The 57,671-nt window shown below is 47.6% G+C and carries 50 protein-coding genes (1 of these 50 running past the window's edge); 25 read left to right on the top strand and 25 right to left on the bottom strand.

Annotated elements, in window-relative coordinates:
* Positions 1–29 carry the end of a hypothetical protein gene (locus Q1V85_RS04810; protein ID WP_300598006.1) on the top strand. It extends 526 nt beyond the left edge of the window, so 29 of the gene's 555 nt are visible here — the last part of the coding sequence; its start codon lies off the left edge, out of view; it ends in the stop codon at positions 27–29.
* A gap of 171 nt (positions 30–200) precedes the next feature.
* Here the strand turns inward: Q1V85_RS04810 and Q1V85_RS04805 are convergent, their stop codons facing one another.
* Entirely contained in the window at positions 201–872 is a 672-nt protein-coding gene (locus Q1V85_RS04805; protein ID WP_300598004.1) for a gluconate 2-dehydrogenase subunit 3 family protein, read from the bottom strand.
* Positions 873–959: 87 nt separating this feature from the next.
* Positions 960–2,699 carry a GMC family oxidoreductase gene (locus Q1V85_RS04800; RefSeq protein WP_300598002.1) on the bottom strand — a complete coding sequence of 580 codons (1,740 nt, stop codon included), beginning with the start codon at positions 2,697–2,699 and terminating at the stop codon, positions 960–962.
* A 161-nt stretch (positions 2,700–2,860) separates the two neighbouring features.
* Here Q1V85_RS04800 and Q1V85_RS04795 point away from each other — a divergent pair, with 161 nt between their 5' ends.
* From Q1V85_RS04795 to Q1V85_RS04785, 3 genes are all read left to right on the top strand, one after another.
* On the top strand, positions 2,861–3,490 hold the full coding sequence (locus Q1V85_RS04795) for a DUF4230 domain-containing protein (RefSeq protein WP_300598000.1): 630 nt from the start codon (positions 2,861–2,863) through the stop codon (positions 3,488–3,490).
* A 106-nt stretch (positions 3,491–3,596) separates the two neighbouring features.
* Positions 3,597–5,042: a Gfo/Idh/MocA family oxidoreductase gene (locus Q1V85_RS04790; RefSeq protein ID WP_300597998.1), complete on the top strand. Its 1,446-nt coding sequence runs from the start codon at positions 3,597–3,599 to the stop codon at positions 5,040–5,042.
* Positions 5,043–5,081: 39 nt separating this feature from the next.
* Entirely contained in the window at positions 5,082–6,527 is a 1,446-nt protein-coding gene (locus Q1V85_RS04785) for a Gfo/Idh/MocA family oxidoreductase (RefSeq protein ID WP_300597997.1), read from the top strand.
* Positions 6,528–6,722: 195 nt separating this feature from the next.
* Here Q1V85_RS04785 and Q1V85_RS04780 read toward each other — a convergent pair whose 3' ends face one another.
* From Q1V85_RS04780 to ung, 7 genes are all read right to left on the bottom strand, one after another.
* On the bottom strand, positions 6,723–7,574 hold the full coding sequence (locus Q1V85_RS04780; RefSeq protein WP_300597995.1) for a GMP synthase: 852 nt from the start codon (positions 7,572–7,574) through the stop codon (positions 6,723–6,725).
* Between the two features lie 78 nt (positions 7,575–7,652).
* Positions 7,653–8,261 (bottom strand): hypothetical protein, encoded by a 609-nt coding sequence (locus tag Q1V85_RS04775; RefSeq protein ID WP_300597994.1) that lies wholly within the window; start codon positions 8,259–8,261, stop codon positions 7,653–7,655.
* Entirely contained in the window at positions 8,258–9,292 is a 1,035-nt protein-coding gene (locus tag Q1V85_RS04770; protein ID WP_300597993.1) for a hypothetical protein, read from the bottom strand. Before Q1V85_RS04770 ends, Q1V85_RS04775 begins: the two co-directional genes overlap by 4 nt.
* A gap of 110 nt (positions 9,293–9,402) precedes the next feature.
* Complete coding sequence (locus Q1V85_RS04765; RefSeq protein ID WP_300597992.1) at positions 9,403–9,924, bottom strand: DUF4251 domain-containing protein; 522 nt, start codon at positions 9,922–9,924, stop codon at positions 9,403–9,405.
* 583 nt (positions 9,925–10,507) lie between these two features.
* On the bottom strand, positions 10,508–11,335 hold the full coding sequence (locus Q1V85_RS04760) for a TerC family protein (protein WP_300597991.1): 828 nt from the start codon (positions 11,333–11,335) through the stop codon (positions 10,508–10,510).
* Positions 11,336–11,345: 10 nt separating this feature from the next.
* Positions 11,346–12,386, bottom strand: coding sequence for a quinone-dependent dihydroorotate dehydrogenase (locus Q1V85_RS04755; RefSeq protein ID WP_300597989.1), 1,041 nt, complete (start codon positions 12,384–12,386; stop codon positions 11,346–11,348).
* 521 nt (positions 12,387–12,907) lie between these two features.
* Positions 12,908–13,588, bottom strand: coding sequence for a uracil-DNA glycosylase (gene ung, locus Q1V85_RS04750; RefSeq protein WP_300597987.1), 681 nt, complete (start codon positions 13,586–13,588; stop codon positions 12,908–12,910).
* Positions 13,589–13,783: 195 nt separating this feature from the next.
* Here ung and Q1V85_RS04745 point away from each other — a divergent pair, with 195 nt between their 5' ends.
* From Q1V85_RS04745 to Q1V85_RS04720, 6 genes are all read left to right on the top strand, one after another.
* Positions 13,784–13,972 carry a hypothetical protein gene (locus Q1V85_RS04745; protein WP_300597985.1) on the top strand — a complete coding sequence of 63 codons (189 nt, stop codon included), beginning with the start codon at positions 13,784–13,786 and terminating at the stop codon, positions 13,970–13,972.
* A 66-nt stretch (positions 13,973–14,038) separates the two neighbouring features.
* The gene (locus tag Q1V85_RS04740) at positions 14,039–14,962 is read left to right on the top strand and encodes a J domain-containing protein (RefSeq protein ID WP_300597983.1); all 924 of its coding nucleotides are present in this window, start codon (positions 14,039–14,041) and stop codon (positions 14,960–14,962) included.
* Complete coding sequence (locus Q1V85_RS04735) at positions 14,959–15,246, top strand: chaperone modulator CbpM (RefSeq protein ID WP_300597981.1); 288 nt, start codon at positions 14,959–14,961, stop codon at positions 15,244–15,246. Before Q1V85_RS04740 ends, Q1V85_RS04735 begins: the two co-directional genes overlap by 4 nt.
* A gap of 163 nt (positions 15,247–15,409) precedes the next feature.
* Positions 15,410–15,895 carry a hypothetical protein gene (locus Q1V85_RS04730; protein ID WP_300597979.1) on the top strand — a complete coding sequence of 162 codons (486 nt, stop codon included), beginning with the start codon at positions 15,410–15,412 and terminating at the stop codon, positions 15,893–15,895.
* A 73-nt stretch (positions 15,896–15,968) separates the two neighbouring features.
* Positions 15,969–17,822 carry a M1 family metallopeptidase gene (locus tag Q1V85_RS04725; RefSeq protein ID WP_300597977.1) on the top strand — a complete coding sequence of 618 codons (1,854 nt, stop codon included), beginning with the start codon at positions 15,969–15,971 and terminating at the stop codon, positions 17,820–17,822.
* A 223-nt stretch (positions 17,823–18,045) separates the two neighbouring features.
* On the top strand, positions 18,046–18,294 hold the full coding sequence (locus Q1V85_RS04720; protein ID WP_300597975.1) for a hypothetical protein: 249 nt from the start codon (positions 18,046–18,048) through the stop codon (positions 18,292–18,294).
* A 194-nt stretch (positions 18,295–18,488) separates the two neighbouring features.
* Here Q1V85_RS04720 and Q1V85_RS04715 read toward each other — a convergent pair whose 3' ends face one another.
* Positions 18,489–20,060 (bottom strand): M20/M25/M40 family metallo-hydrolase, encoded by a 1,572-nt coding sequence (locus tag Q1V85_RS04715; protein ID WP_300597973.1) that lies wholly within the window; start codon positions 20,058–20,060, stop codon positions 18,489–18,491.
* 243 nt (positions 20,061–20,303) lie between these two features.
* Here Q1V85_RS04715 and Q1V85_RS04710 point away from each other — a divergent pair, with 243 nt between their 5' ends.
* From Q1V85_RS04710 to Q1V85_RS04700, 3 genes are all read left to right on the top strand, one after another.
* The gene (locus tag Q1V85_RS04710; RefSeq protein ID WP_300597971.1) at positions 20,304–20,687 is read left to right on the top strand and encodes a hypothetical protein; all 384 of its coding nucleotides are present in this window, start codon (positions 20,304–20,306) and stop codon (positions 20,685–20,687) included.
* Between the two features lie 222 nt (positions 20,688–20,909).
* On the top strand, positions 20,910–21,677 hold the full coding sequence (locus Q1V85_RS04705) for an FkbM family methyltransferase (RefSeq protein ID WP_300597969.1): 768 nt from the start codon (positions 20,910–20,912) through the stop codon (positions 21,675–21,677).
* A gap of 635 nt (positions 21,678–22,312) precedes the next feature.
* The gene (locus Q1V85_RS04700; protein ID WP_300597968.1) at positions 22,313–23,158 is read left to right on the top strand and encodes a hypothetical protein; all 846 of its coding nucleotides are present in this window, start codon (positions 22,313–22,315) and stop codon (positions 23,156–23,158) included.
* Positions 23,159–23,165: 7 nt separating this feature from the next.
* Here the strand turns inward: Q1V85_RS04700 and rsmG are convergent, their stop codons facing one another.
* Complete coding sequence (gene rsmG / locus Q1V85_RS04695) at positions 23,166–23,816, bottom strand: 16S rRNA (guanine(527)-N(7))-methyltransferase RsmG (protein ID WP_300597966.1); 651 nt, start codon at positions 23,814–23,816, stop codon at positions 23,166–23,168.
* A 472-nt stretch (positions 23,817–24,288) separates the two neighbouring features.
* On the opposite strand from rsmG, the gene dnaB reads away from it, so the two are divergent.
* The 5 genes from dnaB to map all read left to right on the top strand — a co-directional run bounded on the left by dnaB (position 24,289) and on the right by map (position 29,293).
* Positions 24,289–25,875 carry a replicative DNA helicase gene (dnaB, locus tag Q1V85_RS04690; protein WP_300597964.1) on the top strand — a complete coding sequence of 529 codons (1,587 nt, stop codon included), beginning with the start codon at positions 24,289–24,291 and terminating at the stop codon, positions 25,873–25,875.
* A 93-nt stretch (positions 25,876–25,968) separates the two neighbouring features.
* Positions 25,969–26,679 (top strand): RsmE family RNA methyltransferase, encoded by a 711-nt coding sequence (locus Q1V85_RS04685; RefSeq protein ID WP_300597962.1) that lies wholly within the window; start codon positions 25,969–25,971, stop codon positions 26,677–26,679.
* A gap of 61 nt (positions 26,680–26,740) precedes the next feature.
* Entirely contained in the window at positions 26,741–27,223 is a 483-nt protein-coding gene (locus Q1V85_RS04680) for an anthrone oxygenase family protein (RefSeq protein ID WP_300597960.1), read from the top strand.
* 108 nt (positions 27,224–27,331) lie between these two features.
* Complete coding sequence (locus Q1V85_RS04675) at positions 27,332–28,390, top strand: ankyrin repeat domain-containing protein (RefSeq protein ID WP_300597958.1); 1,059 nt, start codon at positions 27,332–27,334, stop codon at positions 28,388–28,390.
* 138 nt (positions 28,391–28,528) lie between these two features.
* The gene (gene map / locus Q1V85_RS04670) at positions 28,529–29,293 is read left to right on the top strand and encodes a type I methionyl aminopeptidase (RefSeq protein WP_300597956.1); all 765 of its coding nucleotides are present in this window, start codon (positions 28,529–28,531) and stop codon (positions 29,291–29,293) included.
* A gap of 39 nt (positions 29,294–29,332) precedes the next feature.
* On the opposite strand, the gene Q1V85_RS04665 is transcribed toward map, so the two are convergent.
* Positions 29,333–29,698, bottom strand: a complete 366-nt coding sequence (locus Q1V85_RS04665) for a helix-turn-helix domain-containing protein (RefSeq protein WP_300597954.1) — start codon at positions 29,696–29,698, stop codon at positions 29,333–29,335.
* 89 nt (positions 29,699–29,787) lie between these two features.
* On the opposite strand from Q1V85_RS04665, the gene Q1V85_RS04660 reads away from it, so the two are divergent.
* Entirely contained in the window at positions 29,788–30,303 is a 516-nt protein-coding gene (locus Q1V85_RS04660) for a hypothetical protein (protein ID WP_300597952.1), read from the top strand.
* 117 nt (positions 30,304–30,420) lie between these two features.
* On the opposite strand, the gene Q1V85_RS04655 is transcribed toward Q1V85_RS04660, so the two are convergent.
* The gene (locus tag Q1V85_RS04655) at positions 30,421–30,918 is read right to left on the bottom strand and encodes a dCMP deaminase family protein (RefSeq protein WP_300597950.1); all 498 of its coding nucleotides are present in this window, start codon (positions 30,916–30,918) and stop codon (positions 30,421–30,423) included.
* A gap of 371 nt (positions 30,919–31,289) precedes the next feature.
* Between Q1V85_RS04655 and nagA the strand changes: the two genes are divergently transcribed.
* Together nagA and dxs are read left to right on the top strand one after the other, a co-directional pair.
* Positions 31,290–32,402: an N-acetylglucosamine-6-phosphate deacetylase gene (gene nagA, locus Q1V85_RS04650; RefSeq protein ID WP_300597948.1), complete on the top strand. Its 1,113-nt coding sequence runs from the start codon at positions 31,290–31,292 to the stop codon at positions 32,400–32,402.
* 245 nt (positions 32,403–32,647) lie between these two features.
* Positions 32,648–34,588 (top strand): 1-deoxy-D-xylulose-5-phosphate synthase, encoded by a 1,941-nt coding sequence (dxs, locus tag Q1V85_RS04645; RefSeq protein ID WP_300597946.1) that lies wholly within the window; start codon positions 32,648–32,650, stop codon positions 34,586–34,588.
* Positions 34,589–34,966: 378 nt separating this feature from the next.
* Here the strand turns inward: dxs and Q1V85_RS04640 are convergent, their stop codons facing one another.
* Positions 34,967–39,838 (bottom strand): translocation/assembly module TamB domain-containing protein, encoded by a 4,872-nt coding sequence (locus Q1V85_RS04640; protein WP_300597943.1) that lies wholly within the window; start codon positions 39,836–39,838, stop codon positions 34,967–34,969.
* Positions 39,839–40,071: 233 nt separating this feature from the next.
* On the opposite strand from Q1V85_RS04640, the gene Q1V85_RS04635 reads away from it, so the two are divergent.
* Entirely contained in the window at positions 40,072–42,885 is a 2,814-nt protein-coding gene (locus Q1V85_RS04635) for a hypothetical protein (RefSeq protein ID WP_300597941.1), read from the top strand.
* 188 nt (positions 42,886–43,073) lie between these two features.
* On the opposite strand, the gene Q1V85_RS04630 is transcribed toward Q1V85_RS04635, so the two are convergent.
* The 4 genes from Q1V85_RS04630 to Q1V85_RS04615 all read right to left on the bottom strand — a co-directional run bounded on the left by Q1V85_RS04630 (position 43,074) and on the right by Q1V85_RS04615 (position 46,222).
* The gene (locus tag Q1V85_RS04630; RefSeq protein ID WP_300597939.1) at positions 43,074–43,622 is read right to left on the bottom strand and encodes a DinB family protein; all 549 of its coding nucleotides are present in this window, start codon (positions 43,620–43,622) and stop codon (positions 43,074–43,076) included.
* A gap of 50 nt (positions 43,623–43,672) precedes the next feature.
* Positions 43,673–44,206 (bottom strand): Crp/Fnr family transcriptional regulator, encoded by a 534-nt coding sequence (locus tag Q1V85_RS04625; RefSeq protein ID WP_300597937.1) that lies wholly within the window; start codon positions 44,204–44,206, stop codon positions 43,673–43,675.
* A gap of 209 nt (positions 44,207–44,415) precedes the next feature.
* Positions 44,416–45,015 (bottom strand): hypothetical protein, encoded by a 600-nt coding sequence (locus tag Q1V85_RS04620; RefSeq protein WP_300597935.1) that lies wholly within the window; start codon positions 45,013–45,015, stop codon positions 44,416–44,418.
* 79 nt (positions 45,016–45,094) lie between these two features.
* Positions 45,095–46,222 carry a 5-(carboxyamino)imidazole ribonucleotide synthase gene (locus Q1V85_RS04615; protein WP_300597933.1) on the bottom strand — a complete coding sequence of 376 codons (1,128 nt, stop codon included), beginning with the start codon at positions 46,220–46,222 and terminating at the stop codon, positions 45,095–45,097.
* Positions 46,223–46,683: 461 nt separating this feature from the next.
* On the opposite strand from Q1V85_RS04615, the gene Q1V85_RS04610 reads away from it, so the two are divergent.
* On the top strand, positions 46,684–47,115 hold the full coding sequence (locus Q1V85_RS04610) for a carboxymuconolactone decarboxylase family protein (RefSeq protein ID WP_300597931.1): 432 nt from the start codon (positions 46,684–46,686) through the stop codon (positions 47,113–47,115).
* 376 nt (positions 47,116–47,491) lie between these two features.
* Here Q1V85_RS04610 and Q1V85_RS04605 read toward each other — a convergent pair whose 3' ends face one another.
* Together Q1V85_RS04605 and leuB are read right to left on the bottom strand one after the other, a co-directional pair.
* Complete coding sequence (locus Q1V85_RS04605; protein ID WP_300597929.1) at positions 47,492–48,145, bottom strand: hypothetical protein; 654 nt, start codon at positions 48,143–48,145, stop codon at positions 47,492–47,494.
* Between the two features lie 254 nt (positions 48,146–48,399).
* On the bottom strand, positions 48,400–49,470 hold the full coding sequence (gene leuB, locus Q1V85_RS04600; RefSeq protein ID WP_300597927.1) for a 3-isopropylmalate dehydrogenase: 1,071 nt from the start codon (positions 49,468–49,470) through the stop codon (positions 48,400–48,402).
* A gap of 297 nt (positions 49,471–49,767) precedes the next feature.
* Between leuB and Q1V85_RS04595 the strand changes: the two genes are divergently transcribed.
* Both Q1V85_RS04595 and Q1V85_RS04590 read left to right on the top strand, forming a co-directional pair.
* Complete coding sequence (locus Q1V85_RS04595; RefSeq protein ID WP_300597925.1) at positions 49,768–50,943, top strand: hypothetical protein; 1,176 nt, start codon at positions 49,768–49,770, stop codon at positions 50,941–50,943.
* Positions 50,944–50,987: 44 nt separating this feature from the next.
* The gene (locus Q1V85_RS04590; protein WP_300597923.1) at positions 50,988–51,392 is read left to right on the top strand and encodes a globin domain-containing protein; all 405 of its coding nucleotides are present in this window, start codon (positions 50,988–50,990) and stop codon (positions 51,390–51,392) included.
* A 230-nt stretch (positions 51,393–51,622) separates the two neighbouring features.
* On the opposite strand, the gene Q1V85_RS04585 is transcribed toward Q1V85_RS04590, so the two are convergent.
* The 5 genes from Q1V85_RS04585 to Q1V85_RS04565 form a co-directional block, all read right to left on the bottom strand.
* Positions 51,623–53,140 (bottom strand): alpha-isopropylmalate synthase regulatory domain-containing protein, encoded by a 1,518-nt coding sequence (locus tag Q1V85_RS04585; protein WP_300597921.1) that lies wholly within the window; start codon positions 53,138–53,140, stop codon positions 51,623–51,625.
* Positions 53,141–53,266: 126 nt separating this feature from the next.
* Complete coding sequence (gene leuD / locus Q1V85_RS04580) at positions 53,267–53,863, bottom strand: 3-isopropylmalate dehydratase small subunit (protein ID WP_300597919.1); 597 nt, start codon at positions 53,861–53,863, stop codon at positions 53,267–53,269.
* Positions 53,864–54,005: 142 nt separating this feature from the next.
* A complete protein-coding gene (leuC, locus tag Q1V85_RS04575) occupies positions 54,006–55,421 on the bottom strand; it encodes a 3-isopropylmalate dehydratase large subunit (protein ID WP_300597917.1) in 1,416 nt (471 codons plus the stop codon).
* A gap of 441 nt (positions 55,422–55,862) precedes the next feature.
* Entirely contained in the window at positions 55,863–56,459 is a 597-nt protein-coding gene (locus Q1V85_RS04570; RefSeq protein ID WP_300597915.1) for a hypothetical protein, read from the bottom strand.
* Positions 56,460–56,595: 136 nt separating this feature from the next.
* Positions 56,596–57,102, bottom strand: a complete 507-nt coding sequence (locus Q1V85_RS04565) for a GNAT family N-acetyltransferase (RefSeq protein WP_300597913.1) — start codon at positions 57,100–57,102, stop codon at positions 56,596–56,598.
* Between the last annotated feature and the right edge of the window lie 569 nt (positions 57,103–57,671).

Below are 57,671 nucleotides of genomic sequence, written 5' to 3'. Positions count from 1 at the left end.
CTGCGCCTCCAGGCAAAGCGAAAAAATAATGCATTAGGTCAACCCCCGGTTTTATTGGAACGAACCGGGGCCAAATGCGCTTAATGAGGCACGCCTGTCTGTTTATTTTCAAGAGCGGCTAACAGGATCCCTTATCGTAGATACTATAAAAAAGCCATCCCCAAAGGAGATGGCCCGTTCATGCATTTATTCGTAACAGATCAGCTGAAGCTGACGCATTCTTTTAACTCTTTTTCCGTATAGGCGAGGTTATACTGTTTTAACACATCATCGGGTACGCCGTTCCATTGGTTGGGCGTGTTGCCGGCATAGCCCATATCCTTTACGCCGATCTCCGAAGTGTAGAAGCCGGTGCAGGTAAGATCCCGCATCTGTTTAAAGAAGGCTACACCCTGGCTCAGTTCGGGTTTGTCCTTTGCCCGGTCCGGGTAAGCGATCAGGTCAACCAGCTGAATCTGCTGCTCTGCACTGCAATCTTTAAAAGGCTTTTGGAATCTGTTCAGGCACTGTACATCCAGCCAGCGCAGCCCGCCTCTCATAGGGGTTTGCAGCCTGGGCTGATCTTTTACGGTGAAGTGAATGAAGTCCGGCACTTTTGCATCACTGGCACTGCCGCTCACTTCATCTTTGGGAATGATGATATCGGCCAGCACGGTGATGGTGGCCATTTCGTGCGCGTTGAAAAAATCGGCCATCTTATCCACTTCTTCTTCGTGCGCCTTTTCATCTTCATACCGGTGCAGCCCGGTTTTCTTATCCGGAACGGCGGCGCCAGTATCGCTTTTTTTCTCATCCGTTTTACAACCAATGGCCAGGGTTCCGGTGGCCAGGGCTCCGGCTGCTATGAATTTTAAAGATTCTCTTCTTTTCATGTTGCTCTATTTGAGATCTGAGGTTTGAGATCTGAGATTTGAAGTTGTAGTCAACTTCAAACAAGAAACTTCAAACCTCAAACGGTTTTACAGATTCTGTTTTTTCATTTCATCAATAATGTATTCGCTGGCGCGCATGCTCAGGGCCAGGATCGTCCAGGTAATGTTTTTATTGGCCTGCGAGGTAAACTGGCTTCCGTCTACACAAAACAGGTTTTTACAATCATGCGCCTGGCTCCATTTATTAAGGGCCGAAGTTTTGGCATCGTCGCCCATACGCGCTGTTCCGGCTTCGTGAATGATATACCCTGGTTTATCAATACCGTAGTTGTTTTCCGGGCCATCATCACCCCAGGTGATTACGGCGCCCATGTTGTGCATGATCTCCTTAAAGGTTTCTTTCATATGCTTGGCCTGTTTTACTTCATAGTCGCTCAGCTTTACATTGAATTTCAAAACAGGAATACCAAATTTATCCACTACGTTGGAATCGATCTCGCAGCGGTTGTGCTCAAAGGCAATGGCTTCTCCACGGCCGGCCATACCTACGGTTGCACCATAAAAATAACGCTGGTCTTCTTTTAACGACTTTCCGTAACCACCGGCTTCTTTCTTCTTGCCGTTTACGGGATACTTACCATTGAAGGATTCGATGCCCATACCAAAGCCGTATGCGGGCTGGCCAAAGCCGCCCCAGTATTCGATATGATAACCGCGCGGGAAATCCAGTTTTTTATCATCGCCCCACCAGGGAGAGTATACGTGCATACCACCCACACCGTCTTCATTGTACCGCTTCCTGCCAAAAAGCTCCGGAATATATCCGCCCATGGCGGCGCCCGTACTATCCTGCAGGTACTTGCCCACTACATTGCTGCTGTTGGCCAGTCCGTTGGGATGGCGCTGCGATTTTGAGTTCAGCAGCAGCCGTGCGGTTTCGCAGGCACTGGCGGCCAGGATCACTACCCGCCCTTCTACCTGGTACTCCAGCATATCGTCCTTATTTACATAGGAAACACCGGTGGCAATACCTTCGGAGTTGGTCAGTACTTCGCGTGCCATCGCATTGGCAATCACTTCCAGCTTACCGGTTTTCAGCGCGGGATAGATCAGTACATTTGAGGCAGAGAAATCGGCCTTGGCCATACTGCAGTTCCGGCCGCATTGGGCACAGAAGAAACAGGAGCCCCGCTCATCATTCAATTTTTTTGTAAGAATAGAAAGCCGCGAAGGGATGATGGGCACATTTGATTTTTGCGCGCCTTTTTTTATAAAAAGCTCATGCAAACGCGGCTTTGGCGGCGGTAAAAAGATACCATCGGGTTCATTGGGCAGGTTTTCCACGCTGCCAAAGATACCGATCAGCTGATCTACCTTATCATAATAGGGTTTAATGTCTTCATAACTGATAGGCCAGTCGGCTCCGATGCCGTCATGGCTATAGCCTTTAAAGTCCCTGGGTCCGAAGCGCAGGGAAATACGCCCCCAGTGATTGGTACGGCCTCCAAGCATACGGGCCCGGAACCATTCCCATTCTGTTCCATTTTCTTTTGTATAGGGTTCGCCCTCAATTTCCCATCCGCCATAGCAGGCGTCAAAATCCCCAAACGGACGGTATTTTGTAGAACGGCCCCTGCGTTTTGATTCCCAGGGGCTTTTCAGCTGATAAATTTCTTTTTGGGGGTCGTACATCGGACCGGCCTCCAGTACACATACACTCAGCCCGGCTTTTGAAAGCGTATAAGCCGCCATACCACCGCCGGCGCCGGAACCTACAATCACCACATCATATTTTTTGCCCTGTTTCTTGATTTGCAATTCTTTCATATTCAGATGGCCTGTTTAATTTTTTTTAAAATGGAGACCCAATATACAATGAAATGTTTATAATTCTGAATCCTATTTTTTAAGGCGTGAAAGAGAACACGGTTTTCAATGATTTTCGGCTAATTTTAACAGGAATTTGAATCCTGATAAAAGATTTATCTATGCAAAAAAGCTGTTTACCCATAGTGATCTTATTTTGCGTGGTGGGCATTGGGGTGCTGGCCTATTTCCTGGGTAAAAAAAATGGTACGAAAACGGTGGATCATATTGCCCTGAATGCGGCCTTTGTACAGGAGGTGGCCGAATTGTCCTCGCTGGAGGTACAGGGCGCTGCCAGTATTAAAACCACCAATCTTGCCAATGACGGCAGCCTGACCGACGAATTCCGGAAAATGTTCATAGAGCATACGGTAAATATTTCGGTACCCTATATTGCTAAATATGGGGTAGACCTGGGCGCACAACAGCTGACCATTGAAGAAAAGAACAAGCAGGTATACATTGTATTGCCTGCTCCGCAACTGCTCAGTTATGAGTTGCGGCTTGATAGGGCAGATGCCATGACCCGAAAGGGATTACTGGTGAACCCGGGGGAAGCGGCCTATAGTACCGTTGAAAAAAAGCTGTATACCGATACCCGTAAACAGATGGAAGCCTATACCGCTTATATTGAGCAGGCCAAGGAAAAAATACGGAAAGTACTGGAATTATATTATGCTCCCATGCAGTACAAGGTGTCGATCGTCTTTAAGGATGAAATAAAAAGTAAGGTAAACCGCCCCCTGAATTAAATAATTTCAAAAAAACGGCAAAAACTATCAACTGTTCATATGCTGTTTACATGAAATTCATTATTTTGATCGTTTTTTAAAACTAAATTTAAAATTTTTCGCCATTATGAAACCAAAAAATCAATATTCCAGAAGAAAATTTATCCGAAACTCAGCGCTTGCGGGGAGTGCCTTTTTTATTGTACCCCGGCATGTACTGGGGCGGGGGCATGTGGCTCCCAGTGATAAACTGAATATCGCGGGAATTGGTGCAGGAGGAAAAGGTGAAAGCGATCTGGCAAACTTTGCAAAAAGCCCGAATGTAAACATTGTAGCGCTTTGTGATGTAGACGACCGCCAGTCGGTAAAGTCGAGGAAGAACTTCCCCAAAGCCAACTACTACAAAGATTTCCGGGAGATGCTGCAAAAAGAGGCCAAGAATATCGATGCCTGCAGTATCAGTACACCGGATCATACGCATGCCGTAGCCACGCTGGCGGCCATGCAACTGGGCAAACACGTATATACGCAAAAGCCATTAACACACGATATTTATGAGGCTCGTATCCTGGCACAGGCTGCCAAGAAATACAAAGTGGTAACCCAAATGGGTAACCAGGGTGGTTCCGGAGACGGTGTAAGAAGAATGAAAGAATTGTACGATGCGGGTTTGATCGGGGATATCGTGGAAGCACAGGCATGGACCAACCGGCCTATCTGGCCACAAGGGGTGCCCAAACCTTCCGGAGATCATCCGATACCCAGTGAACTGGATTGGAACCTCTGGCTGGGAACCGCTCCCAAAGAAGACTTTAACCCTGCCTATGTACCGTTTAACTGGAGAGGATTCTGGGCATATGGTACCGGTGCATTAGGTGATATGGCCTGTCATATTATGGACCCCATTTACCGGATCCTTCCCATCGATTACCCAACATCCGCCGAGTGCAGCATTGCCAACCAGTGGACCGGTATGAACCAGGAAGCCAATAACAATGCCAGCTGTCCGGTAGCATCGATCATTCATCTTGAGTATCCCCGGAAGGATGGCAAAGGAACGCTGAAAGTTTCCTGGCATGATGGCGGTTTACTGCCCAAGCGCCCGGATGAACTGCAGCCGGAAGAGTCCTTTGGTAACTGGGATGGCGGTGTGTTGTTTATCGGAACCAAGGGGAAACTGCTGGCCGATTGCTATGGCGCTAATCCAAGACTGTTGCCGTTATCAAAGAACGACAGTGCAAAGGCGGTTAAACAAACCATTGCCCGTGTGCCGGGTGGGGAAGGAGGACACTACCTGCAGTGGGTGAATGCCTGTATTGCCGGTTATGGCAAAGGGGTAACCAGCTCTCCGTTTGAATATGCCGGTCCGTTTACCGAAAGTATCCTGATGGGGAACCTGGCCATCCGCAGCGCGCTGTATATGGATCCCAGTGTATCCGGTTGGGGCAAGAGCAAGTTCACCGGTCGTAAGAAACTGCTGTGGGATGCAAAGAATATGAAGATTACCAACTTTGATGAAGCCAACCAGTTTGTAAAAAGAACATACAGGGAAGGATGGAGCCTGAACCTGTAATGGTATTTAAAATTCTGTTCAACATATTTTAACGCGATTATGGATCAAAAAAAAGATAACTCACGGAGGAAATTCATCCGGAACTCGGCGCTTGCGGGCGGAGCCTTTTTTATTGTGCCGCGGCATGTATTGGGTAGAGGCTTTGTGGCCCCCAGCGACAAGCTGGTGGTTGCAGGCGTGGGTGTTGGCGGTAAAGGAGCCGGCGACATCAGCAGTTTTCACAAAAGCGGAAATGCAGAGATTGGGTTTTTATGCGATGTAGACGACCGTCAGGCGGCAGGCAGCCGCAAGCGGTTTCCCAATGCCAAATATTATAAGGACTGGAGGGAGCTTCTGGATAAAGAAAGCAAGCATTTTGATGCGGTAAGCGTGAGCACTCCGGATCATACCCATGCCATCGTGGCCTTTCATGCCATGCAGCTCAATAAGCACGTATATGTGCAAAAACCGCTGACGCATGATATCTGGGAATCCCGTATGCTGGGAGATGCCGCTAAACGTTATAAAGTGGTTACCCAGATGGGCGACCAGGGCTCTTCGAACGATGGGGTAAGGGATCTGAGAGAATGGTATGAGGCCGGACTGATCGGAGACGTGGAGTCGGTATATTGCTGGACAAACCGGCCGGTATGGCCGCAGGGGATCGTATGGCCCCAGGAAAAGCCGGCGGTTCCGGAAGGGTTGGACTGGGATCTGTGGCTGGGTACAGCCCCTTACCGTGCCTATGAAGACAATGTAGTGCCTTTTAACTGGCGCGGCTGGTGGGATTATGGTACCGGTGCGCTGGGGGATATGGCCTGCCATATTGTTGGGCCTGTATTCAAGGTATTGGGACTGGGCTTTCCTACAGAAGTAACCTGCAGCTTATCCACGCCGTATGTAAAAAACTGGAACCAGGTATATGCACCGGATAGTCCGCCGGTTTCCTCTTCCATTCATTTTAAATACAAGGGTAAGAACGGAAAGAATATCAAAGTACATTGGATGGATGGCGGTATTCAGCCGGAACGTCCGGATGAGCTTGGCCCTAACGACATCATGGGTGGTAAAGGTGATGTAGGTAATGGTGCCCTTTTTGTAGGAACCAAAGGAAAGATGATGTGCGGGGTATACGGACAGGACCCTACCTTGCTTCCCGTTACCAAAATGAACGGGCTGAAGGTTGCCAAAAAATATGCGCGCATTCCCGGTGGTGCCGAAGGACACTATAAACAATGGGTGGATGCCTGTATTGCCGGTTATGAGAAGGGAAGCAAAATGGTAGATTCTCCGTTTATCGGTTATGCTGTGCCGCTAACCGAAAGCATCCTGATGGGTAACCTGGCCATCCGCAGCTTTAACTACAAAGATGCCAATGGCAAATTTCCCGGAAGAGGCATTACCCTGCAGTGGGATGGCGGAAATATGCGGGTGACCAATTTTGAACCAGCCAACCAGTATGTAAAACGTACGTATCGTGAAGGATGGCCGGACCTGAAGTTCTAGAACATCATTAAAGAACGTATATAAAGGCTGTTCCCGGAAGGGGCGGCCTTTTTTTTGTGGAGATTTTTTTAACCGCGGAGGCACGGTGGACGCGGAGGCTGCGCAAGGAAGGATTTGAATTTATATAAACTCAGCGTAACACTGCGTACTCTTTTCTCTGCGGTGGATTTTTAACCACGAAGGCCAGGATAATTCTTATGACTCTACAAAACTTACAGATACAATATGACTGTAGGCTTCATTTAAGAAATTGGGAATTAAGTGGCGGTTGGTCCACATGATCTTATCAGGATCTTTCAGCTGGTCGATCATACTGGACAGCTTGGGTGCCCCATGATTTTCGATGACCATTTGCCGTTTATCCTCCGATTGAAAATGTTTCAGCATGCCCGCAGCATCTGCTTCGGGGTGAAACTGCGTGCCAAACATATACGGGTTAAATGAAATACCCATTACTGCTCTTTCGTAGGGTACATGCGGGCGTTCTTTTTCAATGCAGGTGATATAGGCGCCCATTTCATTTAAGATTTCAAAATTGGGCTGTATCAGTTGAAAATCCCGGCTGTCTACCGCGTAAAACGGATCGCTTAGATGTTCAAATACCGGGTTCGTATTTGCTTCCGGCAACATATGTATCGGGAACACGCCAAAGGAAGTGGACTTGCGTTTGCAGATCAGCCCGGCATTAAAATACCTGCTGGCCAGCTGGAAGGAATGGCAAATAAAAAAAACATATTTTTTTTGTTCATTACCGGGGTTTTCATTCCATCGCAACGTTTCTTTCAGCCATTTATTCCAATTGATGTCCCAGTCATCATAACGGGTGCTCAACGGATCCCCGGGACCACCGCTTGAAATATAGATGTCGTATGACAGATCCGGTAATTCATTCTTTACCCGAACATCAAATACATCATAAACGAGGTCAACCTGTTTTTCGTTTGCCCACCTTTCCACGATTTCTTTGATGCAGCGCATGCCCTGGTTGGGATGCCCTGCATTCAAATCAAGGATCGCAAAACGAACACATTCTTTTTCCATCAACATCCTGCAAAAATAACGATTGAAGCCCGAATGGTACTTAATCCGGGTCAAGAATTACTAACAACTGTGTATATTTAACACTTACCGGTATTGTTTGGTAATAGCAAATCCTACCTTGTCGTTCACTCTTTTCAACAGATTTCCATTAATTTGCCGGCGCCGTTTCCGGTCGGACCGGTCCAGGAAAATACCTTTATTGTTAAAGGGCTGCGGTGCCTCAAAAAATACAAGAATGCAATAGCTTTCTCCCTTTAATTTATTGTTGAGGGCTTTATTTCTTACCGACATCTGTACCAGTTTACGGGACTGAAACCCTTCATAGTAATCTACATTGGCGATCCATGTACACTGTATCGCGCGCATATCATCCACCAGTTTTTTAACGGCGGGTGCGTTGTAATGATGCGCTACCAGGCTATCTGTAAAGGCTGGCTGATGAATGTTGAAATGATAAATATATTTAATGCTGTCTTCATTAAATTCGAAGGTGATTTGGGAGAAGGACTTTTCTTCAAAAAGAATGGAGAACGGATGCTCTGTATATAATTGACTAAAATCATTTTTGATCGCCTCCAGTTTGGTTTCATTCTGGGCATAAAAATCCGTTGTGAAATTTTTGGGATAAGCGCAGGATGCCAGCAGGCCCAGGAGCGCACAAATGCCTGTGTATATGTATCGGTTTATGTTCATTTTGAAATCCGCGGAGTCCAAACACTCACTCCATAGATAATGTTTTTTAAAAATTCGGGTGATAATTGCTGTACCGCTCTTGCCCCGTAATCCCAGTATTCAAACTCAATATTGCCATCCGGAAGTTGCCGGATATTGGTTAGTAATACATAATGGGTGGGGGTGCTGATCAGCGGCTGTGTATGCGATTTCCGGTACAGTTTTTTATTGTTCAGGTAAAGATATACCAGGCCCTTCTGCATTTGAGCCTCGAGGTATGCGGGCAGGTTTTTGATCCTTGGGCGAAACAGATCGGCTCCCCGGGCTTTTACCGTTCCATTAAATAAACGCCGGAGCATGCGGTTGAATTTGGCAAAATTCGTAGAGGCCCAAAAAGTATTCTCATCACCTTTTTGAAAGCGGCGGTTAAATATATTCAGGTAGCCTTTGTAATGATCGGCCAGGGTAAGGAACCACATCTGCCCGGCAGGGTTGATATCCAGCGATCCTTTGTACCGCAGCAAACCCGCCTCCATCCGCACCGGTTTACTGGGTTTGAGCTGGTTCTTTCCAAAATTGGCTTGTCCGTTCCGGTACAGGTCAATCATAAACCGGGCAAAGCCCAGCGGATCATAGGTAAGAGGGATATAGGTGAGCGCCGAATAAGAGCAAAAGTTGGTGGTTTTGCCTTCATAAAAGGCCAGTGGCCGCGTAGTAAACGTTTTCAGGTTTGTAAGCAACTGTGCAGGCGGCACATTGGGCCACCACTTGCTTTGCTGCAGGTCCTTAATGCTGTTGAGGTATTGCAGCGCCTGGTCGGCGGTGCTTCTCCGTGCGCTATCAGCAGGGGATATAGCAATGGCCCGGCCCGGCAGCACAGAGCAAACCAGGAGCGTAATAAAAACAATAGATCTGATCGTCTTTATTTTCAGGGGCGCGGTCATCATGATCCCCGAAAATAATGATTTTTGAGTTGTTACAAAAACGAAGTATGGAAGTATCCTGGTGCCTGGAGAACCTGTGGTCTTACCATAGCGACACAGAAGCACCATGTTTTTTAATATCGGTTACGGGCATACTTCCCCACAGGTGTTCACAGATCCCGCATATTTTTGCAGCACGCTTTTTCCTGTATTTAACCGCAGGAAGAAAGCTTCCGCAATTATTGATTGCCTTCTACATTGCCATTAAAAGAAATAGGTGTTTTGTTCACACTGAGCACACGCAGGGACGCAAATCCGGAAGGGGAAACCGTAAGGTAAAGCGATTGTACTTCCCTGTTATCCTTGGGTGTGATCTCTATTTCATAATTGCTTTTCCGCTGTGTTTTTTTATAATCAAATTTGGTGGAGGTAAACTTTATGCCACCCTTGGTTGGATCCATGGGGGCGGTGTAAGAGCGACCAAAAAAAGGCAGGTAGGCGATCACCGAATCCGGCGTTACCCGCAGGTCATAACGGGAAGTAAGCTGGTAAAGATTGCTGGCATTGGGAAGCAGCAGCCGTGGGTTAAACCGGCTGTCTTCTGTTGGAAAAACACTGGTGGCAATAAACGTATAATTGCGGGCGGCAACCGCATCCGTTATTGCCGTAGATGAACCGGTGGTTTGCTTTTGAGTGGAGCAGGCCGTAAGGAAAAATATTGCCGATATTAAGATCAGCAACGGGCGATGTATTGTTTTCATAAAAAACTATTTTATCCATGATGCGATCTAATGGTAATTTACACAATTTCCGGCGAAAATAAAAGAGACCTGCCGGCGATCCTGTTCAGTTACGCGCTTTGAAATGTTAAAAATTTGAAAATGTGGAAATGTGGAAATGAAAGAATGGATGGTACATCAGTTTTCAGTTGATACCATAGTCCCCCCGGTCTATATGTCCCCCAAAGCAAGGGCAATAGTGAACAGCCGATAGATCATCAAGTATCAAAACGAAATCTGGCAGGAAGGTTAAACCTGAAACGGCTTTGGCCATTAGTTATCAGCTTTCAGCGATCAGTTTTCAGTTGATACCGCAGGTGATGCAGCTCCGGCGTCAAACGAAATTCCAAAAGCGTTTTCCCGGCAGGCGGTATTAAACTAAAAATAATTCCCATAGTCCGTCCCATAGTCCCCCCGGTCTATATGTCCCCCGAAGTGCGACTTGGAACATTGAACCGTTAAACAGCTTTAAGCCTTCAGCGATCAGTTTTCAGTTGATTCCATCCGGGATCAGGGATCTGACTGCTACAGCAAGTATGGGATGGATCTAGCGTTAAACTTTAAACTATTTCCCGTCCGTCTTGTTTTCTTCATTTTTGGGCAGCACCGGACCGTTTAACTGTACAACGTGCTGTTGTTGTTTTTTGCGCATAAACAAATTCAGTAATTCCACAATAAACGAAAATGCCATCGCAAAATAGATATAGTTCTTTAAATGCAGTTCATGTGCCACGTCCGAGTTCCAGCCCTCAACAATCAGGCTGACACCGATCATTACGAGGAAGGAAAGCGCCAGCATCTTAATGGTGGGGTGGTTCTGTATAAAGTCGGAGATCTTTGCACTAAAGGCAAACATAATGGTCATGGCCACAATAACCGCAGCAATCATGATCTCAATATGCTTGGCCGTGCCGCCCGCCGTGATCACACTGTCGAAGGAAAAAACGGCGTCGATGATCAGTATCTGGCCGATGGCCTGCCCGAAGCTGATTTGCTTTTGATTTTGCGCAGCGGCCGAAGGGTCTTCTCCTTCGAGTTTGTGATGGATCTCTTTTACCGATTTGTATATCAGGAAAAGTCCCCCCGCCAGCATCACGATACTGGCCAGGTCGAATCCTTTACCAAACCAGGATTCGGGAATAATATGTTTGCCTTTTTGGGCCAGCAGCCAGCTGAGTCCCATCAGCAATAAACAACGGGACAGGATGCCCGTAACCATCCACACACGCCGGGCCTTTTTTCGCGAATCTTTATGGAGCCGGTTGAGGATGATGCTGACAAAAATAACGTTATCGATGCCCAGCACCACTTCTAAAATGGAAAGAATCAGGAAGCTGATAAGGGAATCGACGGTGAATATTTCAGCTGTTGAAATAAATAAGAGATCCATCATGTTGTTTGGTTTATAATTGGGAGCAGATGTTTTTTACAATTGTGGGGCCTTCGTAAATAAAGCCGGTCCAGATCTGAACCAGGGAAGCGCCTGCGTCTATTTTTTCTTTTGCGTCTGCACCGGTAAAGATACCACCGGACGCGATCATCGGGATGGCACCATTGGTTTGTTCGGTAATGTATTTTATGATCGCGGTACTTTTTTGCTGTACCGGTTTGCCGCTTAGTCCGCCGGCTCCAATGGCTTCAACCGTGCTGCCGGGCGTAAGCAGATGGCTGCGGTCGATGGTAGTATTGGTGGCCACAAGTCCATCGAGTTTGATCTCCAGCGCTAATGCAATCACATCATCGATCTGTTCCCTGGTGAGATCCGGTGCAATTTTTAAGAGGATGGGCTTGGCAAAGGCCTTGCCGTTATTGATCATGGCAAGGTTCAGTAAGATTTTCCGGAGAGCATCCTTGTCCTGCAGCTCGCGAAGGCCCGGTGTATTCGGACTACTTACATTCACCACAAAATAATCCACAAACGGATGCAGGCGGTTGAAGCAGGTAGCATAATCCTGCCAGGCATTTTCATTGGGCGTAATTTTATTCTTGCCAATATTGCCGCCAATGATCAATGGGTACGGTTCCTGGCTGCCCGCCTTTTTGGTACGCCAGGCTTCCAGGCGTTGCGCAATTTTCTCAACCCCGTCGTTATTAAATCCCATCCGGTTGATGAGTGCTTTATCCGCCGGCAAGCGAAACAGCCGGGGTTGCTCATTGCCGTCCTGCGGCAGGGGGGTAACGGTACCGATCTCCACAAAGCCAAAGCCCAGGGCCTCCAGCTCATTCAAAAACACCGCATTTTTATCAAAACCGGCACCCAGTCCTACCGGGTTCTTAAAGGTCAGGTTTAAAAAGTGGGTTTCATTTACCGGGGCGTCGGTAAATGACCGGATGATGGATTTCCCCAGCTTGTTTTTAGTGAACAACTGTAAATGACGCATGGCCATATAGTGAACGCGCTCCGGCGGAAACGTAAAGTAAAACTTGCGTAAAAGATGGTACATAGGCGCAAATATAATTCAGATTTGAGAGTTTGGAGATTTGATAATGTGATAATGTGGAAATGTGAAAATTTGGGAATGGGGAATGGTCAATGGTCAATGGTCCATAGTCAGTACTTTTTTTCATTCCCCTGTTCGCCTTGTCTCCATGTCCCCCCAAGACCATTAGCTGTCAGCCCTTAGCAATCAGCGATCAGTCATCAGTTTTCAGTAGCACATCCGCATTAAATAATGATCTTCTTGTCCTGAACGCGGACATCTGATAACTGATAGCCATCGGGAAATAAGCGTTCAGCCTTCAGTTGTCAGTTGATACCGCCGGAGATGTAGCACTGAACACCATAGAAAAGCTAACCTGGTGCTGGCATTTAGCTGTCAGCCCTTAGCAATCAGCGATCAGTCATCAGTTTTCAGTAGCACATCCGCATTAAATAATGATCTTCTTGTCCTGAACGTAAATATCTGATAACTGATGGCTGAAAACTGATCGCCATCAGGTACCAAACAGGATCTGACCTGGAACCTTAAACGTCGGCGATCTTCCAGTCGATCGGATCGATGCCTTGTCCTGTAAGATACTCATTGGTGCGGGAAAAGGGTTTGCTGCCAAAGAAACCGTTATGTGCCGAAAGGGGAGAGGGATGTGCCGACTTTATGATGAGGTGTTTGGATGCATCGATAAGGGATGCTTTTTCCTGTGCAAAGCGGCCCCATAAAATAAATACCACGTGCTGTTTGTCTTCCGATACCTTCCGGATCACCGCATCTGTAAATGTTGCCCAGCCGATCTTGGCGTGGCTCATGGGTTCACCGGCTCTTACAGTTAATGATGCATTGAGCATAAATACGCCCTGTTGTGCCCAATGGGTCAGGTCGCCGCTTTTAGGAATGGGAACACCCAGGTCTGCATGCAGTTCTTTATAAATATTAACCAGCGATGGCGGGGGCGGTACACCTTTTTGAACGGAAAAGCAAAGCCCATGGGCCTGGCCGGGACCATGATAGGGATCCTGTCCCAGCAGCAGTACTTTTACCTGGTCAAAGGGAGTGGTATTAAATGCGTTAAAAATATTCTTTCCCGCGGGATAGATCGTTTTGCCCGCTTGCTTCTCCGTTTTAAGGTGTTCTGCCAGTGTTTCAAAATAGGGTTTTTGAAATTCCTCCTCCAGCTCTTTTTTCCAGGATTGCTCAATTGCTACTTCCATGCTGCTAATTTGAGTAAAAATAATAACTCTGCTGAGAAACACAAACATTTATTGGACTGCAATACCCGGCTGGTTTGTAACTTTCTAAATATAAAAAATATTCAGCGGGTGTTACGAAATCGCTAATTTAACATCTCGGGGAAGGCGGGTTAACTGTTTTTGGCTACTTTTACCCTCCACGCTAAACCACTTCAAATGAACCCCTACCTTTTGTTTCCCGTGGTCTGGATTATTGCAAACAGCATTTATTCGATTACGATGTATATTTTTTTAAAGGATCGGTTGTTTAAGGATAAATACGTTACGATCCTGAGAGTTTCCCTGATAAGCCTTTGGCTGATTTCCCTGCTGGCGATTGCCATTATCTGCGTATTGTTTGGATAAAATTACCCGGGCGTGTTTGTTGGATTTTTTCCATTTATGTTTTAACTTGAAGCATATTTTGAATAAATGGATTATATCGATTATTATAAAGTACTGGGACTTACGAAGGATGCATCGGCAGATGATATCAAGAAAGCCTATCGTAAACTGGCGCGGAAGCATCACCCGGATCTGAACCCGGATGATAAAGAAGCGGTAAAGCTTTTTCAGCAGATCAATGAAGCCCATGAGGTACTGAGCGACCCGGAGAAGCGGAAAAAATATGATCAGTATGGGGCCGACTGGAAGCATGCGGATCAGTTTGAACAGGCGCGGCAGCAACAGCAGGCATCCGGAGGCCGGCAGGGCAATCCTTTTGAAGGCGGTGAATATTACAGTTATCAATCCGGTGATGATGGTGATTTTTCCGACTTTTTCTCATCCCTGTTTGGGAAAGGTGCAAGGCATAGCAGTCAGTCGGCTGCCCGGTTCAAAGGGCAGGACTACCGCGCATCTGTGAGTTTGAACCTGTCCGATGCCTATAAAACGCATCAGCAAACCTTTACGGTAAACGGAAAGAATATCCGCATCACGGTGCCTGCCGGGATCGAGAATGGCCAGGAGATCAAGATCGGAGGGTATGGTGCTCCCGGTGTGAACGGTGGTCCCAGCGGGGATCTGTTTATTACATTTACGATTCAAAATGATACCGCGTTTACCCGGAAGGGAAATGACCTGTATGCGAATGTACCCATCAGCCTGTATACAGCGGTGCTGGGCGGAGAAGAAACCGTTGATACGATGGACGGAAAGGTAAAGCTGACCATTCATCCGGAAACACAGAATGAAACAAAAGTGCGTCTGAAAGGCAAGGGTTTCCCGGTGTATAAAAAAGAAGGAAGTTTTGGAGACCTGTATATCACCTACCAGGTACAATTGCCCAAAAATCTATCTGAAAAAGCAAGAGAATTGTTTAAAGAACTGGCAAAGGAGGCAGAAAGCAAATCATGACAGAAAATATTCATAGCATATCTGTAGAACAATGCTGCGCTTACTACCGCATTGAGGTAGCCTTTATTCAATCGCTGAATGAACATGGACTGATTGAACTGATGCAGCAGGAGGAGGGCGTTTTTATCGGGTATGAACAGCTCACGGATCTTGAAAAGTACCGGCATATGCATTACGATCTTGACATTAATATGGAAGGACTGGAAACCATTGCGCATTTGCTGGGTAAGATGCGGGCGTTGCAAACGGAGATCCGGGCGCTCCGGAATGAACTGGGTCGTTAAGCGTTGCCGGTGCCTGGTAAGATTCCGCCAGGCATCATGTTATGAAATGAGGTTTCAACCCCGGTGACCGGTTACCCGGATTTGCAACGGCCAACGGGTAGCTTTGATCTGTAACAACATGTTTTGCCGTATATGCCGGCAGTGTATTATAATGAGCCCCTATTTGATACGATACTCATTTTTTTATCAGCAGCGGATACGCAGGATCTGCCTGGTCCCTGTGGTGCTGTGTTGTTTTATCATCGGCATTCAGCGTGCTGCCGCCCAAAACACCGCTGTGCCCAAAGGCATTGCGGATCTGTTTTATATTCAATACCCCTATGCTACAGATCTCAGGTGCATGGTAAACGGCAACCGGACGGTAGTTGATTTCCTGATGAAAAATGAACAGTATGAAGCCATTTATAAAAAAAATGAATGGGCTTATACAATTATGAATTTTAGTTTTGACCGGTTGCCCGAAAAGATCAAAACAGGATTCCGCCGTTCCCGTTTGGCAACCTCCAGTGTAACAGATGTAGATGTAGTCTATATTCCAAGCGGATACGAGACCTATCGCCTCCTGCTGAAAACCGCAGATACCATGCCCCGGTATCATTATTTCAGCGAATCCGGGAGGCGGCTTCACACAGCTCCATACCAGAACTGAGAACATTCATCGATTTTACCATAGTCCTTTCTGTTTTTTTGACTATTTTCCGCCGGAATTTAAAATTTTGATCATGTATACCTCAAAAGGGTTATTGTTTTTATTACTGGCAGGATTCGTTATTTCGGTAAAAGCGCAGAATGGTTACTGGCAGCAACGGGTAAAATATACCATGGACGTGGATATGAATGTGGAAACCAACCGGTTTACAGGTAAACAGAAGCTGGAATACTGGAATCATTCACCGGATACCCTGGATAAGGTATACTATCATTTATTCTGGAATGCGTTTCAGCCAGGCAGTATGATGGACGAGCGCAGCAGGAGGCAGGGCAGCATTTTGATCGGAACAAAACCCGATTGGGATCCCCGGGTAAAGGACCGGATCTCCAACCTGAAGCCGGATGAGATCGGGTACCAGAAAGTAAATACGCTCCGGATGAATGGAATGCCCCAGCAATATGACGTACAGGGTACCATTCTCATCGTAAAACTTACCCGGCCGATCCTTCCCGGTCAAAAAGTGGTCTTTGATATGGACTTTGAGGCACAGGTACCGTTACAGATCCGGAGAAGCGGCCGCGACAACCCGGATACGAAAGTGCGGTATTCCATGAGCCAGTGGTATCCGAAGCTGAGTGTTTATGACAAAGACGGCTGGCATCCCACGCCCTACGTGGGACGGGAGTTTTACGGGAATTTTGGCGACTTTGAAGTGAACATTACGATTGATAAAAACTATATTCTTGGAGGTACCGGCTATCTTACCAATGCGAACCAGGTTGGCTATGGTTATGAAACGGCAGGCACCGTTGTAAAACGGCCTGCGGGCAACCGGCTTACCTGGAAATTTGTAGCACCCGAGGTGCACGATTTTATGTGGGCTGCAGATCCGGGATTTATTCACAAAACAAAAAAAATACGGGACGATCTTACCCTGCACCTGCTTTATAAAGAGGCAAAGTTCAAGGCAGACAAATGGGAAAAGGTATTGTCTGATGCGGAACGGGCGCTGCCTTATATTGAACAAACTTTTGGACGTTATCCGTATAAACAATACTCTTTTATTACCGGGGGCGATGGAGGAATGGAATATCCCATGGCAACCTTACTGGCTTCTCCCGGAGCCTGGCTGCACGAATGGATGCATGAATGGTTTTATGGGCGGCTGGCTACCAATGAAACACGGTTTCCCTGGATGGATGAAGGCGGTGCCGATTATGCCGATACCCGTGTTTCCGGCTGGCTGAACCAGCAGGGCGTGCCGGGTTACAGCCGGCCGGATTCAACCTATATTCATTACCTGAACTATGTGAAGAGTGGTAAGGAAGAAGCCCTGAGTACGCCGGCTGATCATTTTAATACCAACTATGCATACGGGCAGGCAAGCTATATCAAAGGCGCACTGTACCTGGTACAGCTGGGGTATATCCTGGGAAACGAAGTGCGGGACCGGATATTACTGAACTATTACCAGCAGTGGAAGTTTAAACATCCCGATCCGGATGATTTCCTGCGGGTAGCAGAGCGTACCAGCGGCACGAAACTGGATTGGTACCGCGATTACTGGATCTATACTACCCGTACCATCGATTATGCCATCGACAGCCTTTGGGAAGAAGCCGGGAAAACAAAGATCCGCCTGCGTAACGATGGTATGATGCCAATGCCGGTTGATTTTTTGCTTACGTTTAAAGACAGCACTAAAGAAATGCACAACCTGCCGCTGGATCTGATGTACAACACCAAGCCTGCTGAAGATAAAACCATTAAATGGAAGGTTTATCAGCCCTGGCCCTGGACGAATAAGTATTATACCGTTGAAACCGATCATCGCTTAACAGATATCGTTGTAGCAGAAATAGATCCTTCACAGCGGTTGGCAGATGTAAACCGCCGGAACAACCGGCTGGAGTTAAAGTATTAATTGCCGCAAATCGGATGCTGTTGTACGGCTTTTATCGGAAGGGATTTTATAAAAAAAAGCACAATAAAAAGTAAAGAAGATTGCTGCGGTATTGACGGTGTTGTCATATCGCCTGGCCGGTTAGTGCGCTAACAGCGGCTATGTTAAATAGATCATACCTATATTAATTGTTACGGTGATTTTAGCCGGATATTTTACAAAGCTTAACGATCAAAACGTATTTATGAATCAAAAAGAATTAACTGCATTAACCAATGACGAATTATTGCAGGAAGTAAAGAAAAGTAAATCCAGTAGTATTTTTGATGCTGCAATGATCGGTTTTTTGATTGGAGTTGTCATTTTTAGCGCTGTTAAAAAAGGCTGGGGCTTATTAAGTTTTCTTCCCGTTATCTATATACCAATAGCGGCCCGGAATAACAACAGGCGTAAAGCGTTGAACGCCCTGTTAAAGGAAAGGGGTTTAAAATAAAGGCGAAGAAATACTAACCGGGATTTATAATTGTATCGGAATGTTTTTTAGCGTCCATCGATGATGCACACCGGTCCTGAAATGTTTTATTGGCGCTGCGTAATATGGAAACAACATAACAGCAGAAAGACCTGTTATGGCCCATTGAATACGGAGCAGGAATATCGTAACTTTTTGATCAGTTCCGGAACGATCTACTTTTCAACCCCGCCGCGGCGTTCAGGTTCTTTTATTTCCGGCCAGGTTGTTTGTTTTCCGTTCACCACGGGCATTACCCGCCGGTTGCGGCTGGCGGGTTGCGGATCTTCAGACGCCATATAGGCCAGTACGGCCGTAAGGATTACATTATTCTTTACCTCGTCAAAAACAATCTTATCATAGGTGTCGCGGTTGGTATGCCAGGTATAGTTACCGTATCCCCAGCTCAGTGAACTTAGTACAAATGCCGGTACGCCTGCGGCTACAAAAGAAGCATGATCCGATCCGCCACCGCCGGGCATCCCGGGGAAACTGGTTTCAATACCTGCGGTGATCTTTTTTGGCGCCGCTGCCAGCCACCGGCCCAGGTAGTCATAGGCATTTACAAAACCCTGCCCGCTGATATTGGCAATACGTCCCGTACCATTGTCCTGGTTAAACAGGGCCTGTATATTTTTTACGATCTGCGGGTTATCTTTTACAAAAGCCCGGGAACCGTTTAATCCCTGCTCCTCACTTCCCCAGAGGCAAATGAGTATGGTCCGTTTGTTATCCGGATACAATTTCTTTAGCACCCGAATGGTTTCCATCATGGTAAGGGTTCCCGTACCGTTGTCAGTAGCTCCCTGGGCGCCATCCCATGAATCCAAATGCGCGGAAAGTACCACATACTCTTCCGGTTTTTCCTTTCCTTCAATGCGGCCTACAATGTTGAAGGTTGGAACCATGCCCAGCTCTTTGGATTGTACGTTGATGCGGATGCGGGGAGATAACCCGTTTACCGCCATGCGGTACAACAGCCCATAGTCTTCCACGGAAATATCAATTGCAGGGATCTTTTTGGTGCGCGCTCCAAAAATGCGGTTGGCACCCATAATACCCGTCCAGTTAGAAATGGCAATAGCGGCAGCACCTGCTTTCTCCAGTGCTTCCGGCAGTGTATTGGCGGTATACCCGGTATTTTCCATGGATTTACGGAACGCTTCGGCATCATCGGCCCGTTCCCGCATCATTTTTTCATAAAGCTCCGGCGTTGCAAACTCTTTGATCTGGTAGTCCGGTCTGCCAGACCGTTGATAAGGAGCCATCAATACTATTTTGCCCTTGATCGTTTTTAACCACACCGCAAATTCCGCTGCATTATTAACAAAAGGTAACACCACCACATCACCCTGTACAGGTGTTTTGGTGGCCGGACTCCAGGCCAGTTGTGTAGCTTCCAGGCTCTTGATGCGGGGCGCAATCATTGCTACCTGGGAAATACCCCGTTGCCATCCCCGCCATTCGCCAAAAACCTGTTTACTGCCGTTGATGCCCCAGCTTTGAAGCCGGGCAATTGCCCAATCACCGGCCTGCTGCATTTCCGGTGAACCCACCAGGCGGGGACCAATGCCGTCAAGCAATTCGCCGGCCATCTTTTCCAGTTGGGATTGCGTTTGTACTTCTTCAACAATTTTTGCCACGATGGGCAACAGGGTTTCACGCTCCTGCGATGCGGATCGGATAGACAGAAACGGGCTGATGAGTAAAAAAACAATGCCAAAGCATATGGAAGCGAACCTTGTCATATAAAACATTTTTTATTATCAAATGGCGATGCGGATGCATAAATGTAAATAAGCGGTTACAGCTCAATACCGCTGATTCGCAGATTTTTGTATCAGGTTTCTGCCTGCTGCTTCGTTTTATTGTTGCACTTAAAAATACACGCCGTGCCTGCAGCCGTATCGTTTATACATGCGCACTGCGCCAATATAGGCACTTTCGGTTAAAAAATAAAAAGCTGTATCTTTAAGGCACATTATTAAGGCATGGAAACACTCCTGATAACCGGTACTGCCTTGTGGTGTTTTAAACATGAGGTTTTAACGCGCAACAAGGAGCGCGGTGCAGGATTCCGTATAGCCGGTACTCCGCCTTTTCACCAGCATGCCACAGATATTGCCCTAACAGAAAAGGCGATCGAGTTATCGGGCAACGAATATTATTCTGTTCCGCTGGATTGTATTTCCCAATTGTATATCGGGTTCGACGAGTATTACACGATCACGCTCATGCCCAATTTTGGTTTGGGCGGGCAACCCCTGCGGATAGCCACCTGTAACGGCCAGGTGATGTATTTTTTTATCGACTATCATTTTTTCGGAACTGCCAATAAAAACTGGTTCAACCAGATAAAGGCGCAAATCGGATAAAGGATGTATGCATGAATAATCATTGTCCGTTCCCCGGCGCCTGAGCTAAAAGCCGCATTTAGGAACTTCCGTTAAAAAAACATATAACCGGTATCAGCCGTCTTCTTTTTGCGCTTTTCTGCATAAACCTGCGGCGGAAGTGCCACAGCGGTGAAAGCGCGCAAAAAATGTTATCCCTCCAACAATGCGTATACTTGCAAATAGGTCCTATTTTTACAGCTCATGAAACGTAAATATGTTCCACAGGTGGTGACAACGGCGGCTAAAAAAATGGCCTACCGTTTTTATCATTTTTCAGAAAAGCTGTTGCAGCCGCCGTTTGACCGCTACGACTTTGAAACATTTGATGTGATCAAACGGGTACTAAAAGAGGACAGCAACTGTATCGATATCGGTGCGCATAAAGGCGAGATCCTTTCTGCCATTTTAAAAAGAGCGCCGGCGGGGCGTCATATGGGATTTGAGCCTATTCCATACCTGTTTGCGCAGCTGCAAAAAAAATACGGCAGCCGGGTACGTCTTTTTAATACCGCGCTTTCCAGCGAAGCCGGCGAAGCGGAGTTTACCGTGTTTAAAGACCGCCCTGCAGTAAGCGGGTTAAAGGAGCGGAACTTTGAGGATACGCAATATGCTACGGAAAAGATCCGGGTGAAAGTAGAGCGGTTGGAGGATGTGGTGCCATCAGACCTGCCCATTCATTTGATCAAGATTGATGTGGAAGGGGCTGAGCTGGAAGTGCTGAAAGGGGCGCAACGGATCCTGCAGCAGCACCGGCCGGTGGTATTGTTTGAGTTTGGAAAAGGGGGAAGCGATCTTTATGGTGCTACGCCGGAACTGATGTTTGACTTTTTTGATGCGCTGGGTTATACCCTTACCCTGCAGCAATATTTTTTAAAAGGCCATCCGGGCTTTAACCGGCATGAATTTGTGGGACAGTTTGAAAAAGGGTATAATTATTTTTTTATGGCTTATGATGGGGGGAAGGAGTAATAGTATGAACAATCAGCAATGTGCAATGTAAAAGAAGAGGCTGTATTAAAAGTCGCTTTATAGATCCTTGTCTTTCTGTCCTTCGCGGCGGATCAGAATCTATTGATAGACAACTGTTTTTTGACACCGAAACAAGTTGCCAATGACAGATGATATGATGTGTTGTTAATCAGTCACGTTCCATTGTTTCTTCTTCCACTTTTTCTTGACAAAAAGTGGAGCAAAAGTCAAGGTTAAACGAATGCTCCGCCGTTTAACCGGCCACGCACTATACACCCGAATTGAAAAGTCGCTTCACTTCTTTTCTCGAGGCGCGCGTTGAAGACCTTGCTGCTTGCTTGTTGTGCAACACGTACTGCGCTGCTTTTTTACGGGCAGGATTTTTCTTTTGAAAGTACATCCGCCACGTAAAAAAGAGGCGCTGCGTCACTTGTTGACGGTAGTAGTTACGATTCCGTTCCGAAGTAATTTGTAGAAAGAATCCGCCCGGCGAAAGTCAAACAAGGCGGACCTGTTTTTTTTAGAAGGCAGTCCCCCGGGCATTGATCGGCAACAGTTGCGGTAGCGATCGTGGTTGCAAGTGGGTTTTTTTGAATGACAGAAAGTTTTTATATATTTATATGTAAAAACAGCTTATGAACGGTCCTTATCGTCCCGAACCTTTTGATCCTGAAGATCCGAAAGTATACCAGCCGTATGTGGGACGTGGTTTCTTTTCGCGTATACATTCCGGCCGGGAAGCATACCATAAGGATGAAAGCCGTTATTTGCCACAGCCGGTTGATGCGCTTGATCAGCTGCCGGTAAAGATCCAAACCATAGCGAAGCAGGTGTTGGAGGACTGTTTGGGACAATGGGCCGGAAAGGTTGTATTTCACAGCGCGCATATATACAGCCCCGAACAATTTTTTAAGAATGAACTGCTGGCGCAGTCGAACTATGGACTGGTGCCTGAATACCAGCTCTGGTTTATTTTTTGTTTTCCTGAGAAGCGGATAAGGGAATATTGTTTTGAAATGAGTTTTGATCAGTATGGGCAGGTTTTAAAATTTGAGTTTCCCCGCTTTTCTTTTTACCTGGAACAAACATTGAACCAGTATGACCAGGCGCAGCAGCTTGCGCTGGCGTATGTAAAAGAAAAAAACTACAAACCCGATTTTTTAGACCTGGAACTTAAATATTCCGCGGATTGGGGGAGGTTGAACTGGAAATTCTATTACCTGCAAAAGGAGCGGGATACTCCGGATTTCAATCAAAAAAAGATCCGCGTGATCATTATAGACCTGATGTTCCGTATGGTGATCTATGACCAGGAACTGAATGCCAATGCCCGTAAGATTCCGGCACGTATGGAGAAAGGAACGCTGATCTCAGAAACGATACAGGACGGTAAAAAAGTACAGGTAGTACGTTTTACGGAAATTGAAGAGAAACACCTGAGACTTGAGGACGAAGAAGATCTTCCTCCTCCTGCACCATAACATGCCGCTACTTTGGTACGTACACCAGGTACTTTTCTTCAAAGAAGGGTTCAGTAAAAAGATCGCTGATGGCCATTATATGCGGCCGGGTACCGCTTTCAAAAATTTCCTGCGTAAGATCGCCCCCCTTCAGGCAGATCAGTCCGGGGGCATGATCGCCTTTTTCAATGAGCCCGGTCGTATGCTTGGCAGGGTCTCTCCGGATCAGCGGACGGCTCCATTGCCAGAGATCTTTTAAGGGCGCTACCGCCCTGGACACCACGAAATCAAATTTTTTATCTTTTACCTCTTCAATGCGGCAATGGCGGGTCCGGAGGTTTTTTAAACCGATGGCTTCGCTTACGGCATCTACTACCTTTAATTTTTTGCCGATGCTATCCACCAGCAGAAACTCCACTTCGGGGAAGAAAATAGCCAGCGGAACGCCGGGGAAACCGCCTCCCGCGCCCAGATCCACGACCTGCGTGCCCGGCGGAAAATTAAAAACAGCTGCAATGCTGAGCGAATGCAGCACATGCTTTTCATAAAGGCTTTCAATATCCTTGCGACTGATCACATTTATTTTCTCATTCCAGTTGCGGTATAGTTCTTCCAACGCCTTTAGCTGGTCCTTTTGTGTAGCCGTAAAATCATCAAAGTATTTCTGCACGATGTCCATAGTGCAAAGAAAGCGATTTTTGGAAATTTGGAAATGTGGGAATATGAAAATTTGAAGATGTGAAAATGGATCACATTACACTACAGGTTTTTTCCTCCGGTCGGGATCTGTTTTTCTTTTGTAAATGCTAACCGCGGCCTTAGGTATTCAGCCATTAGTTTTTAATGATTCATCTGCAATTGGAGATCTGACATCAAAGGGAACCGGAATCCAACCTTAAACTTTTGGAACGTTAAACCTGGAACAAAAAAACGTCTGTGAATAACCCTGTTAATAATTGGTCCAGAAATAAAGATTTTTTTCTACCCTTTTTAGGGTCTAAATTCGCTTCCTGATTTCAAGGGACCATAACGGAATCTTCCCTAAAATTGATAAATTTAAGGTTGGAAAATGATCCGCGAAATCATTGGTGTATAGCTGATGATAGCGGAGTTTTTGTCTTAAAAGGCAGGAAAACAGTTGTTTTAATATAATGGATTTAAAGGATATAAATAAAGATCGGAAGCAGAAACGCAGAACGGCGGTTGACCTGGGAACTATGGTTTACGGAAAAGTACCCCCACAGGCCCGGGAGCTGGAGGAAGCCATTCTGGGTGCTGTGATGCTGGAGAAGAATGCCTTTGACGCTGTTATCGAAGTATTAAAAGCAGACTGTTTTTATGTAGACGCCAACCAGCGGATTTTTCGGGCCATGCAGTCGCTGGCCCATAAAAGTCAGCCCATCGATATTCTTACCGTTGTGGAAGAATTAAGGATGCGGGAGGAACTGGAAATGGTTGGGGGGGCATACTATGTTACCCGGCTTACCAACGCTGTGGTTTCGGCGGCGAATATCGAATCGCATGCGCGGATCGTATTACAGAAATTCATTCAGCGGGAACTGATCCGCATCAGCGGAGAGATCATCAACGATGCGTTTGAAGACAGCACGGATGTATTTGAACTGCTGGACGATGCCGAATCCAAATTATTTGAAATTACCAACTCGCATCTGCGCAGTACCATACAGCCGATCGATTCGGTATTGGTACAAACCATACAGCGGATCGAAGACCTGCGGCACCGGAACGAAGACGTAACCGGTGTTCCCAGCGGCTTTAAAATGCTGGATAAGGTAACCTACGGATGGCAGAATACGGATCTGATCATCCTTGCCGCACGTCCTGCCGTGGGAAAGACCGCCTTTGCGCTGAACCTTGCGCGGAACGCGGTAATGAACAAGATTAAAGAACATCCCACTCCGGTAGCATTCTTCTCCCTGGAGATGAGTGCCGCCCAGCTGGTACAGCGGGTGCTGTCGGCCGAAAGTGAGATCATGCTGGAAAAGATCGCCCGTGGTAAGATGGAAGACCATGAAATGAAGCAATTGTACACCAAGGGAATTCAGCGGTTGTCGCAGGCGCCGCTTTTTATTGATGACACACCGGCGTTGAATATTTTTGAGTTACGGGCCAAATGCCGGAAGCTGAAGAATAAACACAATATCGGGATGATCATCATCGACTACCTGCAGCTGATGAGCGGCTCCGGCGATGCCAAAGGCAACCGGGAGCAGGAGATCAGCTCCATCAGCCGGAACCTGAAAGGATTGGCCAAGGAATTAAGCGTACCCATTATTGCGCTGTCCCAGTTAAGTCGTGCTGTGGAACAGCGGGGCTCCAAGGATGGCAGCCGGGTACCCCAGTTGAGTGATCTTCGGGAATCGGGTGCCATTGAGCAGGATGCGGATATGGTAATGTTCCTGTACCGCCCGGATTATTATGATATGAACACCAGTGCCGAAGGGGAGGACCAGCGCGGGTTAACGGAGGTAAAGATCGCCAAACACCGGAACGGTTCACTCGAAACCATCAAACTGAAAGCGTTACTGCATATTCAAAAATTTATCAGCTGGGAAGAAGATCCTTATAATATTATGGCCGCTCCGGGCAGCAGCTGGAAGCGGATCGATGAAGAAGAAGGCGGCGGTGGTGGTGGCGCCAAGCTGTTCCAGGTAGAGAGCAAGATGAATAAGATGAAGGATGATGAGTTTGATAATCTGGAAGACGCGCCTTTTTAATTTAGTTTAGGTTCAAGGCTAAAGTTTCATGTTGAAACCACCATGGTGAGCCGGCCTTGCATCTGAATCTCAACCCTTAAACAAAGCCCCGTTTTGCAGCTTCCGTTTTTTTATATCAGCCAATACACGCCCGGTGAAAATAACATCGTGCTGGATGAAAACAATTCCCGTCATGTAGTACAGGTATTGCGGATGCAGACAGGAGCGGCCTTACATCTTACAGATGGGAAAGGGCATTTGCTAACCGCTACAATTGCAGACCCACATAAGAAACATTGCTCCGTAACGATCACCGATACTGTTTTTTCATCACCCCGGCATCCGCGGATCACCATTGCCATTTCTTTATTAAAAAATACCAACCGCTTTGAATGGTTCCTGGAAAAGGCAACGGAGATCGGTGTAGCGGCCATTATTCCCCTCATTAGTGAACGCACGGAAAAAGACCGTGCTAAAACAGAACGGCTGCAGCAGATCCTCATCAGCGCCTTACTGCAAAGCCGGCAGGTTTGGCTGCCGCAAATGCCGGAGCCTTTAAAATATGCCGATTTTATAAAGGACCGCGGCTTTTATTCCATTCCCCGGAAGTTTATAGCACATTGCCTGGAAGATGAAAAATATTCCCTGAAAGAGCAGCAGATAGATGCAGACAGCATCATTCTCATCGGGCCGGAGGGCGATTTTACTACAGAGGAGATCGGTGCGGCAATGGCAAACGGATACCAGCCGGTAACCCTTGGTTCTACCAGGCTGCGTACAGAAACGGCAGGCGTGGTGGCGGCCACCCTGCTTTGCGTGCGTTAGGCATGAAGCGGTCCTGCACGGGGAAAAGAATCCATCGTCCTTGTAATTAAACTCATTTTAAATGATACTGGGTAACAGCTGTTTTTTTATCGCCTCGCTGCTGGTAGCGCTGATGGCCGGATTGTTCTTTTCGTTTAGTATCGCGGTAACGCGGGGTTTAAAAAAGCTGGATGATAAGTGCTATTTGCAGGCGATGCAACGGATCAATAAAGCGATCCTGAACCCCGTGTTCCTGTGGTGTTTTATTGGGGCGCCGCTTTTTCTTATCGGAACCACTTTTATCCGTTTTCTTGAGGATCATTCCCGGTTTATGTGGATGCTGGTGATTTCGCTGGTTTATATGGGCGGCGTATTTATGGTTACGATGCTGTGCAATGTTCCGTTAAACAATTACCTGGAGCAGCAGGATATGGATCAACTGGATCCGGAGGCTGCCAGGGCCGTCCGATTTCGTTTTGAGGCTCCCTGGAACCGGTATAATCATGTCCGGACGCTGTTCGCTGCACTGGCCTTTGGGATGATGCTCTATATCGGGATCTTTTAATCCGGGGGCTGTGGGGGATGCAAGGCGGCCTTGTGTTATAAAAAGTGATATCTTGTGCCTGCTACATCTGCATGAACAAATGTTGCCATCACATCAAACAACAACAGGATGAAATTATTTGGACCAAACGCCGAACTGACCGAAATTGCCCAACAGATCATGGCCGAAGATATTGCTGCTTTGGAACGTAAAGCAACCGGCGGATGGAACATCAACCAGAAGATCCAGATCACTAAGTGGGTTGCCGAAACACCGCTTACCCTTGCGCTTAGCGAAAAAAAGAAAAAGGTGCTGGACTGGCTGCTTTTAAAAAAGGTAGCGTTAAATGATAAAGAGCATCCGGCTATTGTAACCGCCTGTTCCGGAGGCGATCTAAAAACAGTAAAACGCCTCATCGAAGACGGCGCTGATGTAAATGCCCGTAATAAAATAAGTAAGTCTGCCATGGGGGCTGCATTGTATGGCAATCATTACAACCTTATCCCGGTATTGATCGGGGCCGGTTATGATCTTAAGCATGACGGCAGTTCCCTGCGGCAGGCCGTCTCCAACCGCCAGTATAAAGCTATTGCGCTGTTGCTGGATCATCGGGTGGATGTGAACTTTTGCAAACCGGATATGGTATACCCTTATAACTCTACACCCGTGCACATTGCGGCAAAACAGAACGATATGGAAACGGTAAAATTGCTGGTGGCGCATGGAGCAGATGTGACCGTTAAGGACCATTATGGGGAGCGGCCGTATAACTGTGCAGTAGCCAACCAGAATGAGGAAATGAAGGCCTTTCTTAAAGCATTGGAGCCGGAGCGGTGGCATGATGAAGAACAGCGACTGGAAGAACTAAAAAGCTATAAGTTGCCGGAAGCCCTGCTGAAAGTATTGCGGAGCGCCGATCGCCGATGGGAGCTGCCGGGTAATGAAAATGTACGGTTTATAGAATTCAACACGCTGCTGGAGGTTAAGGAAGTGCATTGGATGAAACATAAATTTTTAGATTTGCTGAGTGCCGTGGATAATTACAGCAGTGATGGCTTTTTGGTCTGGTACCCCAAAAAGAAATGCTTTGCCTTTGCCGACTATGAGCACCAGGAGTTTAAAGAGCTATGTAGCGTTAAAGAATTTTTTGCGGGTCCCTCAACGCAGATCGATAAAATATTTGAGTAAAGCCCATTTTTTATTTTAAAGGAGGTCTGTTCCTCCGAGTCTCCCTGTGCCCCGGGGTTGGGTACCTGCACTGCAGCAAACAATAAAAAAGGTAAATTTGCAAAAGAGGGGATCCTCTGCAAACTTAAAATGAAAGCCGTGTCCATAACAAAAGAAGCGGAACTGACCGGTATGCAAAACGCAGGTACGGCCGTTGCATATACATTGAAACAAATGATGCACTATGCGCAGCCGGGAATGAGCACAAAAGCGTTGGATGATTACGGAGCCAGGATACTGGCGGATTTTGGCGCAAGACCGGCACCGCAGCTGACCTATGGATTTCCGGGATGTGCCTGTATCAGTGTAAATCATGAGTTTTGCCATGGCATACCCTCCGGTAAACGGATATTAAAGGAGGGCGACCTTGTCAATATCGATGTATCTGCTGAGTTGAATGGTTTTTGGGCCGATAATGGGGCTTCCTTCGTTCTTGGAAAAGATATCCATCAGCATCAGCCATTAGTGGAAGCATCCCGTGCTGTATTAAAACAGGCGCTGGAACATATTAAAGGCGGAGTGAAGATTGCTGATATCGGGCACCTGATGGAAACAACGGCTAAGAAAAAAGGCTTCCTGGTAGTTAAAAACCTTGGAGGACACGGCATCGGCCGGGGACTGCACGAACAGCCGGAGGAGTTGCTCAATTATAAAAACCGGTTTGACCCGCGGAGGTTTAAAAAGAACTCGGTTGTTGCCATTGAAACATTTATTGCAACTACATCGACCCATGCAACGGAGCTGGATGACGGATGGACCCTGGTTGGAAACAAGGGCGGTTATATGGCCCAGCATGAACATACCATTGTGATAACGGGTGGTACACCCATCATACTAACAGCCATGAACGGGATATTTAATTAGCGGTAAACATTGCCGCTCTTGGTTAATATTCAGGTTGCTTTATTTTTCTTTTATGATGCTCCGGTGATTCAATCCCCATTGCTGCAAATCTCTTGCAATGGGTATAAGGGATGCTCCATATGTTGTAAGCGCATAGGTTACCGTAACCGGCCGGGTATTTTGAATGGTACGGGTTATGATTTTATTTTCCTCAAGCGTTTTCAATTCTTTAGAGAGCATCTTTGCAGATATGCCGGTAATTTCCTTTTCCAGCTTTTTGAAGTGCAGCAGCTCCTTTGGCCGGCAGCTGAGATGCAATACAATTAAGAGTTTCCACTTGCCCCCTAAAAGCTCAAGGCTGTCCCTTAGTGCAAGCAGGTTATCGATACATTCCGGCCTTGTTTTTTCTGGTCTTTTTACATGCATAGTTACTTCCAGGTAAGTAGTTACCTCCGGTTAACGGATCATGAAAGTAGAATAATTCACCGATATTTTTGTTGATATAAACAGTTTTTATGAAAATAACGGTATACGCAAATGTTTCTGCAAATGGAAAACTGCTCCTGTCTGAAAATCCCGGCCATGCGGTGCCTCCGGAAATAATCGGCTTGGCCATACAGTATATAAACCGCGCGGGGAATCTCGTAATGGGAAGAAAATCATTTGAAAATTTTGTAACGGCCTTTGGCGGTATCGATAAAGTAAGGGAAGTGTTTCCACTGGTAACATTTGTTTCGCTTTCTGCCACCCGGCAAACAACCGATGTATATAAAGTAGCCAGTAGTCCGGAAGAAGCTATTACATACCTGGAGGAGCAGGGCTTTGATGAAATGATTATTGGTGGCGGAACGGAGACCTACAATGTATTCCTGGAAAAAGACCGGGTAACCGATGTGGTATTGAATGTGATCCCAACGATCACAGCCGGCGGGATATTGGGAGCAAATGATGGGTTAAATATCAGGCTTCAGCTGGTTGGCCAGGAGCGCCTGAATGATGATGTGCTGCAGTTGCGGTATAAAAAATTTTAATGATTAAGCAGTACCGGATGTGGGCACCTGTGGCAGACCCGTAGCGTTAGCCCGTCTGTTTGAGCCGTAGGGTTGCTGTTATAAAGCCTGTAAGCATGCTTCCGGATACCCGGTAGTTCATACACTTTTTTCATCAAAGGAAAGCGTAACTTCATTTACATCCGGCGTCATCTTCCGGAGTTGAACTCCGGCTGTTTGCAACATGCGCTTGGCCGCGATAAAGCTTTCCTTGCTGGCGTATTTGTCGGACAAATAAATCACTTCCCCGATACCGGATTGTATAATGGCCTTGCTGCATTCATTGCAGGGAAATAAAGCGGTGTAGATCTTGCAGCCGCTAAGGTTCATGCCGATATTGTTCAGGATGGCATTGAGCTCTGCATGACAAACATAGGGATACTTGGTTTCCAGGAAATCGCCTTCGTTTTGCCAGGGGAACTGGTCGTCGCTAATGCCAATGGGCAATCCGTTATACCCTACACCAACGATCTTGTTCTGTTGATTTACGATGCAGGCACCTACCTGTGTGGAGGGATCCTTGCTCCGCTTTCCAGACAACAGGGCCACGCCCATAAAATATTCATCCCAGGAAATATAATCGGTTCTCTTTGACATCTTGTTTGAATTACTGTAAATATACAGGAGATGCGGGATTCCCTTTCGGAGAATGTAAAATATTGAATGTGGAATTTGGAAATGTGGAAATGTGGAAATGTGGAAATGTGGGAATGTGAAAATGTGGGAATGTGAAAATGACGACCCGGACATATTCGATGATCTTGTTTCCGTTGGAGATTCCACATCATGGACGAAACACCATCTAACCAGAAACAGGCATTCAGCTTTAGCCTTTAGTTTTCAGCCTGTGCGGAACTGTAAGAAGTGTCTTTACATCAAGTAACAAAACGGATCCAACGTGAAACCTTAAACCTCAAACCTCCCTGCCCGCCTGGCGAATACCATTATATTTGCATAAACCCATTACCATGAAGGCAATCTATAACGGCATTATTTATACCGGCAGCGAGGTATTAACGGATCATTGCATCCTGGTGGATAAAGGCCGGATCCTTTCGGTACAACCGGAAATTCCGGAGGCGGCAGCGCTGGTAGACCTGAAGGGTAACAATATCTCTGCGGGCTTTATCGATATCCAGCTGAATGGCGGAACGGAGCGCTACTTTTCAAAAGACCCGGACCAGGAAACCCTGCAGGATATGTACCAGGCCAGCAGGACCTATGCCACGCCTTTTTTTCTTACCACGCTGATCACTTCCCCGCAGGAAACCATACGTACGGCGTTGGATGCGATCCGCCGTTTTAACGAAGCACAACCCGGAACACTGGGCATGCACCTGGAAGGCCCCTTCATGAACCCGGCAAAAAAAGGAGCGCATGACGAACGGATCATCCGTAAACCCACCGACCGGGAGCTGGATGAGATCATTGAGCTGGGCGGGGGAGTGATACAGGTAATGACCATTGCTCCGGAATGTTTTACCGATGCACAACTGGAACGCCTGCTTAAAACGGATATCGTATTGTCGGCCGGGCATTCGATGATGAACTACGAGCAGGCGCAGCGTTATTTTTCTATGGGAATAAATCTGGTCACGCACCTGTTTAACGCTATGACTCAGTTGGGGCACCGGGAATGCGGGTTGGTAGGAGCCAGTTTTGATAATGATGCCGTGTATGCGCCCATCATACTGGATGGAGGGCATTGCCATTATGCGGCAGCCCGGATCGCCCACCGGCAAAAAAGAGACAAATTGTTCCTCATCAGCGATGCCTCTTTCCTGGGGCGGCAAAAGCCCCGTTTCGACTGGCAGGGGCTGGATATTGAAATGATCGATGGGTATTACCGTGATAAAGCCGGAAGCCTGGCGGGGGCAGCCATCTCTATGCCGGAGGCCATGAAAAATGCCCTGGATTTTGTAGGTGTTCCTCTACAGGAGGCCGTAGAAATGGCTACCAGCCGCCCTGCCCGGGCTATCCGTATGGATGACCGTATCGGTTTTGTAAAAACGGGTTATCCGGCGGTTTTTTCGGTGTTTGACGATGTGCTCACAACCTACGAAACACTGGATCTCTCCTGAGGTGGGGCATGGTCACAGAAGCATTGAAGCGCTGAATTTTTTTCAGGTGTGTTGCGTCGTTGCTCCGATCGTGAAAATATGGGAACACCCGGGCAAACGTCTTTATTACATCTTTGTGTTCCCGGATATTCGTCACAAATGCCTAAGCTTCTGTGTTTCAGTGCTTCTGTGGCATCCCTGCCAGGGAAGGAAAACTCCCTCACAACGGGAATATTTATGTACTTTTGCAGCATAATCAGATGCGAATGGCAATAACTCCAGGACCTCTTTTGCAGCAAGTGAATACACCTGCGGATCTGAAAAAGATACCGGAAGACAAACTTCACGAATTTTGCGATGAACTCAGACAGTACATTATTGATGTGGTAAGTGTACATGGCGGGCATTTTGCGGCCAGCCTGGGAGTGGTGGAACTGACCACTGCATTGCATTATGTGTACAATACACCCGAAGACCTGCTGGTTTGGGACGTAGGCCACCAGGCTTACGGTCACAAGATCATTACCGGCCGCCGGGACCGTTTTGAGACCAACCGTAAATACAACGGGCTAAGCGGGTTTCCAAAAATATCGGAAAGCGAATATGACACTTTTGGTGTGGGACATTCCTCTACCTCTATTTCGGCGGCTTTGGGGATGGCGATTGCCGCAAAATATAAAGGCGAAAAAGAGCGCAAGGTAGTGGCGGTGATCGGCGATGGCTCCATGACGGCGGGGATGGCGTTTGAAGCCATGAACCATGCCGGGGTATCGAATACCGATATGCTGATCATCCTCAATGACAATGGCATTGGCATTGATCCGAACGTTGGTGCGCTGAAGGAATATCTTACAGATATTACCATTTCTCCAAAATACAATAAGTTTAAGGACGATGTATGGAATGCGCTGAATAAACTGCCGGTGGGTAAAACCATTTCCAAGAGCATCGCACATAAGCTGGCGGAAGGATTGAAAGGCATGCTGAACAGCAATTCGAATCTTTTTGAATCGCTGAAGCTGCGGTATTTCGGTCCCATCGACGGGCATAATATCACCAAGCTGGTAGATACTTTAAAGGATCTGAAACAGATCAGCGGCCCCAAGATCCTGCACGTGATCACTACGAAAGGCAAGGGGTATGCGCTGGCTGAAAAAGACCAAACCAAGTGGCATGCACCGGGCCTGTTTGATAAAGTGACGGGAGAAATTATTAAAAAGACTTTTGACACGCCCCAGCCTCCCAAGTACCAGGATGTATTTGGTAAAACGATCATTGAACTGGCAGAAAAAAATGACCGGATCTTTGGAATTACCCCGGCCATGCCATCGGGTGGTTCTTTAAAATATATGATGGAGCAAATGCCCAACCGTGCTTTGGATGTGGGTATTTGTGAGCAACATGCCGTTACGCTCAGCGCAGGCATGGCTACCCAGGGACTGCGGGTTTTTTGTAATATCTATTCCTCCTTTATGCAGCGGGCCTATGATCAGGCCGTGCATGATGTAGCCATTCAGCAGCTGCCGGTGATCTTTTGCTTAGACAGGGCCGGGTTGGTAGGGGATGATGGTCCAACCCATCATGGCTGTTATGATATTGCTTATTTCCGTTGTATTCCCAATATGATCATCAGCGCCCCCATGAATGAGTCGGAGCTGCGGAACCTGATGTACACCGCACAACTGGAAAAGAATGCATTTCCTTTTGTGATCCGTTATCCGCGCGGGGAAGGGGTGATGCCGGAATGGCGCACACCTATGGAAGAAGTTGCCATCGGTAAAGGCCGCCGGTTAAAGGAAGGCAAAGATATCGCCATCCTGAGCTTTGGCCATCCCGGAAATTTTGCAGCGTCCGCTATCCGTACCCTGCACCAGGATGGTATTTTGCCGGGGCATTATGATCTGCGTTTTGCAAAACCCCTGGATGAAGAACTGTTGCATGAAGCCTGTCAGAAATATCCCAAACTGATCACCGTGGAAGACGGTACCGTTATCGGGGGCATTGGAACTGCCGTACTGGAATTTATGGCCGCACATGGCTATAAGAACGAGGTACGGATCCTGGGTATCCCGGACCGCATCGTAGAGCACGGCACACCCAAGGAACTGCACCGGGAATGTGGCTATGATGCAGAGGGCATTGTAACGGCGGTACGGGAAATGATGAACGAGAAAATCACCGTTACAATGGGAGGGGTTAGGGTTTAAGTCGTTGTTTCAGGTTTGAGGTTTCAAGTTTCAGGCGTGCCCGCCGTGGCGGGTTAGATCCGTTTACTACCTGATGATCGATGCTAAAAGCTAAAGGCCTGTTTTAATGTTTAAAGTTCCAGGTTCGATTTCGTTTGATGCTTGGTAAACGGCTGATGGCTAAAAGCTAAAGGCTGAACGCTGAAAGCTGAAAGCTGTTTAAAGTTGGGATCCGGTTCCATGCTTGATGCACATCTCCAATCCCGGTTATATATCATCTGAAGACTGATAACTAAAGACTGGGAACTACCACCTGATGATCGATGCTGAATGCTAAAGGCTGAAGCTGACAGCTTATTTCCACATTCCCACATCTTCAAATTTTCAAATTCCCTCCCCTCAATCGACCTTCTCCTTCGGTGACGCCGAAAGCGGTTGCTTCTTCTGCTCCATTATTGCCGGTTCCACCCGTTTTTGCAGGGAAGAATCTGGTGTGGGTGGTTTTGAGGAATCGGGTCGGCCAGGACTTTGCAGCAACATCTCCCGCTGTACCTGTTTGCGCACATTGCGGAAGATCTCTCCCAGGGTGTCAAATTCTTTGCGGAAGGAGATACCGCCCCCGGTCCGTTTCAGTTTGGCGGCCCCGGTACTGTTGGTGGTCAGGTAATCCAGGTTTTCCCGGTAAAAAAAGTTCAGCCGGATGCTACCGCTCTGGTTCAGCATCCAGGCGGCTGTTACATCGGGTAAAAACTGAACGCTTTGCTGAATGGAGGAGGCCAGCGGCACTTCCATAGAGCTGCCCAGGGAGATCACAAACCGGTCTTTAAACAGGGGTACCAGTATGGCCCCGTTCACATTGGCCTGGTTGATGTCGAAATTATTGCTGGGGGTTGATAAGATATTGCGGTTATAGACCGAACCGTTAAATACGACGCTGACATCGGCGCCCAGGATCTTTGTAAGCTCGTTGTTCAGTTTTTTATTGATCTCGTTAAAGAACAATCCGGATAAGCTGGAAATGGTATTGTAAGTAAATTCATTTACGGTACTTCCAAAATTGGAACCGGTTTCGGGCGGTGCAAAACTATTGAAAACGATGAGATAGGTAACCTGGCGGGTCACCTCGGTTTCATTGGTCTCGATCTGTTGCAGCGCGTTGGTGATATTAAAGTCGTTCCGGTATTTACTGTTCGGATCCAGTTCCAGCCGGAATTTAAAATCGGGCTTCGACAGCAAACCGGTAAGCATGGCCGTTACGTAAACGTTTTCCCGGGTATTGGCATAGGCCTGGTCGATATTGATCTTTGCAAGTGGAGAAAAACTAACCCGTTCTGCCTTGTACTGGGCTTCCAGGTTCAGGTTAGCCCTGATGGGATCGCCCGTCCAGGAAATATAGTTTTCGCCGCCTTTCTTTATTTCAAAAGGTTTTTTAAAGAAGGACTGGAAGGTGTAATTATAACTTCCTTCAGTAATATCAAAACGCCCGTGAATGCTGAGCGGTTCTGTAGAGCCCGAGTGAATGTTCAGGGTGCCGGATCCCCGTCCTTTGATCTCATCCCCCGTAAGGTCGTCCATTACAAATTTCATTTCTACCTTGGGGTTAGCAGTTACGTCCAGGTCGTAGGTGATCTTGCTGGTCTTGTCCCGGTAAACACTGTCGCCGATCACTTCTCCAAATTTCCGTTCTACCAGCCAGTCCGGCATCTGGCCGGCCTTGGAACTGGAGGAGGCAATGGTAAAGGAGCTTTCATCATTACTGGAAGCAATGGCATCTATTTTCATATAGGCATTGTCTTCCTGACCCACCAGTGAAAAGGAACCGGTGGCTCTTACCTTGCCATAGAATGTTTTGTTATCATTATAGGTGGTATTCAACACCTGCACCGGCCGGTTGTTGGCAGCGCCGCGGGTACCGGGTTTACGGGTCGATACGTTCACATCAAAGAACATATTCTTAAAGGAATTATGTGCAATGCTTCCCTGCAGGTAAACCGGGTTGTTGGTGATCGTATCCCTTAAAACGATGCCATCCAGGTTGATGGTGTCTTTCTTTAGCTCAATTTCATTGTCTTCCAGGGCGTAGTAGCATTGGGTAAAGTTTACCCTTAACCCCGCCTTATGTAAACGACCCTTGCCCACAATATTCAGCTGGTCAAAAGGCCCTGTCAGATCAAATTTGCCCGTTACCTCTCCCTGCATATCGGAGAATAAAAAGCCCAGGAACCGGTTGATATATTTTATATCGAAGCTGGTAGCATTAAGCGATATGATATTGCGCTGCTGGCTTTGATGGTCTTTTAAAAAGAGGTTGATGTTAAAGGCCAGGTCTTTTTGCTGCGGGTGCATGGTTTTACCGTTTACCGCTAATTCCATGGTGGCCAGATCAAACACCATCCGGGCCGATATATCGCCCAGGGAATCATTATCAAACCGGATGGCTCTTCCCATAAAATTGTTGGAGATGATCCGCATGTTCTTACCCGGGTTCTCCAGGAGGAAGTCGCCGGAAGCCAATCCTTCCAGCCGGTTATCCGGCACAATGTATTTGGAAATATCTCCCAGGTTCAGATCTTTCAACGTAACCGCAATGTCGTTCCAGCTGCCCACATCCGAGGGCAGGGTGCGGATGCGTATTTCCTGGCTGCTTTCCCGTAATACCAGCTGTCCGTGTGCGGGAACATTCTGCCGGAACTCTAATTCTCCGTTATTCTCAATGTTCCAGGTTTTACCGTTAAGCACAAAGGAGGAGGGCGCAAAATCAATCTTAACCCCATTGCTGTAGGTGCGTACCACGGTATTCAGCCGGGCCTGGTCAAGTCCCGCCGCACCGCCGGAATAGATCATCACCCGGGATACATCATTTTTGGCAGAAATATTAAAGAGCGCCAGCGGCACATTTAAACTATCGCCAATAAGGATATTGGTGGTCCTTCCGGCAAGGGAAAGGCTGTCATAATTACCCCTTCCCGTTAAGGAAACATCATTGAATTTTAAACGGTCGTAACTAAAGAAGGGCACTTCCGCATCCAGCGCCAGGCTGTTGGTAAAGGTATTAATGCTTCCTGTAATGGACGCATTGTTAAGTCCGCCCAGGCTGCTGTCGATAATGGGCGTAAAAGCATCGAAATTATGGGTTTTGATCTCAAAGGAAAATGCCTGCTCTTTAACCGTTCGTGTGGGTGGTTTGATGTAGGCCGGGTAATAACGGTTCAGGAACCCGATAACGGAATTGGGCAGGTCCCGGATATTGTAAATGCCAAAAAGGTCTACCGAAAATTCATTGGAAGCAATATGAAGCCGTTTCTTATCGTCTTCCTGCGAAGAATAAATGGCCAGGGAGTCGAAGGACAGGGGCGCATCATTGCGTACCAGCACCGCATCGGTAACCGTGGCGTGCCCCAGGAAGTCATCAATCGATTTTCCGGTGAACTGGGCATTGATCTTACCCGTAAGCTCAATATTTTCCTGGAAAAGATTGAGTGTTTTGAAACGGATCTTGCGGATATCGGATACAAAATTAAAAGCAGGCGTCGCTTTACTGAAATCCACCAGCCCGTTCAGATCCAGGTCGGCATTGGGATCGCTGATCTTCAGCTTGCCATCAAATACCTTATTATTAATCTCTCCGTCGGCCGTAATGTTCTTGTAACGGTATTGATTAAAATCTACATAATTAACAGCAGCCGAAAGCGCCACGCTTCCGCTGGCCGGGTCAAAGCCGGCTCCTTTTAGTTTGGCATTAAAGCTTACAAAGCCCAGGTCTGCATTCTTTAAAAAGGGACCCAGGTTAAAATTGTCGGTTGATACATTGCCGGAGTATACCGGTTTGCCCGTTTCCGGGAGTTTCATGTTTACATCCGTTTTAACCGTTCCCAATGCAGTACGCAACGTACCATAGGTTACAAAGTCGCGGATAAAGCCGGTATAACTTCCCACAAAGTTCAGGTATTGCAAGCGTGCCAGATCCGGTACGCTTACCTGTTTCAGGGCTGGTGCAAAGGCAAGCGCATCCGCATACGTGGTCCGGAAATCATTGGCTTTAATATCGATAAAGGTTTCATTGATATCGGGCAGCCCGCTCAGCGTGGCATCGCCTGCAAAATAGGTTTGGTTACCGGCCTGTATCTCCAGTTTATGACCCGTGAGGGATGCCACCGGTCCCTTAATATCGCCGCTCAAAATGATCTTCTTTTTCCAGGTACGCATAGCGGGGGCAAAGAAGGCAATATCATCGCTGTTCACATTTGCCTTTTTAAACCGGCCTTCCATATGCACCTCCGAAATATAGTGGTTCATGCTTGAGAAGCTGGTAAACTTCATGCTGTAGTAATCCGTGATCCGGCTGTCGTTCGTCTGCAGATCCAGGTTATTAAAGGTGATCTCCCGGGGTGTGACCTTGGCATTGGCGGCCAGTTTTTTTACCATCAGCCCGCTTCTTTCTGTTGTTGTGAGGTCGATCTGTGTGGTAATGGTATCCATCCACCAGCGCACTTTCCGGAGGTTGATATCGATCTTTGCAAATTCAATATGCCGGCCATCAAATACGCCGGGATCCGGAGGGATGGTATCATTATCCGTTTTAAAGGTTCCGTTGTTGATTTCAATATGGCCGGCTTTTACTTCCCAGCGGCCGCCGTTCCATTCCAGTTCCTGCGGATGGGGCGTTTTCATTTTCACCGGTTTTGCAGGGGCCTCGTCCCGGGTTTCCGTTGCCGGTTTATTCCCGTCATAGGATCGCAGGGCTACATAGGGCTTGTTGATGACCAGGGCGTTGATATCGATCAGCTTCCGGTCGAAGTCGATGTTTTTTGGATCCACATGCAGCGAGGTCAGTGAAAACGTAAGGTCTTCACCCGTCCAGGCATCCTTTTTCCTGAACAGGATGTTCCGGAGATCTACTTTCCGGAAAGCAATATTAATGGCACCCTCTTTCTTGGGCGTTTTGCTTGCCGGTGTACTGAAATAATCCAGCAGGAACTGGTGCCGCCAAACAGAATCGGTACGCTGCAGCTGGATGTAGGCATCGGTAAGCCCGATGTATTTGAGCTCGATATTCTTTTTAAGAAAAAACCAATCGGTGATATTAACGGTGATCTCCCCGGCGCTAAGGATGGTATCCTTCTGCCGGTCTTCCACCAGCACCCCTTGCAAATGCATTTTATTAAACAGGGAAAAATCAACGTGGCGGATATCGATCCGGGTCTGGAGGTCTTTAGACAACCGTTTTGTTACCTTGCTGATGAGCCAGTTCTGAACACCGGGGGTTTGCAAGGCCAGCCACAGGATAATTACAAGGCCTAAAAGGCTCCCTGTAACAATGAGTAATATCTTTTTTAATTTCTTCAGTAAACTATCGAATTAAAATATTGGTAAAAGTACTTTATTCATGGAGTACGTACAAATTTGCGGGTGATCTCTGTTTAATTTTATATTTTTAGTTAAGAAGATCCGGAATCGATGAGGAAATGATGTTCTGTGTCGGACCGTATATTTAAATATCAGGTATGCGTAAACTACTGTGTGTGATGGTGCTTTTTTTGATGGCAGGGGTAGCCGGAGCCCAGCAATTTGGAGGAAATCCTCCATCTGTAAAATGGCGCCAAATAAGTACAGATACCGTCCGGGTAATTTACCCGGGAGGGCTGGATTCAACAGCGAACCGTATTGCAGCCATCGTGCACCGGGTGGCAGCGATGAACGCACATCCTTTAGGAAAACGGGTAAAGAAGATCGATATTGTGTTGCAGTCTCAGCCGGTGACGTCTAACGGGTATGTGAGCCTGGGACCTTTCCGGAGTGAGTTTTACCTCACTCCGCCATCGGATAATTTTGACCAGGGCAGCCTGCACTGGCCCGATCAGCTGGCCCTGCACGAGTACCGGCATGTGGAGCAATACAATAATTTTAACCGCGGCCTCAGCAGGGTGATGAAAACGCTTTTTGGCCAGGAGGGGTATGCAGTGGCCATCAACACTGCGGTGCCTAACTGGTTCTTTGAAGGAGATGCGGTGTACCAGGAAACCAGCCTGTCGGCACAGGGCAGGGGACGCATGCCTTCTTTTCTGCAGCCGTTTCCGGCTTTATGGAACGATGGAAAGCAATACAGCTGGATGAAGCTGAGAAATGGCTCCTTTAAAGATTATGTACCCAATCATTACGACCTGGGTTACCTGCTCACCAACTATGGCTATGCTACCTATGGAGCAGATTTTTGGGGTAAGGTTACCTCCGAAGCTGCGGCTTACCGCGGATTGTTTTATCCCATGCAACAGGCCATTAAACGCAATACCGGGCTGCCGTATAAAAAGTTTGTTGCAAACGCATTTGATTTTTATAAAGATCGCTATGGGCTGCACCAACCAGGTGTCTTTACCGATACCAGTGTGCACGCCGTTTTCCCGGTAGATTATCAAACATTGACCCAATATTATTATCCGCAGCAGATCGGCAGCGATTCTTTATTGTATTTAAAACTGTCGAATAAAAAACGGCCGGCTTTTTATGTGCTGGATCAGCATGGGGAACATTTGTTGCGGTACAGGGACATCAGCGGCGAACGGCAGTTTAGTTATGCCAATGGCCGCATTGTATATGCTGCAGTAGAAACTGATCCGCGTTGGACCTGGCGCACCTATAGCGTGCTCCGGGTATTGGACCTGGCATCGGGTGTACAGAAAAAGATCTCGAAAAAGACCCGGTATTTTTCTCCGGATATTTCGGCGGATGGCCGGCAGATAGTGGCCAATAAAGTAGACCTGAAAGGGCGGTCCTCGCTGGTGGTGCTGAATACCGCCGACGGTTCCGTGCTGCGGGAATTTTCCGATCCGGGGATTGATTATTTTGCCAACCCTAAAATAAAGGACGCCGAAACGGTGATAGCCGCCATACGGCAAAGGGATGGGCAGGTTTACATCGGCCTGGTGGATTTTAAAGGAAACCGGGTGGAACCGGTAACGCCTCCCGGCTTTAAAACGGTGGGACAAATCAGCCTTTCAAATGATACGGTATATTTTATCGGTGCTTCGGGCTTAACCAATGCGGTTTTTTCGGTAGATCTGTCTACCAGGGTACTGCGCAAACTGGAAAATGGCAAGGGCAACCGGTATTTTGTAAACGCTGGTTTTGGACAACTCAACTGGGCCGCTTTTACTGCGGACGGGTATCAACTCCGCCATTTAAACACCGGGGATGCATCGTGGACAACCCTCAGCCCGGAAGCATTTGCCGCGGAAACAACCGGTATCGTAAAAGATTCGGTGCCGCCGAAAGACGGGCCTTTAGCGCAGGAGGATATCAGGATGCCGGCTTCAAAAAAATATGCCCAATTGACAAGGCCGTTTAATGTTCACAGCTGGCGGCCAAATTATGAGGATCCGGAATTCAGCTTCACGCTGTATGGCAACAATACACTCAACACCACCCAAACACAGGTTTATTATTTATACAATGAAAATGACCGTACGCATGCAGTTGGCGGTAATACGACCTATGCGGGGCTCTTCCCGTATATTGGCCTGGGAACACAGTATACGTTTAACCGGAAGCAGCAGGTGCAAAAGAAGCTGCGGGAATGGGATCAATGGGACAATTATCTATCATTAACCGTTCCCCTGGGTTGGAACCACGGACGGGAGTTCCGTTTTTTAACGATAGGTACCAATGCCGGTTACCGGTGGGATCTGGCGAAAGGCGTGAACCAGGCAACATTTCCTTCTTCCAGTTTTGGATACATGGCGCATAGCCTGAGCCTGGGCACCCAGGTGCAGCGGGCTGTACAGGATATTTATCCACGTTGGGGTTTTAATGTAAACGCGCAGTACCGCTATGCGGTGAATAAATGGAACAGCCAGCAATTGTTTACGCGGGCAACGGCCTACCTGCCGGGGCTCTTCCCGGCACAGAGCCTGGTATTGTCTGCCGCTTACCAGCAGGCGTCCCTGAAATACCGCATCTTTTCGAGCCGGATCAATGTTGCCCGTGGGTTTAATAGCGTCGACTCTGCGCGGGAAGCCACCCTTAGTGCTGCGTATCATCTGCCGCTTTGGTATCCGGACTGGGGCTTTGGCAATATCTGTTACCTGCAACGGGTGCGGGGCGCTGCTTTTTATGATTATACTGCTGTTGGGGGTACTCGTCCCGGGTTTCAGCAACGGCTGCAAAGCGCCGGTGCCGAATTTTTTGTAGATACACAATGGTGGAACCAGCACCCGCTTAGTTTTGGCTTCCGTGCCGGGCGGCTGCTTACAAAAGACCTGGTAAAGCCGGGACAAAGCTGGTTTTATGAATTTATACTTCCGGTAAGTATTATCCCCAGATAGCCGGCAACGGTTTAAATATCGATTTAGTGCGGCTTCAGCAAAATAACTCCACAGACTTATCCGTTGTTTTCAGACTGCTATCGTAACCGAAAGCAAGGCTCGATTGATTTTCTGCGCCTCTCTGCGAAAAGATCAGCGAAAATCTGCGGGAAATAAGACCTCCTGGTTTAATAAACTACACCAACCCTTCAGGTGCCGGCCAGCGCCTTTTTGGCCTGACGGGCATGCCGCTCATTGTGATAAACAACAAAGCGCAGGGTGTCGCCCAGCTTTAAACGGATCAGTTTAGAAAGACTGGTTCCGGTTTTTTCTTTTCCCAGATCTACCTGCTGCGCCTTTTTCAGCAGTTCGGTCAGCTGTTGCTGGTTATGGATGAATGTGGTAAGTACAGAACGGTCCAGTGATGCATCCTGTGTATTCATAGGCCTGGGGGTCTTCATGGTTTTTACGGAAGTATCGGGGTGAATGACTTTTGAAAAATAATTACCCAACCGCCCTGGTTTGTAAGCAGCCGACGGTTTGGACCGGGCATTCCGGATGCAGGTTTGAATGGCATCCAGGTAATAGGCACTGTACCGGTTCAGGTGTTCGATGCATTCCAGCGCATTCCAGCCTCCGGAAGCCGGTCTCCTGGTAAGCGTGGTATCGGGTAATGTGTGCAGGGTTTCGGCAAAGCGGATATGCTCTTTAGAAAGCCCGGTTAAAGCATCCAGCAGAGGTTGGGATTGAATGGTCATCTTTTTTTTACAAAGTTCTGCCGGCGGAAATAAAAAAGTATTGATAAATATCAATGTTTTTTGAGGCGTGAAAGCGTTTCCGGGCTCATACGCAGGTAATTGGCGATATGCCGGTTAGAGATCTCCTGGAAGAGCCGCGGGCTGCGCTGCAACAGCCGTTGGTAGCGTTCTGTTGGTGTAATTGTAAGAATGTCTTTCTCCCGTTCCAGGAGTTGTAGTACGAGCTCTTCCAGCATTCCGAGCCAGATGCGGAGATGGGCAGGGTCCTGTTCCAGAAATTGTTGCAATGCGGCTTTTGTGAGCACCGTAAGGGTTGTTTTCTTCAGGGCCTGCATGCTGTATGCCGTCGGCTTCCCGGAAAAAAAAGCATCCATAAATACCACAATATCCCCCTGGTATCCAAAGCGGATGTTTTGTTCTGCATCCCCGTCTTCTGTAAACATGCGGATGGTTCCGCTTTCTACAAAATAAATATGGGTATCGCAGTTGTTTTTAGGAAGCAGCAATGCATTCCGCTTCAGCACCCGTTTTTGAGCACGCGGCTCAAACGCCTGTATCTTATGGATCAGTTCAATTGGTTTCATGCCTTCCTGTTGTTATAAGCACTGCATGTATCGATGCCGCAGTTGTATGCATCTCCGGCTGTTGCAAAGATGCGTACAATATCTGAGGATCCCGAATGGAAATAAGGCATAACTGTTATAAAAAACGCTGTAAAAGACTAAGATCCGGAAGGCGACGCAGTGGCTTATGTTTTTACCAGGTGTATGCACAACTGTTGAAACGGATCTTGTTATTTAACAGGGATTTTCTGCGGGTCAGTGCCGCGGATATAGATAACCGGCTTGTTTTCTTCCTCAGGAGGTGCATCCCTGCGAAGCCGGCCTTGAAGCGTGGTTCGGATATTGGCCGCCGGATTTGTAACGATTCTTACAATTTTCAATTGCTTATACAAGGTGTCGATGTAGCCGAAACGGTTGATGTCTTCTATATAGACCTGTACCGGTTTTGAGGTATCTAACCGGTAGTGTATAGGGTCTTCGATCAGTTTGTTATCCACCATCACCAGGGTATGGGGAGTGAGTGTTATTTGGCGGAGTAACAGGATGTTTACTACGGGAAGATAGCGCCGGGGATCTTTCGTGGTGATGAGGACCAAACCACCGGCAGCATCTTTGCCAAAACGGGCGGCAGTGCTGATGGCATCCTGTCCTTTTAATACCGTGATGGATTCAATGTCCTCGGGCCTTAGATTGCTCATGTTTTCGACAATTGTCGAGTCAACAATAAAAAGCGGTTGATTGGCCGATGAATCCCGGTGGGCGGGGGATTGTGCAAACAAGGGTGTTGTTCCAATGATTACGTTGATTAAAAATGCCAGGCACCGTTTCATTATCTATGTTTTTATATTGAAAAAGTATTTCTGTAAAGATGCTATGCGCCGGCTTTTTACACAAAACCATCCGGGAAATTTAGTCCCTGGCAATTACCGAAAGCCCGTGCTTGATCTTGTTGGCCTGATGTAAGAGATCTGCCCGTTCATTACTGATGATGGTTACATGGCCCATTTTACGTCCGGGTTTGGTTTGCCGTTTACCATACAGGTGAAAAAAAGCGTTTTCAATTTTCAGCATTTCGTCCAGCCCTTCATAAACCGCATCGCCGGAATATCCTTCTTTGCCGATGATATTGAGCATTACAGAAGGAAGCACGGCATCGGTGCTGCCCAGCGGATAGTTGAGCAGGATCCGCCAAACCATATCAAACTGTGAGCTGTAATGCGCTTCTATCGTATGATGCCCGCTGTTGTGTACGCGCGGTGCCGTTTCATTTACCAGCACTTCTCCGCCCGGTGTTACAAACAGCTCTACCGCGAAAATGCCGGGGGAATTGAAATTCTTTACGGTAGTGAGGGCAATGGCCTCTGCTTTCCAATAGGTTTTTTCTTCAATTTCAGCCGGGCATAATTGAAAATCGAGCAGGTTCAGGGTCTTGTCAAACACCATCTGCACCGCAGGGTAAATCGCTATTTCACCCGACTGCCCCACAGCGATCATCATGGCGATCTCTTTTTCCACATCCACCAGTTTTTCCAGCACGGAGAGGGCGTCAAACCCTTTGGGCACATCGGCCTCGTTGTTGATGATCTGCACGCCGCGTCCGTCGTATCCGCCTTCGGCAATTTTATGTACGGCGGGGAAAAAGGCCTGCTGTTCTGCCAGTTCCTGGATGTTGTGCGTAAGCAGGTAGGGTGAGGTAGGGATCTGGTGATCTGTATAGTATTTTTTTTGCGTGGCTTTGTTCCGGATCGTACGCAGTACCGAAGGGTGCGGGATCACCTTCACGCCCTCTTTCTCCAGGGCTTCCAGGGCTTCCACATTTACATTTTCGATTTCAATGGTGAGGGCATCCAAACCCTTTCCGAAATTGTAAACAGCTTCATAATCCCTGATATCTCCTTTAACAAAATGATGGCAGAGATGCGCTGCCGGGGCATGGGCGTCATTTTCCAGTACATATGTTTCTACGGGATAGTTTGCCGCCGCCTGCAACAACATTCTTCCTAACTGGCCACCGCCAAGAATACCTACTTTTTGCATGGCGCAAAGATAGGGAGTTTGCGAATCGGGATAAGAGAAAGAAGATTGAATGCTGAAAGCTGAAAGCGGGCAGTTTTCCAGGGTCTGACGGGCAGGTTCAAGGCTTCAGCCCAGGGTGGGTTTAAGGCGACAGGAAGACTTGAGGGATCGTGGGATCTTGTTCCGGGTTTAACGTTCCTGATTGCTCCTTGATACCTGGCTGAAAGCTAAAAGCTGAATGCCTGCTCCTGGTTAGATGCCGGTTCATGCTTGATGTGGAATCTCCACCGGGAAAAAGATCATCGAATATGTCCGGGTCGTCATTTTCACATTTTCACATTTCCACATTTCCATATTTCCACATTTTCAAATTCCATAGTGTTCAAGGCCAGATTCCGTTTGATACTGATGCATCAATGTTAAAAGTTGAACGCTGCCCACCCGTCTTTAAAATATGATTACTTTAGCGCAAAAATGAATCTATGCGTTTAAATTATACGACAGTGGCACCCGAGGGATACCGGACATTGCTGGCCATGTACGGGTACCTGAGCAAAACAGCGCTGGCTCCCGCTCTTTTACACCTGGTGTATTTACGTGTTTCGCAGATAAACGGATGCCCTTACTGTGTAGACCTGCATTGGAAGGATGCCATTCAGGTCGGCGAGGAGCCGCGAAAACTGAACGGTGTTTCAAACTGGAAATATATGCCTTTCTTTACCCCGTTGGAAAAGGCGGCCCTGGCTTATGCAGAGGCCATAACGCTTTTGCCCGGACAGGAAGTGAGCGATGCCGTTTATAATGAGGCACGCCAGCACTTTCAGGATAAAGACCTGGTTGATCTGGGACTTGCCATTGCACATATGAATATGCTTAACCGGGTAGCTATCACTTTTCATAAAGTGCCGGAATAACAAAGCCTGGTACCGGCGGACGGATTATGCTGCGTTTTCTGCCTGTGTTATGGATCAGCATGACATTCGCTGCGTAAACGATCCGGGCTGCAAAATCATCCGGACGTGCGGATAAGGTGATGACAATCACTCCGGCCGTCATCCTGAGATATTATCCCGGACTTGTTCCGGAATCTGTTCCTGTTCCGGGATCATGTGGTAGATGCCGGAAAATGCCTGCTGAAGGCTGGATGGAACTGCCCGGTATGGACAAATAATCCTTTCAGCTTCCGGAACGGGCCCGCCTGCTGCAGGCAGCTCCGGAAGCTGAAGGAAAGGTGGCTGCGAACCCCTGGAACGCGCATACAGGCACGTCTAAGTTCTTACTACTTTCGGCCTATAACTTATTGGTGCCCCGGTTCTCCTTATCCAGGCTCTGAATGTTTTTTAACTGGTCTGCCTGTATAAGATTTACATAATCCCAGAAGGCGGCAACACAAACGATCTTCCACTGACCGTTTTGTTTTTCCATTACGCGCACTTCTTTACTGTGCCTGAAATTGCCATCCTTATTACTGTTGTACTGGTCCCATGTTAAGTAACAGGCGTCCTTGCCATAGAATTTGAATGTGATCCGTCTTCGTTCCACAATAGGGTGGCTGCCGGTTTGGGGCTCCGGGTTATCGTGAATGTACCGGCCTACAGAACTGTCGATACCCGGCCAGCCAACGCTGGCATCAAACGTGCCGTCCCGGTTGCTCCATGCCTGAAAGGCATAATCTTCGTGCGCGTAGGTAGACTTCCATCCATCGTAGTCACGGGCGAAGAAAGAGCGCGTCTCTTTTTCGATGGTGGCCATAATGGAATCTTTATCCGCCTGTAGTGTTTTTTCGGTTTGTCCCTTTCCTTCTGCTCCGGACGAGCAACGGGTAAAAAAAGTGGAAATAAAAAGAAGAAATACAGCGCTCAAAAGAATGCAGTTGTTCATCCGTGGCATTGAAATGAGCTTTCCGAATTGTTTGTTAGGGGGAACCCCCGGATGCTGGAACATAACGACAAGTTTTATTTTTGAAACAAATTCCTGTCCTCATCAAAATCCATTGCATAAGCCGTTTTTGAAAAAGCGGCTTTGTTACAGTAAGTTACTTCAAAAAAAGCTGTTTTCCATAGAATAAGGGTAATTTATTTTTACAGCCATGCTATCAGAATGTTCCCTGGTGCTCAAAAAAAAGAGCGGGCTGCAGCCCGCTCTTTTCTATAATGTGAACCTTACTGGTCATAGATCGTTTGGCATCCGAAGAACGCTTAAAGCCGCTTCAGGATCTCTTCCCCGATGGCATCGGTGCCCAGGATCATGTCTTTCGGAGTGGAAGCATCTGCAATATCCCCGGTGCGGAACCCGGCTTTCAATACCTGGTCTACGGCATTGATCACATCCTCGCTTTCCTGTTTCAAACCAAAAGAAATATCCAGTAACAGCGCTGCAGATAATACAGAAGCCATGGGGTTGGCAACACCCTTTCCGGTGATATCGTGGGCAGAACCATGGATGGGCTCATAAACCCCGGTACCGTCGCCAATAGAAGCAGAGGCCAGCATGCCCATGGAACCGGCGATCTGAGAGGCTTCATCGGTAAGGATGTCTCCAAACAGGTTGGCCGTAACCACCACGTCAAAACGTTTGGGGTCTTTGATCAGTAACATCGCTGTAGCATCTACAAACTGGTGCTCTACGGTTACTTCAGGATATTCTTTAGCTACCTGTTGTACCACTTCGCGCCAAAGACGGCTGGTTTCAATCACGTTGGCTTTATCTACCGAGCACAATTTTTTGCCGCGTGTCATGGCCGCTTCAAACGCTTTACGGGCAATACGCTCTACCTCAAAGCGACTGTATTGTGCAACGTCAAAAGCGGTGTCGCCGTTGTCTTTGCGGCCTTTTTCGCCAAAGTAGATATCGCCGGTGAGCTCGCGAAAGAACAGGATATCGGCACCTTTCAGGATTTCCGGTTTAATGCTGGAAGCCCCCAGAAGCTCATCAAAAAGTTTGATCGGGCGCAGGTTGGCATACAATCCCAGCTCTTTGCGCATTTTCAGCAAACCCTGTTCGGGGCGTACTTTGGCAGACGGATCGTTATCGTATTTAGGATGACCCACAGCACCAAACAGCACGGCATCCGATTTTTTCATTTTCTCCAGGCTCTCGTCCGGTAACGGGTTGCCGGTAGCTTCGATGGCTGCATGGCCGATCAGCGCTTCATCATAAGTGAATTCATGACCGTATTTTTCAGCGATCTTATCCAGCACTTTTTTACCTACAGCGGTTACTTCCTGTCCGATCCCGTCTCCGGGTACAATGAGAATATTCTTTTTCATGCGTCTTTTTTATTTGATTTCTACCGGCTGCCGCAGCACATTAGAGAATTTCTAAAAAGCTGTCCAGGCGGCCCCCTAAGATACTGGATAGCCGTTTATTTTTTCAAAAAAATGAAGATGAATTTTCCAGCGGTGATTACTGCGGATGTGTTGGGAACTCCGCCGGCGGAAGATGGAATTACGTATCACTGCCATTCTTACCCGTTTCAAAGCCTGTTTGGGCTGCTTGCGTGGTTTTTATTTTTCCTGTCTGCCGGAGTTTTTCATTTTTACAGCTGAAAAAATAAAAAGTATTTTATGAAAATCCGAACAAAACATATGCGGAGTTGGCTGTACACAGCCGTGGTTGCCTTGCTTGTTGTGGCTGCCGGCTGTAAAAAGGGCGATGTTGGTTCTTCAGGCCCGGCGGGCCCTGCAGGTGCTACCGGTGTACAGGGCGTGCAAGGCATTCCCGGAACAAATGGTTCCAAATTTTACAGCGGCGCCGGTATTCCAGATGCGGCGCTGGGCACATTAACCGATATGTACCTGGATATGGGCAGCTCAAAACTCTACGGTCCCAAAACAGCGGCGGGTTGGGGTACGCCGGTTGATCTTAAAGGCTATACCGGTGCTGTGGGTGCAACCGGAGCCACCGGGAGCAACGGCGCTACGGGTAATACCGGCGCCACCGGGAACATTGGTGCCACCGGCAGTACCGGTGCAACGGGTAACACGGGCGCTACGGGGAGTACAGGAATACCCGGCGCTGTTGGTGCAACGGGTGTTACCGGTGCCACCGGAAAAACGGGCGCCACTGGAAATACCGGTGCAACGGGCGTTGCGGGCAGCCGGATTTTGTCTGGTAATGGCGCGCCAGCATCTGATCTCGGTGCATTGGGCGATTATTATCTCGACAACCTAACGGCATTTTTATATGGCCCGAAAACGGGCAATGGCTGGGGAATAGCTCCCATCAGTTTAAAGGGCCCCAAGGGTGACGCCGGAGGGGGAACAACTGTAATGGCTAAATCGATGGGTATTACCAATGTGCAATGGGTGTGGTCAACTACTTTTTGGTTTTCTACATCACAGGCTGGAGCCACGGGCAAAACGACCCGTTATGTAGATATTGCAGAGCCGCTGATTACCCAGGAGTTGATCGATCATGGAGCAATACAGCTTTATTTTTCAAACTATATAATGACCACTCCTTACCGGTGCACAAGTCTTCCGTTTACGATGCAATCCTTTAATGAAAAATACACGTATAATATATGCTATGAATATTTTGTGGGGGGTATCCGGTTGCATTATTTCTTTGCAGGTTTACCGGGTTATGTACCGGCTGATCTTCCGGATCTGTCGAAATACATCATTCCGACCTATACCTTTAAATATGTATTGATTCCCGGTACCCAAATTGCCTACCACAAAAACATTGATCTTAAAAATTACGATGCGGTAAAAGCAGCCTACCGGATTACAGACTAGCATATATTTTAGAATAAGGATCATGTGGGGTGCAACCGCTATTTATGACAAAGGAACAAATTATACTTATTAAGCGAACCTGGAAATTATTCCGTTTTGTTGCTCCGACAGCGGTGGGGAACGCCTTTTACGGGAAGCTGTTTGCAGACAGTCCCGGTTTAAGAAAACTGTTTCCTGCAGATATGGAGGGGCAATACCGCAAGTTGAATGTGTCTCTGAATGTACTGGTAGCGCGCCTGGAAAAAAAAGAAGAAATCGCCGGCTACCTTGCTGCACTGGCAAAGCGCCATACAGGGTACGGCGTAAAGGAAGAACATTATGTACTGGTGGGGAATGCCCTGTTGTGGATGCTGCGGCAGGGGCTGGGTAAAGACTGGAACAACGAGGTGGCAGCTGCCTGGGAAGCCTGCTACAGGGAGGTAGCGGATATTATGATACACTATTGCTGAGTACAGACCCGCTCTTTCAAAGGGATTAAAAATATGAGAGAAACACCTGTAAGGCTGCTCCGTAACCGGAGTGGCTTTCTCATTTCCGGCAGGGGAGTCCTTATGCTTTCTGTCTTTGCAGGTTAGGTTTTAACTGCAAGGAAGAAGGTATTATACACTATGTGAGATCTTCCGTTCTCCCTGAAGTTTGGAGGCTTAAAGCTGATGGCTGAAGGCTACGGAGCGATTCCCTATACCAGGTTCAGCATTTTCTGAGTAGCTTTTATTGCCGCAACGGTTTGATCGCTATCCAGACCGGTGGTAGTAAACTCGCGTCCGTTATGTGTCCAGGTAATAATAGTTTCGCAAAGCGCGTCGGATTTTCCACCCGGGGGGATGCGCACAATATAATCGGTAAGTTTTGCCAGCGGCAGTTTTTTCTGTGTATAGATCTTACGGAGGGCGTTCATAAACGCATCGTACTGCCCGTCGCCCTGTGCGTTCTCTTCAACAACGCCGTCTTCAAACCGGATACGGACGGTAGTAGAGGGGCGCATATTCTTTGAATGGGTCAGCACATAGTCTTCCACATGTACTTTTTCTGCTGCCGTATTGCTGTCGAGTACATCGGAAATAATAAACGGCAGGTCATCCTGCGTTACGGTTTCTTTTTTATCACCCAGTTCAATGATACGCTGGGTTACTTTTTTTAAATCTTCATCTGATAGTTGTATACCCAGTTGCTGCAGGTTGTTTTCAATATTGGCTTTGCCGGAAGTTTTACCCAGGGCGTATTTCCGTTTACGGCCAAACCGTTCGGGCATCAGGTCGTTATAATACAGGTTTTTTTTCTTGTCGCCGTCTGCATGAATGCCGGCTGTTTGTGTAAATACATTTTCACCTACCACGGGTTTATTCGGCGATACCCGGAAGCCGGAAAAAGCTTCTACCAGTTTACTGATCTTGTAAAGCGCTTTTTCATTTACGGAGGTTTTTACATCTTTCTGAAAATCGTTCAATACGGCTACAATGCTGGCCAGCGGTGTATTCCCTGCCCGTTCACCCATGCCGTTAATGGTAAGGTGCAGGCCCCGGGCGCCTGCTTTTACAGCTTCCAATGCATTGGCTACACCCAGGTCATAGTCGTTATGTCCGTGAAAGTCGAAATGCAGCTGCGGATAGCGTTGCGTGATCTCCGCGATATACGCATAGGTCTCCGATGGAATTAAAATACCCAGCGTGTCGGGCAGTAATACGCGTTTGATGGGTTGTTTGGCAATAAAGTCGAGGTACTGAAATACATATTCTTTAGAGTTGCGCATCCCGTTGCTCCAGTCTTCCAGGTACACGTTACAGTCGATCCCTTTTTTCTGCGCTTTTTTGATAACGGCTGCAATATCCTTAAAATGCTCCTCCGGTGTTTTTTTGAGCTGATGGGTCAGGTGGTTCAGGGAACCCTTGGTGAGGATATTCATCACGGTGGCACCGGCTTTTTCCACCCAGTTGATGGATGTATCACCATCAACAAAGGTCAGTACTTCAATCTTGTGCAGGTGCCCGTTCTCCCTGGCCCAGTCGGTAATGCGTTTTACCGCCTGGAATTCGCCTTCGGAAACGCGGGCGGATGCGATCTCGATCCGGTCCACTTTTACTTCGGTTAAAAGCAGTTGGGCAAGGGTTAATTTTTCCGTTGCTGAAAAAGATACGCCGCTGGTTTGTTCTCCATCCCGCAGCGTTGTGTCCATTATTTCAATCGATCGTTGTTTCATTTTTCCGGTGTGTTACCCGTAAGCCCGCTGGTATGGCCGGCCCGGTGAGGAATGTGCTAAATGATCGTGTCATGCTGCGTTTAACGAAGCATGACACGATGTTATAACTGCCTTTAACAGGCTTTATTAATAAAGGCTTTTATCTGCAAAAGCGCTGATGTTTTCTTTCATGGACTGCAGGTAGTCGATATCGTCGAAGCCGTTCATCATATTGTGCTTTTTATAGCCATTGATATCGAAGCTTTCTTTGTCGCCGGTTGCCAGGATGGTAACGGTTTGCTCAGGGAGATTTACCTCGATTTCCGTTTTGGGATCGGCTTCAATGGCCCGGAATATTTTATCAACAAAGGCCTCACTTACGGTTACCGGCAATAATCCAATGTTCAGGGAGTTTCCTTTAAAGATATCTGCAAAAAAGCTGGAGATCACACAGCGGAACCCGTAATCGTAAATAGCCCAGGCCGCATGCTCGCGGCTGCTGCCACTGCCGAAGTTTTTACCGCCTACCAGGATCTTCCCGGAGTAAATGGGGTTATTTAAAACAAAGTCCTGCTTGGGTGTATCGTCGTTATTATAACGCCAGTCGCGAAACAGGTTATCTCCAAAGCCTTTGCGTTCCGTGGCTTTCAGGAAGCGGGCAGGAATGATTTGGTCGGTATCCACATTCTCGATGGGTAAGGGAACTGCTGTGGATGTTAATACTGTAAATTTATCGTATGCCATTTTTGAATTTCTGATTTGAGATTTCTGATTTTTTTGAACTGTCCTTTAATGCTGCCGTTTATTGTGCAGCTGAAGTGTGCGACGCAACGCAGCTGATAGTAGTATTGATGTTGGGTACATAATAACTATTGACCATTGCCTGTTAACCATTCACTTCCTCCATCAACTCGCGCGGGTCGGTTACCACACCGGTTACTGCCACTGCAGCCGCTACGAAAGGACTGGCCAGCAGTGTGCGGGCGCCGGGTCCCTGGCGGCCTTCGAAGTTGCGGTTGCTGGTGCTTACCGCGTACTTGCCGGCCGGGATCTTATCTTCGTTCATTGCCAGACAGGCGGAACAGCCGGGCTGGCGCAGTTCGAAACCGGCCTCATTTAATATGTCAAGAATGCCTTCTTCTTTGATCTGCGCTTCTACGATATGCGAACCAGGCACCAGCCATGCGGTGATATTGTCTGCTTTCTTTTTGCCTTTTACGATGGATGCAAAGGCCCGGAAATCTTCGATGCGTCCGTTGGTACAGCTGCCCAGGAATACATAATCGATCTTTTTGCCCAATATGGCGTCACCTTCTGCAAAATCCATATAGGCCAGGGATTTCTTATAGGAAGCTTCCCCGTCTTTTACTTCGGATGCCTTGGGTATATGGTTGGTGATACCGGTTCCCAGCCCGGGGTTGGTACCATAAGTGATCTGGGGTTCGATATTGGCTGCGTCAAAATGAAGTTCCCGGTCAAACACTGCTGTATCATCAGTTTTCAGGGTTTTCCAATAGGCGAGTGCTGTATCCCAGTCTGCACCTTTGGGCGCTTTATCTTTTCCGTTGATATAGTCAAAAGTGGTTTGGTCCGGGGCAATCATACCGCCGCGGGCCCCCATTTCGATGCTCATATTGCAAACGGTCATCCGGCCTTCCATGCTCATATTTTCAAATACTTCACCGGCATATTCTACAAAGTAACCGGTGGCGCCGCTGGCGGTTATTTGCGAAATCATATAGAGGGCCACGTCTTTTGGCAGCACGCCTTTGCCCAGTTTGCCATTGATGGTAATGCGCATCTTTTTGGGTTTGGGCTGCATAATACACTGAGAGGAGAGCACCATTTCTACTTCCGAGGTTCCGATACCAAATGCGATACTTCCAAAGGCTCCGTGAGTAGAGGTATGTGAGTCGCCGCAAACAATGGTCATGCCCGGCTGGGTGATTCCGTTTTCAGGTCCTACCACGTGCACAATCCCGTTCTTGGGGCTTCCCAGTGCCCACAGGGAAATACCCCACTTGGCAGCATTGCTGGAGAGTGCGGCCAGCTGGTTTGCCGATAACGGATCTTTTACCGGCTGATCCTGGTTCATTGTCGGCGTATTATGATCGGCTGTGGCAAATGTACGCTGGGGGTACATTACCGGAATCCCTCTTTGTTCCAGACCAAGAAAGGCCACCGGACTGGTTACTTCATGAATAAAATGACGATCGATAAACAGTACATCGGGGCCATCTTCAATATGGCGTACCACGTGGGCATCCCACACCTTATCAAACAAAGTAGTCGCGTTGCTCATTATAAAACTTGTATTGTTATTTAAATATATCCAATTGAATGCCTGTAAAATTAGACAAATTTTTAATGGAAAGGTGCAATACAGGGCGTCTATTTAGCAAACAGTACTGTGGACTTGAATTTTTGGAAAATGTAAAATCTTTTCCGGTTTAAAAATTTGAAGATTCAAGGAGTTGAAACAGTGGATTTGTTTTTGGTGTTTGATTATCAGTTGTTTGTGCTCTTATTGGGCGCTGATTTCTTTTACAATGCGGCACGTCAGGCGCCCGGTCTGCCCGTTTTGGATAGCGTATTGAGCCCCGAAATAAGTTGGAGTCCCCGGTGATAAACAGGGGCGCCGAAAGACTTTGGCCGGCTAATTTATAGAGGAACCGGCTGCTGGAAATTGCCCTTATCCAATAGGGAAGAGCGGTTGTTTTTGTCCTGGATGGAGTGCCGACCTTTACCAGAAAAAGTGACAGGCAAGAAGTGTAATGAGAAAGACTGCAGCAAGGAAGACGTCTAATGGAAAGTTCTTCAAACGGGCCGTTCCGTTTTCATTCAGGGATACATAGGCGATCAAGGCGATGATGACCAGACCGGTGATCAGGCAGGTGACCATTAGCTGGTTGGAATCTTCAACTTCTTTGTGGTATCTGCAGGAACCGGATAAAAACTGCACACTGTCTTTCGATAAGCCATAAAGGGTGGATGTATTGCTGTACCAATGAGACGCTTTAAAATTTTTATAATCCGTTTCCGTGATTTCAATAGATGCGATGGCTCCCTTTTCAAAATTACCGGTTATAGCCCAGTGATTGACACATCTTAATTGTGTTGGAGTAACGATAAACCTGCGGGGGCTTTCAATAAATTTTAATGTAACGGTGGGGAATGATTGTCTGCTTCCCGGATTGTAGAAGGCATCTTTCGCTAAATGAAGACCGTTTACCTGCACATAGGTTTCGCCGGCTCCCGGGAAGTTGGGTTTTATAATTGTGTAAAGAAGGATGAATATCACCAGGGCCCCTGCTGCTCCCAGTTTAGATTCTACATCCATGTTGGTTAAAAATGTGCGTTATTAAAAAAATGAGCATGTTACCTCTGCGCTGCAAGATTCCGGAACGGAAAGCCACCGAGGTAAAACTTCATCCACTGCAGCCTCCCTGGTAATACGTAATACGAATGATTCCATATTACTGCAGTTTTTTCCGCATCTGGTAATCGTTCATAAAGTAGCCATTGCCAATGTCTATATCCTCGGTGTTGATAACCTCATAACCCTGGCTTTTGTAAAAGTCAACCGCTTTATTCTGACGGTTTACGTTCAGCCATAGTTCTTTTGCGCCGTATCCTTTTACAATATCCTCCATGCTTTTTAGCTGGAATTTACCGATGCCTTTTCCATGCAGTTTTTGGGAGAGGTAGATCTTGTGGAGTTTCCAGGAGCCTGGCTCTTTTTGTTCTATGGCCGTATAGCCCATATCTGTTCCGTCATGGCGGAGGATATAGAATTCGACGCCCCGCTCCATTTCTTTTTCCAGTACAGCAGGGGCATACATCATTTGAAGCATGTATTCCATTTGCACATTGCTAAGGATCTGTTCAAAGGCTCTGGGCCAGATCTCCAGTGCCAGCTGATGAATGATGATCAGCTCTGCTTTTGTGGCTTTTCTAACGGTAGTTGTTTCCTGTTGCATCATTGTTCAAAGATAGGAGTGAAATGCGGATTGCGGTGTTGTGTAATGAAGCTATTGTTTCCCGCGGCGATGCGGCGGAGCGGTGAACGCGGCGGTGGTGGTTGGTCTTTCTTTGCAGTGGGGTATTAAACGGGGGGAACGCGGCGGTTTCGCAAGGTTCGCGAAGATGTTCGGCGGTGGATTTTTCCATTGCGATCGTTGCGGAATCATTGCGCCCATTGCGGTTGTATTTTCAGTTTCTTTCCCGCAGCGATGCGGCGGAGCGGTGAACGCGGCGGTGGTGTTGGTGCATCTTTGCGGTTAGGTATTAAACGCGGGGAACGCGAAGGTTTTGCAAGGTTCGCGAAGGTGGTTTAATCCCTGTTTTTTCGCTGCGCTCGTTGCGGATTCGTTGCGACCATTGCGGTTACATTTTCAGTTCGTTTCTCGCAGCGATGCGGCGGAGTGGTGAACGCGGCGGTTTCGCAAGGTTCGCGAAGGTGGTTTAGTCCTTGTTTTTCGTTGCGCTCGTTGCGGATACGTTGCGACCATTGCGGTTACATTTTCAGCTCTCGTTTCTCGCAGCGATGCGG

Origin of the sequence: Niabella sp., assembly GCF_030150205.1 — a bacterium.
Classification (GTDB): Bacteria; Bacteroidota; Bacteroidia; order Chitinophagales; family Chitinophagaceae; genus Niabella.
Note: the sequence above shows the minus strand (reverse complement) of the source record. Positions and strands in the feature narration are given on the sequence as shown.

Excerpts from the sequence above, each read along its gene's own strand:
- Q1V85_RS04725 (WP_300597977.1), top strand. The coding sequence starts at position 15,969 with ATGTATACCTCAAAAGGGTTATTGTTTTTATTACTGGCAGGATTCGTT.
- Q1V85_RS04795 (WP_300598000.1), top strand. The coding sequence starts at position 2,861 with ATGCAAAAAAGCTGTTTACCCATAGTGATCTTATTTTGCGTGGTGGGC.
- Q1V85_RS04625 (WP_300597937.1), bottom strand. The coding sequence starts at position 44,206 with ATGAAACCAATTGAACTGATCCATAAGATACAGGCGTTTGAGCCGCGT.
- Q1V85_RS04660 (WP_300597952.1), top strand. The coding sequence starts at position 29,788 with ATGAAAATAACGGTATACGCAAATGTTTCTGCAAATGGAAAACTGCTC.
- leuB (WP_300597927.1), bottom strand. The coding sequence starts at position 49,470 with ATGAAAAAGAATATTCTCATTGTACCCGGAGACGGGATCGGACAGGAA.
- Q1V85_RS04585 (WP_300597921.1), bottom strand. The coding sequence starts at position 53,140 with ATGAAACAACGATCGATTGAAATAATGGACACAACGCTGCGGGATGGA.
- Q1V85_RS04755 (WP_300597989.1), bottom strand. The coding sequence starts at position 12,386 with ATGTACCATCTTTTACGCAAGTTTTACTTTACGTTTCCGCCGGAGCGC.
- Q1V85_RS04620 (WP_300597935.1), bottom strand. The coding sequence starts at position 45,015 with ATGAAACGGTGCCTGGCATTTTTAATCAACGTAATCATTGGAACAACA.
- Q1V85_RS04710 (WP_300597971.1), top strand. The coding sequence starts at position 20,304 with ATGGAAACACTCCTGATAACCGGTACTGCCTTGTGGTGTTTTAAACAT.
- Q1V85_RS04760 (WP_300597991.1), bottom strand. The coding sequence starts at position 11,335 with ATGATGGATCTCTTATTTATTTCAACAGCTGAAATATTCACCGTCGAT.
- Q1V85_RS04705 (WP_300597969.1), top strand. The coding sequence starts at position 20,910 with ATGAAACGTAAATATGTTCCACAGGTGGTGACAACGGCGGCTAAAAAA.
- leuD (WP_300597919.1), bottom strand. The coding sequence starts at position 53,863 with ATGGCATACGATAAATTTACAGTATTAACATCCACAGCAGTTCCCTTA.
- Q1V85_RS04780 (WP_300597995.1), bottom strand. The coding sequence starts at position 7,574 with ATGTTGATGGAAAAAGAATGTGTTCGTTTTGCGATCCTTGATTTGAAT.
- Q1V85_RS04715 (WP_300597973.1), bottom strand. The coding sequence starts at position 20,060 with ATGACAAGGTTCGCTTCCATATGCTTTGGCATTGTTTTTTTACTCATC.
- Q1V85_RS04565 (WP_300597913.1), bottom strand. The coding sequence starts at position 57,102 with ATGATGCAACAGGAAACAACTACCGTTAGAAAAGCCACAAAAGCAGAG.
- Q1V85_RS04785 (WP_300597997.1), top strand. The coding sequence starts at position 5,082 with ATGGATCAAAAAAAAGATAACTCACGGAGGAAATTCATCCGGAACTCG.
- Q1V85_RS04635 (WP_300597941.1), top strand. The coding sequence starts at position 40,072 with ATGCGTAAACTACTGTGTGTGATGGTGCTTTTTTTGATGGCAGGGGTA.
- Q1V85_RS04610 (WP_300597931.1), top strand. The coding sequence starts at position 46,684 with ATGCGTTTAAATTATACGACAGTGGCACCCGAGGGATACCGGACATTG.
- Q1V85_RS04655 (WP_300597950.1), bottom strand. The coding sequence starts at position 30,918 with ATGTCAAAGAGAACCGATTATATTTCCTGGGATGAATATTTTATGGGC.
- dnaB (WP_300597964.1), top strand. The coding sequence starts at position 24,289 with ATGGATTTAAAGGATATAAATAAAGATCGGAAGCAGAAACGCAGAACG.
- rsmG (WP_300597966.1), bottom strand. The coding sequence starts at position 23,816 with ATGGACATCGTGCAGAAATACTTTGATGATTTTACGGCTACACAAAAG.
- Q1V85_RS04680 (WP_300597960.1), top strand. The coding sequence starts at position 26,741 with ATGATACTGGGTAACAGCTGTTTTTTTATCGCCTCGCTGCTGGTAGCG.
- Q1V85_RS04735 (WP_300597981.1), top strand. The coding sequence starts at position 14,959 with ATGACAGAAAATATTCATAGCATATCTGTAGAACAATGCTGCGCTTAC.
- leuC (WP_300597917.1), bottom strand. The coding sequence starts at position 55,421 with ATGAGCAACGCGACTACTTTGTTTGATAAGGTGTGGGATGCCCACGTG.
- Q1V85_RS04570 (WP_300597915.1), bottom strand. The coding sequence starts at position 56,459 with ATGGATGTAGAATCTAAACTGGGAGCAGCAGGGGCCCTGGTGATATTC.
- dxs (WP_300597946.1), top strand. The coding sequence starts at position 32,648 with ATGGCAATAACTCCAGGACCTCTTTTGCAGCAAGTGAATACACCTGCG.
- Q1V85_RS04740 (WP_300597983.1), top strand. The coding sequence starts at position 14,039 with ATGGATTATATCGATTATTATAAAGTACTGGGACTTACGAAGGATGCA.
- Q1V85_RS04720 (WP_300597975.1), top strand. The coding sequence starts at position 18,046 with ATGAATCAAAAAGAATTAACTGCATTAACCAATGACGAATTATTGCAG.
- Q1V85_RS04765 (WP_300597992.1), bottom strand. The coding sequence starts at position 9,924 with ATGAAAACAATACATCGCCCGTTGCTGATCTTAATATCGGCAATATTT.
- Q1V85_RS04700 (WP_300597968.1), top strand. The coding sequence starts at position 22,313 with ATGAACGGTCCTTATCGTCCCGAACCTTTTGATCCTGAAGATCCGAAA.
- Q1V85_RS04605 (WP_300597929.1), bottom strand. The coding sequence starts at position 48,145 with ATGTTCCAGCATCCGGGGGTTCCCCCTAACAAACAATTCGGAAAGCTC.
- Q1V85_RS04590 (WP_300597923.1), top strand. The coding sequence starts at position 50,988 with ATGACAAAGGAACAAATTATACTTATTAAGCGAACCTGGAAATTATTC.
- Q1V85_RS04665 (WP_300597954.1), bottom strand. The coding sequence starts at position 29,698 with ATGCATGTAAAAAGACCAGAAAAAACAAGGCCGGAATGTATCGATAAC.
- Q1V85_RS04800 (WP_300598002.1), bottom strand. The coding sequence starts at position 2,699 with ATGAAAGAATTGCAAATCAAGAAACAGGGCAAAAAATATGATGTGGTG.
- Q1V85_RS04595 (WP_300597925.1), top strand. The coding sequence starts at position 49,768 with ATGAAAATCCGAACAAAACATATGCGGAGTTGGCTGTACACAGCCGTG.
- Q1V85_RS04775 (WP_300597994.1), bottom strand. The coding sequence starts at position 8,261 with ATGAACATAAACCGATACATATACACAGGCATTTGTGCGCTCCTGGGC.
- Q1V85_RS04770 (WP_300597993.1), bottom strand. The coding sequence starts at position 9,292 with ATGGTGCTTCTGTGTCGCTATGGTAAGACCACAGGTTCTCCAGGCACC.
- nagA (WP_300597948.1), top strand. The coding sequence starts at position 31,290 with ATGAAGGCAATCTATAACGGCATTATTTATACCGGCAGCGAGGTATTA.
- Q1V85_RS04790 (WP_300597998.1), top strand. The coding sequence starts at position 3,597 with ATGAAACCAAAAAATCAATATTCCAGAAGAAAATTTATCCGAAACTCA.
- Q1V85_RS04675 (WP_300597958.1), top strand. The coding sequence starts at position 27,332 with ATGAAATTATTTGGACCAAACGCCGAACTGACCGAAATTGCCCAACAG.
- Q1V85_RS04630 (WP_300597939.1), bottom strand. The coding sequence starts at position 43,622 with ATGACCATTCAATCCCAACCTCTGCTGGATGCTTTAACCGGGCTTTCT.
- Q1V85_RS04745 (WP_300597985.1), top strand. The coding sequence starts at position 13,784 with ATGAACCCCTACCTTTTGTTTCCCGTGGTCTGGATTATTGCAAACAGC.
- Q1V85_RS04615 (WP_300597933.1), bottom strand. The coding sequence starts at position 46,222 with ATGCAAAAAGTAGGTATTCTTGGCGGTGGCCAGTTAGGAAGAATGTTG.
- Q1V85_RS04805 (WP_300598004.1), bottom strand. The coding sequence starts at position 872 with ATGAAAAGAAGAGAATCTTTAAAATTCATAGCAGCCGGAGCCCTGGCC.
- ung (WP_300597987.1), bottom strand. The coding sequence starts at position 13,588 with ATGGAAGTAGCAATTGAGCAATCCTGGAAAAAAGAGCTGGAGGAGGAA.